General features: G+C 62.0%; 49 protein-coding genes and 1 pseudogene (1 of these 50 cut by a window edge). 21 read left to right on the top strand and 29 right to left on the bottom strand.

Going from position 1 to position 57,469, the window contains the following annotated elements:
* Positions 1-116: 116 nt before the first annotated feature.
* From C6558_RS13775 to C6558_RS13790, 4 genes are all read right to left on the bottom strand, one after another.
* On the bottom strand, positions 117-1,877 hold the full coding sequence (locus tag C6558_RS13775; RefSeq protein WP_107027406.1) for an IucA/IucC family siderophore biosynthesis protein: 1,761 nt from the start codon (positions 1,875-1,877) through the stop codon (positions 117-119).
* Entirely contained in the window at positions 1,861-3,645 is a 1,785-nt protein-coding gene (locus C6558_RS13780; protein ID WP_057222783.1) for an IucA/IucC family siderophore biosynthesis protein, read from the bottom strand. Before C6558_RS13780 ends, C6558_RS13775 begins: the two co-directional genes overlap by 17 nt.
* 606 nt (positions 3,646-4,251) lie before the next feature.
* Positions 4,252-5,082 carry a helix-turn-helix transcriptional regulator gene (locus C6558_RS13785; RefSeq protein ID WP_107027407.1) on the bottom strand — a complete coding sequence of 277 codons (831 nt, stop codon included), beginning with the start codon at positions 5,080-5,082 and terminating at the stop codon, positions 4,252-4,254.
* Between the two features lie 7 nt (positions 5,083-5,089).
* Positions 5,090-5,338 carry a DUF1127 domain-containing protein gene (locus C6558_RS13790; RefSeq protein WP_025429424.1) on the bottom strand — a complete coding sequence of 83 codons (249 nt, stop codon included), beginning with the start codon at positions 5,336-5,338 and terminating at the stop codon, positions 5,090-5,092.
* 207 nt (positions 5,339-5,545) lie between these two features.
* Here C6558_RS13790 and C6558_RS13795 point away from each other — a divergent pair, with 207 nt between their 5' ends.
* Positions 5,546-5,791, top strand: coding sequence for a hypothetical protein (locus C6558_RS13795; RefSeq protein WP_025429423.1), 246 nt, complete (start codon positions 5,546-5,548; stop codon positions 5,789-5,791).
* Positions 5,792-5,819: 28 nt separating this feature from the next.
* Here C6558_RS13795 and C6558_RS13800 read toward each other — a convergent pair whose 3' ends face one another.
* Entirely contained in the window at positions 5,820-6,263 is a 444-nt protein-coding gene (locus tag C6558_RS13800; RefSeq protein ID WP_057210010.1) for a hypothetical protein, read from the bottom strand.
* A 620-nt stretch (positions 6,264-6,883) separates the two neighbouring features.
* On the opposite strand from C6558_RS13800, the gene C6558_RS13805 reads away from it, so the two are divergent.
* Complete coding sequence (locus tag C6558_RS13805; RefSeq protein WP_128090562.1) at positions 6,884-7,678, top strand: hypothetical protein; 795 nt, start codon at positions 6,884-6,886, stop codon at positions 7,676-7,678.
* A 114-nt stretch (positions 7,679-7,792) separates the two neighbouring features.
* Positions 7,793-8,491: a hypothetical protein gene (locus C6558_RS13815; protein ID WP_128090563.1), complete on the top strand. Its 699-nt coding sequence runs from the start codon at positions 7,793-7,795 to the stop codon at positions 8,489-8,491.
* Between the two features lie 31 nt (positions 8,492-8,522).
* Here the strand turns inward: C6558_RS13815 and C6558_RS13820 are convergent, their stop codons facing one another.
* A complete protein-coding gene (locus C6558_RS13820; protein WP_025429421.1) occupies positions 8,523-9,998 on the bottom strand; it encodes an MFS transporter in 1,476 nt (491 codons plus the stop codon).
* Between the two features lie 130 nt (positions 9,999-10,128).
* Here C6558_RS13820 and C6558_RS13825 point away from each other — a divergent pair, with 130 nt between their 5' ends.
* Complete coding sequence (locus tag C6558_RS13825; protein ID WP_107027408.1) at positions 10,129-11,034, top strand: LysR family transcriptional regulator; 906 nt, start codon at positions 10,129-10,131, stop codon at positions 11,032-11,034.
* A gap of 171 nt (positions 11,035-11,205) precedes the next feature.
* Positions 11,206-13,275 (top strand): prolyl oligopeptidase family protein, encoded by a 2,070-nt coding sequence (locus C6558_RS13830; RefSeq protein ID WP_057222786.1) that lies wholly within the window; start codon positions 11,206-11,208, stop codon positions 13,273-13,275.
* 24 nt (positions 13,276-13,299) lie between these two features.
* On the opposite strand, the gene C6558_RS13835 is transcribed toward C6558_RS13830, so the two are convergent.
* Both C6558_RS13835 and C6558_RS13840 read right to left on the bottom strand, forming a co-directional pair.
* Entirely contained in the window at positions 13,300-13,980 is a 681-nt protein-coding gene (locus tag C6558_RS13835) for a hypothetical protein (RefSeq protein ID WP_025429418.1), read from the bottom strand.
* Between the two features lie 153 nt (positions 13,981-14,133).
* Positions 14,134-15,039 (bottom strand): LysR family transcriptional regulator, encoded by a 906-nt coding sequence (locus C6558_RS13840; RefSeq protein WP_025429417.1) that lies wholly within the window; start codon positions 15,037-15,039, stop codon positions 14,134-14,136.
* Positions 15,040-15,140: 101 nt separating this feature from the next.
* Between C6558_RS13840 and C6558_RS13845 the strand changes: the two genes are divergently transcribed.
* The 3 genes and pseudogenes from C6558_RS13845 to C6558_RS13855 all read left to right on the top strand — a co-directional run bounded on the left by C6558_RS13845 (position 15,141) and on the right by C6558_RS13855 (position 17,822).
* The gene (locus tag C6558_RS13845) at positions 15,141-15,848 is read left to right on the top strand and encodes a type 1 glutamine amidotransferase domain-containing protein (RefSeq protein WP_025429416.1); all 708 of its coding nucleotides are present in this window, start codon (positions 15,141-15,143) and stop codon (positions 15,846-15,848) included.
* A 41-nt stretch (positions 15,849-15,889) separates the two neighbouring features.
* Positions 15,890-16,728, top strand: a pseudogene (locus C6558_RS13850) (type 1 glutamine amidotransferase domain-containing protein).
* Positions 16,729-16,958: 230 nt separating this feature from the next.
* On the top strand, positions 16,959-17,822 hold the full coding sequence (locus C6558_RS13855; protein ID WP_084815626.1) for an alpha/beta fold hydrolase: 864 nt from the start codon (positions 16,959-16,961) through the stop codon (positions 17,820-17,822).
* A 94-nt stretch (positions 17,823-17,916) separates the two neighbouring features.
* Here C6558_RS13855 and C6558_RS13860 read toward each other — a convergent pair whose 3' ends face one another.
* Complete coding sequence (locus C6558_RS13860) at positions 17,917-19,611, bottom strand: GMC family oxidoreductase (protein WP_107027409.1); 1,695 nt, start codon at positions 19,609-19,611, stop codon at positions 17,917-17,919.
* A 199-nt stretch (positions 19,612-19,810) separates the two neighbouring features.
* On the opposite strand from C6558_RS13860, the gene C6558_RS13870 reads away from it, so the two are divergent.
* The gene (locus C6558_RS13870) at positions 19,811-20,746 is read left to right on the top strand and encodes a LysR family transcriptional regulator (RefSeq protein WP_057209994.1); all 936 of its coding nucleotides are present in this window, start codon (positions 19,811-19,813) and stop codon (positions 20,744-20,746) included.
* Between the two features lie 270 nt (positions 20,747-21,016).
* Positions 21,017-21,163 carry a DUF1127 domain-containing protein gene (locus C6558_RS13880; RefSeq protein ID WP_067698903.1) on the top strand — a complete coding sequence of 49 codons (147 nt, stop codon included), beginning with the start codon at positions 21,017-21,019 and terminating at the stop codon, positions 21,161-21,163.
* Between the two features lie 413 nt (positions 21,164-21,576).
* Here C6558_RS13880 and C6558_RS13890 read toward each other — a convergent pair whose 3' ends face one another.
* The 3 genes from C6558_RS13890 to C6558_RS13900 all read right to left on the bottom strand — a co-directional run bounded on the left by C6558_RS13890 (position 21,577) and on the right by C6558_RS13900 (position 26,096).
* Positions 21,577-23,511: an AI-2E family transporter gene (locus C6558_RS13890; RefSeq protein ID WP_082523733.1), complete on the bottom strand. Its 1,935-nt coding sequence runs from the start codon at positions 23,509-23,511 to the stop codon at positions 21,577-21,579.
* A 78-nt stretch (positions 23,512-23,589) separates the two neighbouring features.
* On the bottom strand, positions 23,590-24,810 hold the full coding sequence (locus tag C6558_RS13895) for an FAD-binding oxidoreductase (protein WP_057209991.1): 1,221 nt from the start codon (positions 24,808-24,810) through the stop codon (positions 23,590-23,592).
* A gap of 104 nt (positions 24,811-24,914) precedes the next feature.
* Positions 24,915-26,096: a low temperature requirement protein A gene (locus C6558_RS13900; RefSeq protein WP_057222789.1), complete on the bottom strand. Its 1,182-nt coding sequence runs from the start codon at positions 26,094-26,096 to the stop codon at positions 24,915-24,917.
* 389 nt (positions 26,097-26,485) lie between these two features.
* Between C6558_RS13900 and C6558_RS13905 the strand changes: the two genes are divergently transcribed.
* From C6558_RS13905 to C6558_RS13915, 3 genes are all read left to right on the top strand, one after another.
* Positions 26,486-26,800 (top strand): PepSY domain-containing protein, encoded by a 315-nt coding sequence (locus tag C6558_RS13905; protein WP_057222790.1) that lies wholly within the window; start codon positions 26,486-26,488, stop codon positions 26,798-26,800.
* A gap of 46 nt (positions 26,801-26,846) precedes the next feature.
* Complete coding sequence (locus C6558_RS13910; protein WP_057222791.1) at positions 26,847-27,449, top strand: hypothetical protein; 603 nt, start codon at positions 26,847-26,849, stop codon at positions 27,447-27,449.
* A 131-nt stretch (positions 27,450-27,580) separates the two neighbouring features.
* On the top strand, positions 27,581-28,066 hold the full coding sequence (locus tag C6558_RS13915; protein ID WP_057223359.1) for a pyridoxamine 5'-phosphate oxidase family protein: 486 nt from the start codon (positions 27,581-27,583) through the stop codon (positions 28,064-28,066).
* Between the two features lie 87 nt (positions 28,067-28,153).
* On the opposite strand, the gene C6558_RS13920 is transcribed toward C6558_RS13915, so the two are convergent.
* The 4 genes from C6558_RS13920 to C6558_RS13935 all read right to left on the bottom strand — a co-directional run bounded on the left by C6558_RS13920 (position 28,154) and on the right by C6558_RS13935 (position 31,869).
* A complete protein-coding gene (locus C6558_RS13920; RefSeq protein WP_057222792.1) occupies positions 28,154-28,516 on the bottom strand; it encodes a hypothetical protein in 363 nt (120 codons plus the stop codon).
* Between the two features lie 161 nt (positions 28,517-28,677).
* Entirely contained in the window at positions 28,678-29,682 is a 1,005-nt protein-coding gene (locus C6558_RS13925) for a Gfo/Idh/MocA family protein (RefSeq protein WP_057222793.1), read from the bottom strand.
* 12 nt (positions 29,683-29,694) lie between these two features.
* A complete protein-coding gene (locus C6558_RS13930; protein ID WP_057222794.1) occupies positions 29,695-30,858 on the bottom strand; it encodes an adenosylhomocysteinase in 1,164 nt (387 codons plus the stop codon).
* Between the two features lie 72 nt (positions 30,859-30,930).
* Positions 30,931-31,869, bottom strand: a complete 939-nt coding sequence (locus tag C6558_RS13935; protein WP_244497405.1) for a LysR substrate-binding domain-containing protein — start codon at positions 31,867-31,869, stop codon at positions 30,931-30,933.
* A 373-nt stretch (positions 31,870-32,242) separates the two neighbouring features.
* Here C6558_RS13935 and C6558_RS13940 point away from each other — a divergent pair, with 373 nt between their 5' ends.
* From C6558_RS13940 to C6558_RS13960, 5 genes are all read left to right on the top strand, one after another.
* Positions 32,243-33,208, top strand: coding sequence for a GGDEF domain-containing protein (locus C6558_RS13940; protein ID WP_244497406.1), 966 nt, complete (start codon positions 32,243-32,245; stop codon positions 33,206-33,208).
* Positions 33,209-33,433: 225 nt separating this feature from the next.
* Positions 33,434-33,745 carry a hypothetical protein gene (locus C6558_RS13945; protein ID WP_025429399.1) on the top strand — a complete coding sequence of 104 codons (312 nt, stop codon included), beginning with the start codon at positions 33,434-33,436 and terminating at the stop codon, positions 33,743-33,745.
* A gap of 636 nt (positions 33,746-34,381) precedes the next feature.
* The gene (locus tag C6558_RS13950) at positions 34,382-34,903 is read left to right on the top strand and encodes an RNA polymerase sigma factor (protein ID WP_107027410.1); all 522 of its coding nucleotides are present in this window, start codon (positions 34,382-34,384) and stop codon (positions 34,901-34,903) included.
* A 150-nt stretch (positions 34,904-35,053) separates the two neighbouring features.
* On the top strand, positions 35,054-35,992 hold the full coding sequence (locus C6558_RS13955; protein ID WP_107027411.1) for a FecR family protein: 939 nt from the start codon (positions 35,054-35,056) through the stop codon (positions 35,990-35,992).
* Positions 35,993-36,176: 184 nt separating this feature from the next.
* Entirely contained in the window at positions 36,177-38,420 is a 2,244-nt protein-coding gene (locus C6558_RS13960; RefSeq protein WP_245449174.1) for a TonB-dependent receptor, read from the top strand.
* A gap of 205 nt (positions 38,421-38,625) precedes the next feature.
* On the opposite strand, the gene C6558_RS13965 is transcribed toward C6558_RS13960, so the two are convergent.
* From C6558_RS13965 to C6558_RS13975, 3 genes are all read right to left on the bottom strand, one after another.
* The gene (locus C6558_RS13965; protein ID WP_025429395.1) at positions 38,626-38,910 is read right to left on the bottom strand and encodes a hypothetical protein; all 285 of its coding nucleotides are present in this window, start codon (positions 38,908-38,910) and stop codon (positions 38,626-38,628) included.
* 250 nt (positions 38,911-39,160) lie between these two features.
* Complete coding sequence (locus C6558_RS13970; RefSeq protein WP_025429394.1) at positions 39,161-39,469, bottom strand: putative quinol monooxygenase; 309 nt, start codon at positions 39,467-39,469, stop codon at positions 39,161-39,163.
* 228 nt (positions 39,470-39,697) lie between these two features.
* The gene (locus C6558_RS13975) at positions 39,698-40,711 is read right to left on the bottom strand and encodes a zinc-binding alcohol dehydrogenase family protein (RefSeq protein WP_107027412.1); all 1,014 of its coding nucleotides are present in this window, start codon (positions 40,709-40,711) and stop codon (positions 39,698-39,700) included.
* A 100-nt stretch (positions 40,712-40,811) separates the two neighbouring features.
* On the opposite strand from C6558_RS13975, the gene C6558_RS13980 reads away from it, so the two are divergent.
* Positions 40,812-41,165: a helix-turn-helix domain-containing protein gene (locus tag C6558_RS13980; protein WP_025429392.1), complete on the top strand. Its 354-nt coding sequence runs from the start codon at positions 40,812-40,814 to the stop codon at positions 41,163-41,165.
* Positions 41,166-41,221: 56 nt separating this feature from the next.
* Here C6558_RS13980 and chrA read toward each other — a convergent pair whose 3' ends face one another.
* The 9 genes from chrA to C6558_RS14025 all read right to left on the bottom strand — a co-directional run bounded on the left by chrA (position 41,222) and on the right by C6558_RS14025 (position 54,076).
* Positions 41,222-42,628, bottom strand: coding sequence for a chromate efflux transporter (gene chrA, locus C6558_RS13985; protein WP_025429391.1), 1,407 nt, complete (start codon positions 42,626-42,628; stop codon positions 41,222-41,224).
* Position 42,629: 1 nt separating this feature from the next.
* Positions 42,630-43,451 carry a sulfurtransferase/chromate resistance protein gene (locus C6558_RS13990; RefSeq protein WP_107027413.1) on the bottom strand — a complete coding sequence of 274 codons (822 nt, stop codon included), beginning with the start codon at positions 43,449-43,451 and terminating at the stop codon, positions 42,630-42,632.
* Between the two features lie 209 nt (positions 43,452-43,660).
* Positions 43,661-46,894, bottom strand: a complete 3,234-nt coding sequence (locus C6558_RS13995; RefSeq protein ID WP_025429389.1) for an efflux RND transporter permease subunit — start codon at positions 46,892-46,894, stop codon at positions 43,661-43,663.
* 2 nt (positions 46,895-46,896) lie between these two features.
* The gene (locus C6558_RS14000; RefSeq protein ID WP_025429388.1) at positions 46,897-48,003 is read right to left on the bottom strand and encodes an efflux RND transporter periplasmic adaptor subunit; all 1,107 of its coding nucleotides are present in this window, start codon (positions 48,001-48,003) and stop codon (positions 46,897-46,899) included.
* Between the two features lie 300 nt (positions 48,004-48,303).
* Positions 48,304-50,190, bottom strand: a complete 1,887-nt coding sequence (locus tag C6558_RS14005) for a bifunctional sugar phosphate isomerase/epimerase/4-hydroxyphenylpyruvate dioxygenase family protein (RefSeq protein ID WP_057222795.1) — start codon at positions 50,188-50,190, stop codon at positions 48,304-48,306.
* A 25-nt stretch (positions 50,191-50,215) separates the two neighbouring features.
* On the bottom strand, positions 50,216-51,076 hold the full coding sequence (locus C6558_RS14010) for a shikimate dehydrogenase (RefSeq protein WP_057223367.1): 861 nt from the start codon (positions 51,074-51,076) through the stop codon (positions 50,216-50,218).
* Between the two features lie 61 nt (positions 51,077-51,137).
* Positions 51,138-52,154: a TRAP transporter substrate-binding protein gene (locus tag C6558_RS14015; protein WP_057222796.1), complete on the bottom strand. Its 1,017-nt coding sequence runs from the start codon at positions 52,152-52,154 to the stop codon at positions 51,138-51,140.
* 67 nt (positions 52,155-52,221) lie between these two features.
* Positions 52,222-53,502: a TRAP transporter large permease subunit gene (locus tag C6558_RS14020; protein WP_057222797.1), complete on the bottom strand. Its 1,281-nt coding sequence runs from the start codon at positions 53,500-53,502 to the stop codon at positions 52,222-52,224.
* A 10-nt stretch (positions 53,503-53,512) separates the two neighbouring features.
* Entirely contained in the window at positions 53,513-54,076 is a 564-nt protein-coding gene (locus tag C6558_RS14025) for a TRAP transporter small permease (protein ID WP_025429382.1), read from the bottom strand.
* 278 nt (positions 54,077-54,354) lie between these two features.
* Here C6558_RS14025 and C6558_RS14030 point away from each other — a divergent pair, with 278 nt between their 5' ends.
* Positions 54,355-54,999, top strand: a complete 645-nt coding sequence (locus C6558_RS14030) for a TetR/AcrR family transcriptional regulator (protein WP_057222798.1) — start codon at positions 54,355-54,357, stop codon at positions 54,997-54,999.
* A 15-nt stretch (positions 55,000-55,014) separates the two neighbouring features.
* Here the strand turns inward: C6558_RS14030 and C6558_RS14035 are convergent, their stop codons facing one another.
* Entirely contained in the window at positions 55,015-55,506 is a 492-nt protein-coding gene (locus tag C6558_RS14035) for an Lrp/AsnC family transcriptional regulator (protein WP_025429380.1), read from the bottom strand.
* Between the two features lie 123 nt (positions 55,507-55,629).
* Here C6558_RS14035 and C6558_RS14040 point away from each other — a divergent pair, with 123 nt between their 5' ends.
* Positions 55,630-57,469: the 5' portion of a transketolase gene (locus C6558_RS14040; RefSeq protein ID WP_057222799.1), read on the top strand. 560 nt of this gene lie beyond the right edge of the window; only the first 1,840 of its 2,400 coding nucleotides appear in the window; its start codon is at positions 55,630-55,632; the stop codon falls past the right edge of the window.

A 57,469-nucleotide genomic window follows, 5' to 3' on the forward strand; every position in this document is an offset into this window, starting at 1 on the left:
GGCAGTCATGCTTCCAACTCCCTTGTTGAGATCTTCGAAACCCCAATAAGGTAAGCCGAAAGGCCGGAAGCGTGACTGTCCCTCGATCATCATTGGCATCTCACTGATCCGTTCTCTCAGCGGGGGCAGCCTCTTTCATGCCACCTCCTTTGTTGAAGCCTGTCCGCGGCCAAGGCATTGGGCACCACGTGGTGGTACTCGGGCTTGCGGGCGAAGAGCTTCCTCGTCATCAGGGATTCGGTGAGAATTTCGGGGCCGTCGTGGCCGAGCTGCGCCTGCCGGCCCGCCGTGGCATGCCTATGCGGATAGGCTGACAGCAGGCTTTCGACCCGCTGCCAGAACAGCGGTTCGCGAAGATCGTAGCAATGGTCGAGAAGATGGCTGACCTCGCTCAGATTGTAGACGAACAGAGTGTCCATCACCAGTTCGCGCAGCGAATCCAGATTGTCCGTCCAGTAGAACTGGTCCAGCTCGGCGTCCCGGTAGAGCGGATGCAGGGATGGAAAATCGGGCGCCTTTTCCGGTTCGCGCAGAAAGCCCTGCGAGAATTCGATGCTTTCGTGGAAGTCCCGCAGGATCAACCGTACCGGCCATCCGTCGCGGTGCACGAGCAGCATGTTCTGGCCATGCGCCTCGACGGCGATACCGTGATGGACGAGCAGATGCCAGACCGGCAGGACGGCGACTTCGAGCAACCGGTTGATCCATGGCATCAGGCCGAAGCGCCGGATCCAGTCGTCGGCAAAGGGCCGCCTGTCTGTCTCCATCATCATCAACGCGGTGAAGGGAACGACGGCTTCTCCGGTTTCAAGCATTGCCTGCGCGCTCTGGCGCCAGATCGCGCCCACTTGTCCGGCCAGCGGCTCGTCCGCATCGGCGATGATCCCGGCATATTCCTGCAGTATGGTGAGCGGGTATTGTTCGCTGAACAGCGGATCCGAAGCGACGATCTCGCCGATCCAGCTTGAGATAACCGGCGCGGTGCAGACCGAATGCGGCTCCAGGATGCGCCGCGAGGACGTGTTGACGATGTTGAGCGGTAGCTTGACGCTTGCCGCGTGCGGTCGGTCCTGGTTGAGCAACGAGCGTACCGACTGGGTCGCCGTGTAGCGGTCGCCCGCCGGGCCGAGGCAATGGGCATCGCCGTCTGCGATCCAGCCGGCAAGCAGCGTTTCGCTCAGGTTGCGCCATTGCCACGGATGCAGCGGCACGAGCCCGAAATCCTCAGTGCAGACACCGAGCTGCTGTTGCATGCCCTGAAGATGCGCCCAGGTTTCCCCGCCAAGTTCGGTCCGCCAGAATGCCTCTTCTGTGTCGGGCAGCGCCTGGCGCAGATGCTTGCGCGCGACGAGCAGCCAGACGAGCTGAAACGACTGGCCGGCCTCCGGGCCGAAGAGGGCATGGTCCGCCTGGGAGAAGCCGGTGCGGGCCTTATAGCAGGGGTGGTAGGGATGCCCCTCGTCGATTGCACCTTCGAGCTCGGCGAAGGACATCTCCCGTCGGGGACGGGCGATAAGATGGCGGTCGTTCCACTCGGAAAAGGCGATCGTCTGCTTCATCTCGTTCAGCAGCTTGCCGCGGGTGATGCCGCTGCCGGGCAGGGCCGAAACCATAACCGAGAGCGACGCCTCGCCCCAGCTGCCGTCGCTTTCCCGCATCTGCACCGATCCCGGCAATGGCCGGATTCGCCCGAATGCACCGAGGATGGCATCGCACCGAAAGTCGCGGCCGCCGAGCGTCCAACGAAAATGCGTTGCACCATCGCCGCCGCCCTCGCTCTGGCGCGCTTGGATGACGCCTTCGAACAGAAGGGCGGCGGCAAGCTGGCGAAGCACCCGGTCGTCGGGGCGTCCCCGGAGATCAAGAGGCAATGGCATGGCTGGTCCTCAGGGTCGTCAGCGCCGCGGGTGCCCGCAAAGGGTTTGGAACGGGGCGATAAAGGACCGGCGCGTGGTCGGATTGCAGTTCGTCGACATTGAACAGCCGGGTGGTCAGGTTGGCCTTCGACGCGATCGTCGGCAGGTCCAGCACATGCCGGGCGAAATCCCGTCCGGCGCCGGTCATGCCGAGCGCGCATTGCTCCAGGTGGTTCCGGAGCATCCTGAGAAGCGTGCCTTCGTCGCACAATCCGTCGTGGCCCATGCGGCTGATGACCGAGAACACCTGATTGACGATGAGGTAATAGGCGAAGCGGTCGCGGATCTCGCTTTCGGGAAAATAGAGCGACGGGATCGTCTCGGTTTCCGGGACGAGACTTGCCAGCAGGCCACGATAACGTTCGGAGAGATAAAAACCCTGGTTGTCGCGGTAGTAGCTGACCGACGGGTAACCGGCGCCGATGTCGAGCAGGCTATTTTGCTGATGCGCTTCAAGCGCGACGCCATAGTCTTCGTAAAGCCGGATCAGCGGTTCTACGGCGCATTCGAGATACCGTTGGAACCAGATTATGCAGGTGTCGGCGAGAGGCTCTCCGTCCCTTGCGGCGAGCGTGCGCAGGAGTTTTTCGAGCCTCGACGGTGTTTGCGCAAGCGGGTCGGCCGTCAGCGCGGCCACGGTTATGACGCCCTGTCCGTTGCCGCGCGCGAAGGGGTTTTCGCGCAGGATGACCTCGAAGCCGCTCTCGCTGTGACCCGGCAAATCGAGCGTGATATAGGCCGGGTCCTGGATGATCCTGAAGTTCGCCGCGCGTTTAGCCAGGCCGATCCGGTCGACGAGCTTGGCCATGGCGACACCGGCCTCCAGCTCCTGCCTTCGGTTCAGGCGCACGGAATTGGTGATGCGCACCGGCAGCGAAAACTTGAGCATCCAGTCTTCAGCAGCACCATAGACCGTGCGGACGGACGACGTTGCGCTGAAGAGAGAACCGGTTGGGCCGAGGTGACGCAGGATGCCGGCCCGCTGCATCGCCTGAATACCGGGATCGAGAAGCAGGGCTTCCGCCTGCAACGGGTGCATCGGCAGCAGGCATTCGTCACCGGCAAGGCCCAGCCATTCCGCGTCAAGTCCTGACAGCGAGCGGATGATATCCGGTGCCTGTATCGAGCGGGAGGATGCGTGACTGACGTGGTCCGCCTTCGCAGCGAAATAATGCAGCTTGAACTGGCCGCGCAGTTCCGGCGCATAGCTTTCCTGCTGCCAATAGGTCATGCCCTGCCGGCTCTTCGGCGTGGGGTGCAGCCAGTGCCCGAAGACAAGTGACTGCTCGGCCTCGAGAAAATCGTTGGCGTCTTCCTGACGCGGTTGCGCCCTGTCGACGTAGAGGGCGGTCTGCTGATAGCTTTCGAGCACCCGGATCAGAAGCTCGAGCTCGAAGCCGCGCAACGCATCTGTCTGACCGGCGTCGTCCTGACGGTAGGCGGCCTGGACCAGCATATGGAGCGCAGACATCAGCTCGATCGGACGCCACGACGGATCGGAGACGTTGCGCCCCCAGGCCCTGCCGAAGTGAAGCGGGCCGCACAGCGACGATGAGGTGACCTCGACGCGCAGGATCATTTGCTGGCGGGGAAGCGACCATTCGATGCTGTCGCAGGATCCGCTGGCGGTCCGGTGCATGACCGGCACGCCGGGATTGACCTCCCTGAGGTAGCAGTTGGCGAAGCTTTGAAATGTCGCAGTTTCTGCGATTTGCCTAGACGATTTCATGTCTGTCGATCCTCGGCACGCGACATGCAAAGTCGCGCAATCGCGTCGCGTGGGAGGCGCAACGCATTGAGTTTTCGTAGTGAACGGGCTCAGGTCGGCGTGATATGCATCACGCACGGTCTGCCAGCCGCCCGAGGAGGCGGATGGGATTGGCGCAGGATATGGCGGGCTGACAGCCGGGCGCCACATGAGGTTGGCCCAGGCGGGCGCGATTGACGACGTCCGTTTGAACGGTTGGTGCGGACGGAAGCGATGTGTGTCGGCGACGCCGCGTGCCAGGTCGTGAACGTCAATGCATCGGTCGCCATCGCTCCAGGAAGAAACGAACCTGTGCGGTCACGTTTTTCCTCGAACGGCGGACGTCCGTTGCGGCATTCCGGTGAGCTCATCTTCCACCCGTCTCGGCTTCGGCGCGGTGCTTCAGCAGGCGCTTTCATACAAAGACGACCGGCTCCCGATTTTTTTTCACCGATCCGGAATTTTTTTATGATTATTTTTGTCCAGTTAAATCCGAGCCCGGCCCCAAGGTGGATCGGTGCCGGGTCGCACGTCGCAATCGCCCGGCGGGGCGTGGCGACACGGCCCTCCGGCAGGCAATTTTGGGTATTAGCGCAGATGCAGGGCGCGCTGGAATTCGGCGGGCGTGCGCACATAGGCCTGTTTGAAGGACGCACTGAAATGGCTGTGGCTGGAAAAGCCGAGGTCGAGGCCGAGTGCCGTCAGGTCATGGCAGGAGCCGAGCAGGTCCAGCGCTCGCGCAAGCCGCAGCCGCAACTGATAGCGATAGAGCGGCATGGCTTCGACCTGTTGGAAAACCTGGGTGAGATAAACAGGTGACACGCCGACCTCCGTTGCCACCTCGGCCAATGTCCAGCGGCGGGCGAGATCGGTCGAAAGAACCAGCTTGGCCCGATCGACCAGCTTTTCGCGCCCATAGGTCGTAGCAGCGCTATGCGACGTCCTCTCGCCGAGCGAACGCCGGATCAATGTCAGCGTCAGGGTCTCGGCTTCGAGCGTTTCGGCAATCCCGCGGCGAAGGCTGTAACGCAACAGCGCGACAAGCGCCTGCGCTCGTGGATCGATCCGCCGGCGCGGTCTTTTGAACGCGGCAAGCGCCCCCGACCGCAATTGCTCCTTCGGCGCGAGTTCGCAGAGGATGGCTTCGTCCACTTGCACGTCGAGGCATGCATCGCCGCCTTCGATCGGATGACTGACGCGATAGTCTTCGCTGCGGTTGAAGAAGATCACCTGATTGGATTCAGCCACCGTATCGGCCTTGCCCACATGCCGCATGAACACGCCGCGATAGGGATAGACGAGGCTTGTGCGGTGGGAGCATTCCTCGCCGCTTTTCCCGCGACACGCGCCATCGCAGACCACGTCCCGCAGCGAGGCGGTCGAGGTGTCGAGAAGCGTCTGGCACGAAAACTGGGACATTGCGGTCCTATTCGTCGCGTTTGTAGAAATCGTTATAGGCGGCCCCGCGCGACAGGCCAATATCCTTCAGCTGATGATCGGAAAGCGCAAGCAGATCCAGGCGCCCGCGCTGCGTCTCCATCCAGCGGGATACCCGCGCAAGCAGCCGCCGGGAAAAGCCATGTGTTTCGAGTGCCGTCGAAAATCGGTCTCGTGGGCCGATCAGGCGAGGGGAGACATAGATCAGGTTGTCATGGGATGAAGCTGTGTCCGCCATCGGATCATCTCCTGTCATTCGTTTCCGATGATGGCAGGATGACGCGTCGTGGCCGCCGCCGCTGTCAGATTATTTAGCAATCGATGGGGGCTCGCCTTGGCATTTGGCGACCGGCGTCTCGAAATACCAAGGTCGCTGCAAGGATAGGACCTTGGTCGCTTTGCAGGCCCTTGCCGCGGCGCTATTCTTCGCCCCGGAGGATCGGTCATGACTAAAATCGCTGTGCCGCTCGTCAGTCATGGACACCCGGATCGGGAGCCGGATTGCGAGAGCGCGGTTGAAGGTGCCTTCCTGGAACTGGTCGACCGTGCGGAGGCCGCGGGTTGGACTTCCGACGAAATTGCGGACTGTCTCGTCAACCTGTCGCACAAGCATCGCACGACGCTTAACGAGGACCTCCACATTCTCGAAGAGATGGCATCCTCGCAGCTGCTCTCGAGAAAACGTCACTAACACCCGTCGTCTTTAAGCATCCATGGCTTCAGGCAGACACGAATTTTCCGTCGTAGCGCACGCGGAAATTGCGGCGTTGGGCATCTTCCTGGAAGCAAAGGAACACGAGTTCGAGATCGTTCGCGCTGCTGCGTCGTCCAAGCAGGCTGAGCGTGATCACAATCACGCCACCATAGGCCCGCGTCAGGTCGATGGCGGCTCTTCGAATTTCATTGGTGCCGACGTCGTCCCGGCCTTCACGCCGTTCGTAAACCTGCCAGAAACGTGCCGCCTCCCAGGCCGAACGCAGTGCTTCGGTTATCTGATCCTTGAACTCATCTGCCGACCTGCCCTTGCTCCATGAAACGGTCTGCTCGGTGTGATCGCCAAAGATGTCGAGATAGCCGTCATAGTCGTCCGGATCGGAAAAACATTGCTCGATCATCCCGAATGCCACGTCATCGGAAACCGCTGCCTTGAAGTATATCGTCATCGAATCGCCAACCCTGCCTTGAGCGCCTATGTTGTCAAAGCGTCGGCGGCGTATCTAGTCCCCCCGCGCGTCTGATCGGTGCTGCGCCAACGATTATCATTTCGCCGCAGTGACTTGAGCACGATTGATGCCGCGCCTCCTGACAGCCTATCCTTTGAAGAAGTCGAGAATTCCGGGAGTTGGGTGATCACCAAGCCGCAACGGTGTCGGCTGATCGCATCGCGCACGTCGAGCGATTTCATTTATATGAGTATTGCCTTATATTAATGGGGCGTGCTATTCTCGATTTCATTCTTGACTGGCGCAACCAACATTCTCATTTCGCTCTATGACGCACGATCTCAACGATCGTGCCCGCAGAGCCATTCGTTTCGATACTCCTATTTGCAGCATAGAAATTTGTTCAGTCCGGCGCAGCACGGAGATGCAAGGCAGGATCGGGTGAGATCCCTCCGCTCTTAACCTCCGGCGCACAAACGGTCGGAAGGAGGTGCTTTTCATTGCTGGGCACGGCATTTCCACGCGAAGTGTTTTGGCGTTCAATGGTCTTCGTCTGGCTGTTGATTGGGCTGATGGCCCCGGCCGTAGCGGCTCGCGCATCACAGCCGGAAGGCGCGGAGATGCAATTTTTCGTGGTTCGCAGCGGCCAGACCGGGTGCGAGCCGACCTGCCCGGAGTGGATATCGGCCGAGGGCACGATCGTTGACGAAACCCCGGCGCTCTTCAAGAAACTGCTCAAGTCCATCGGCACCCGTCGCCTGCCGATCGTCGTAACGTCGCCCGGCGGAGATGTCGATGCTGCGCTTGCGATCGGGCGGATGATCAGAACGCGAAAACTTGAAGCGGCGGTCGGTAAGACCCGCTTCATCGGTTGTCAGCCGGAGCAACAGGATTGCCGTGACAATGACGGCAAGGGCGCGCGCCATATCGGCATCGCCTATTCTGGCGAAGCCTATTGCAACTCGGCCTGCCCGCTGATGCTTGCTGGCGGCACCGGACGCGTTGTCGGCGAGTGGGCGTTCCTGGGCGTGCACCAGATCACCACAACCTACGTCCAGATCGAGACGCAGTATCGGGCGAAGTATCGCGTCGTGAACGGCAAGAAGAAGATAACCAGCAAGACGGTCGTCAGTCGCAGGAATGTCGGCGGCTACAAGACCTATGAAATGAACAAGGCGACCGAGCGCAAGCTGGCGGCCTATCTCGCGGAAATGGGTGTCGGTCGTGCCGTCATCGATCTGATGAAGATCACGCCCGCCGCCGACATTCGCAAGATCGAGCCCGTTGCGATGCTGGAGATGAAGCTGACGACGAAGTTGGGCGGGGTCGAACTGCTGACGTCGGTCGAGGCTTGCAGGACGGTGCCGGCGGCCGCCAATTGCCGGGTATTCGTGATGTCGGACCTTGAGCGTTAGACCCGCGGATCGTGGCTGGAGATCAGGATGTCTGTATGGAGTCCGCCTGACGACACGAGGTTGTCCCGCCTGAGGCGGGCGGCGCTGCTGATTTGTCTCGCGGCCACCTCAAGCATGTTGATCCCACAGTCGGCAAAAACGGCAGAGCAGCAGATGCGGTTCGTCGTCGTGCGCTCGAACCAGGCCGATTGCGAGCCGACATGCACGGAATGGATATCCGCCGAGGGCATGATCGGCCCGAAAACACCGACTTTGCTGAAGGCGACGTTAAGGACGCTCGGTGGCCGCAAGCTGCCATTGGTCCTTGCATCGCCTGGTGGTGACATGGCCGCTGCCATGGCGATCGGCCGCCTCGTCCGCAGGAATGGGCTGAGTGTGGCTGTCGGCAGGACCGTTTTTGCCGGATGCCAGCCGGATCAGGAGGGGTGTACGGCAAACGATAACAGAGGGGCAGACTATGTCGGCGCGGCGGTTTCGCGTGGACGCTGCGCGCAGGCATGCACTCTGGTTCTGGCGGCCGGCGTGCGACGGCTCGCCGGAGATGGAACGGCGATCGAGGCTATTCCGATCGTCGCTGCAAGCGAGGCCGGCACCAAAAAGCTGGCGGCGTATTACGGCGAAATGGGCGTGCGATACCAGGTCCTGGTCGATGGCCCGCGCAACGAGGACGGTAATCTCGGTCGCTGGCAACTGTTCAAGGCGCTTCTGGTGACGAGCACGCTCGCGGTCGATCAACTGGTCGATGCGCAGATTTGCCGGGGCACGCCTGCGCCCAACAATTGCCGGGTATTCACCACGATGGATCTGGAATAGAAGCCGGCAAGGCGCTGGACTTTCACCACCGTCAGCGCTCCCGTGCGTCGTTCGGCAACGCCAAGCGAGCCACGAGCACGCGACCCGCAAGAGCGATGACGACCGCCAGGAGAATGAGGCCCGCCGCGACAGCGAAGGTGACCCGCATGCCTGACGCGACGGCCTCGGTTGGTGCCGTGGCGATGTCGGATGCCGCCGATGCCAAGGCGAAGACGGCGCCCATGACGGATGCGCCGGTGACGAGCCCCAGGTTGCGCGACAGGTTGAGCATGCCCGAGATGACGCCGCGGCGATCCGGCGGCACGTCCGCCATGACGGCGGTGTTGTTGGCCGCCTGGAAGAGAGCATAGCCGGCGGTGACGACGACGATGGGCGCGAGGTAGCCCGGGATGGCGAATGTTGCCGGCAGGATGGAGAGTGCTGCGGCGCCGGCCGCGATTGCCGCAAGTCCGGCCATCATCACCGGTCGCGCGCCGAACCGGTCGACGAAGCGGCCCGCCGGTATGCCGCTCAATGCCGCCACCACCGGACCGACCGACATCACCAGCCCAATCGCTGCCGGATCGAGGCCAAGGGCGCGCGTGAGATAGAAGGGACCGACAACCAAAGTCGTCATCATCACCGTCGAGACCAGCGCATTGCTGATCAGGCTCGTGCTCAAGGCCGGATCGCCAAACATCGCCAAGTGTATCAACGGGGATGCGACCTTCGTTTCGACCATTGCAAAAGCCGCGACGCCCAGGGCCACGGCCAGCAGCAGAACGATATTGAGCGGGCCGAATTGGCCGCGGCCGATGGTCATGGCAAGCGCGTAGGCCGCCAGCGTCAATGCCAGCACGACGGTGCCTGGCACATCGAAGCGGGCAGGGGTGGGCGTCGTCCCTTGGCGGTCGGCAGGCAGATGGCGATGCGCAAGCACATATGTGAGGAAACCGAGCGGCACATTGACGAGGAAAAGTGCGCGCCAGCCGAAGCCGGTGATCAGCGCGCCGCCGAGCGATGGCCCGAGCGCAGTGCCGATCGCGGACATCATTCCGAGCAGCCCCATGGCGCTGCCGGTGCGTGCCTTCGGCACCGTCTCGGCGACGAAAGCCATGGTCAGTGCCATCATGATTGCCGCGCCGAGCCCCTGCGCCGCGCGGGCGGTTATCAGCAGCCAGAGCGTCGGGGCGAAGCCGCTTAGGCCCGAGGCAAGCGTAAAGAATGCGACGCCACCGAGCAGCAGTCGGCGTCGGCCGACGATGTCGCCGAGCCGGCCGACGCCGACGATCAACGCGGTGATGGCGAGCAGATAGGCAAGCACCACCCATTGCACGTCCTGGAACGGCGCATCAAAGGTGCTGGCCAGCGTCGGCAGGCCGACATTGGCGATGCTGGTGCCAAGCGCCGACAACAACATGGAGAGCGACAGGCTGGCCAGCGCCCATCGGACCGAACGCGTCCGTCCAATGGCTCCGACATTTGGCTCGGCGGGTACTGCAATATCGCGCTTCAAGACAAGCTCCATCTGTTGGCAATCTCCGAAATGGAGCTGCCAGAAGCCTAGGCGTCTGCGTGACATGGCGGAAGGCGCATGATTTGCACTTTATTCATGCATCAGGCGCCACATCCCGATCAAACTGCGCTATACCAAGCGAATGTCGAAACCCGATCTCAATCTGCTGGTCACCCTCGATGTTCTGCTTGCGGAAGGCAGCGTCGCGCGCGCCGCCGAGCGTCTGCGGCTCAGCCCTTCGGCGATGAGCCGGGCGCTTGCTCGGCTCAGGGCGGTGACGGGCGATCCGATTCTGTTGCGCGCCGGGCGCGGCCTCGTTCCGACACCGCGGGCACTGGAACTGCGCGAGCGTGTCGGTCAACTCGTCGATGAAGCCGAAGCGGTCCTGCGCCCGGCCGAAATGCTCGAGGTCGGCCAGCTCACGCGCACCTTCACGATTAGGACGAGTGAGGGGTTCGTGGAGAATTTCGGTCCGGACCTTCTCAGGCGCATCGGCGATGAAGCGCCCGGCGTCCGCCTGCGCTTTCTGCCAAAGCCGAACAAGGAAAGCGGCGCGTTGCGCGACGGCAGCGTCGATCTGGAAACCGGTGTGATCGGGCCTGCGACCGGCCCCGAAGTGCAAACGCAGGCGCTGTTCCGGGATCGCTTCATCGGTGTCGTGCGCCGGGAGCACCCCTTGAGCCTCGGCCCGCTGACCGCAGCCGGCTATGCCGGCGGCCGGCATGTGCTCGTCTCCCGGCGTGGTCTCGACAGGGGGCCGATCGACGACGCCCTGGAAAAGCTTGGGCTCAAGCGACAGATCGTCACCACGGTCGGGGGCTTCTCGGCGGCGCTCGCACTTGCGCGCGGATCGGACCTTATCGCCAGCGTCCCTGAACGGCATACGGGAAACCTGCGCGCCGGCATGCACAGTTTCCCTCTGCCAGTTCCGGTGCCTGAGGTTACCGTCTCAATGCTCTGGCACCCGCGGCTTGATGCCGATCCGGCGAACCGTTGGCTCCGTGCCTGCGTTCGCGAGGTCTGCCTGGCCCAGCTTGCCGATCGGTAAACAACTGCGTTGGGATCACAGGACTTTCAAAGTGGCCTATCGGCAAGCCGCGCCTCCCCAACATGGCCACGCCGCTAATCGACCTTTGGCATTGCAAAGCCAGGTGATGAGACAACATATACCGCTGCTACACGTCCCGATTGCCTCGCTGATATTGTCGCTGGAGATTTCATGACCAAGTCCGTTGCCCCTCAGCTTTCGACACCTGCCGAAGACCCGCTCCTTTGGCTGGAGGATAGGACATCCAAGCCCGCGCTCGACTGGGTGCATCGCCAGAACGGGCTGACGAAAGAGAGGCTGCAAGGCGATCCTTCCTATCAGGCGCGGTTCGAAACGGCGCTGGAGCTGATGACCGCAGAGGACAACATCGCCGTCGGCTATGAACTGCGCGGCCATGTCTACAATTTCTGGCAGGACAAGGCCAACGTGCTTGGCCTCTGGCGCCGCACCACTGTGGCTTCCTACAAGACCGAAAAGCCGGATTGGCAAACGATCATCGACTTCGACGCGCTTTCGCAAAAGGAAGGCGTCAAATGGGTGTTCAGCGGCGCGCGCCGCCTCTATCCGGATTTCGACCGTTGCCTCCTGAGCCTGTCGCCCGATGGCGGCGACGCCAGCGAGATGCGCGAGTTCGACATCGAAACCGACAGCTTTGTCGAGGGCGGGTTCCGTGCACCCGTTTCGAAATCAAATTTCAGCTGGCTCGACATCAACACGGTCATCGTTGCGGCCGCCTTCGAGGAGGAAGAACGCACGCAATCCGGCTATCCGCGCGTCGTGAAGCTGTGGAAGCGGGGCACGGATCTCAGCGAGGCGGTGCCGATCTTCGAAGGGCAGGTCGAGGATCTTGCTGTCGGCGGCTCGCTCGAATTCGATGGCGACGCGCAGTACCTGCTGCTGACAAGGACGATCGATTTCTATTCCGGCCATCATTTCGTCAGGCTGGCTTCGGGAGAAAAACGGCGGCTACCGCTGCCGGACGACGTCGCCGACATCGCAATTCTGAAAGGCCAGATCGTCTTCGCGGTGCGCAGCGTCTGGTCCGCGCCCGGTGGCGTGGCATGTCTGCCGGACGGGCTCTACGCCTTCGATTTCAAGCGCTGGCTGGAAACGGGTGAACTCGGCGCCATCGAAACGGTGCTGCCGCCCGCAGAGCGTGTTTCGATTGCGCATGTCGCCAGCACGCGCGACCGCCTGTTCATCAGCCTGATGGACAATGTGCGCGGCCGCGTGGTGTTTGCCGAACGCGGCGAAGGGGGGTGGTCGCTCACTCCGCTCGCTCTGCCCGAAAACGGCAATGTCGGCATCAGCCATATCAATCAGTTCGGCTCAAGCGTCTCGTTCTCCTTCACCGATTTTCTGACGCCGAGCTCGATCATCTGGTCTGACGATGACGGCGAGACGCTGGCGACAGTCAAGGCGCAGCCGGCGCGTTTCGATGCGTCAGAGCTGATATCGGAGCAGTTCGAGGCACGCTCGAGGGATGGCACCCTCGTTCCCTATTTTGTCGTTCGGCGTCGCGACCAGCAAAAGCCGGTGCCGGCATTGCTCTACGGCTATGGCGGCTTCGAAGTCCCGCTTCTGCCCGGCTACGCCGGCGTACGCGGCAAGCTCTGGCTTGAAAAGGGCTACGCCTATGTCCAGGCCAACATCCGTGGTGGCGGCGAGTTCGGTCCGCGATGGCATCAGGCAGCACTTAAGGACAAGCGGCAGAACGCGTTCGACGATTTTGCCGCCGTTGCCGAAGATCTGGTGCGGCGCGGGATTTCGACCCCTGCCATGCTCGGCATTCAAGGTGGGTCGAACGGCGGCTTGCTGACGGGCGTTTCCCTGACCCAGCGGCCCGAGCTTTTCGGTGCGGTGCTCATTGAAGTGCCGTTGCTCGACATGCTGCGCTATACGGAATTGCCGCCCGGAGCATCCTGGATGGCCGAATATGGCGATCCGTCCAAGCCCGAGGAAGCGGCCTGGCTGGCGACCTATTCTCCCTACCAACACGTCGCTGATGACGCCGATTATCCACCGGTGCTGCTTACGACGTCGACCGCCGACGACCGGGTGCATCCCGGCCACGCACGCAAGATGGCAGCACGGCTGCAGGCCGCCGGCCATGCCAACGCGCTGTTCTTCGAGGAAACGGAAGGCGGCCACGGCGGGCGCGGCGACCGCCGGATCCAGGCGGCCCAGACGGCAATGAAGTACATCTTCCTTGAGCAGGCATTGAGCGGTGGAACGACGTGACCGTGGCTCAGCCCATACAGGCTGCTATCCGATGGCTGGGTGCCGCGACGCCCCGCCATGCTGCAGCGCCTGGTGGCTGATGGTGACGAGATAGGCGCTCAGGAACAGGATGCCGACCAGCTTGAAAGCCTCCTCGAAGAAGGTGGCCCCGCCGACATGGATCGGGGCCATATCGGCGGCGAAGGACAGGCCCATCGACAGGACCGAGCCGACGAGCAGCAGTCGCGGCGTTGCTGCCCGAACCGTGTAGGCGCAGTAGCACAGGGCGCAAAGCACGAGCATGTGCGGCACGAGGACGACTTCTTCCGGGATGCCCGTGGTCGCGACCGCCTCATGCAGCATGAGGAAATCGTCGATACCCATCAGGGCTGCAAAGAGCCCACCGGCAAGCAGCGTTCGCCTGAGAGGCGTGGTCCCTTCGGCCGCCCTTGTCGCCGCAAAAGCCTGAAGAGCTGCGGCCGCGCCGACGATCCAGAAGATAACCCCGATATTCGAGACGATGCCGAAATAGCCGGGGTTGCGGGCGATGGCGTTCGGGTCGCGCACGAGGTCGTAATAGTCGATGCCGAAGACCCGGTCGGCGACCACAAGGGACGCGAGAATGGCGACCGAAACGAGGATGACGGCGATGATCGTGCCGGCTTCCGATCGATGCCATCTGCCGGCCTCGGCCGGCGGCGAATGCGTCTGTGCCTTGGCATTCATGGCGTCTCGTCCTCGCATTGTTGTGGCAAATCGGAACTGAACGCGGGCGATCCGGCCCTTTGTTTGTGACAGTTTTGTGACTTTGGGTGTGTCTGGGAAGATGTGGTCGGATAAATTGTATTGGACCGCGCAACGCCCCGAACACTTTCGCCGTCAGCTTTGCCGTTCGCCCAAGACGTCGATCAGTGCGCGGGACGCGGCGGAAAGCCGGCGATTGGGAGCGTAGACGATCGAGATCGATCGCGTTCGCCCGTTCAGCTGCGGCAGCAGCTCGATTAGTCTCCCCTGCCGGATGGAGCGCTCGACGACAAAATCATAGGTCTGGCAAATGCCGGCGCCTTGCTCGGCCATCGACACCACGCCGAGCACGTCATCGCTCACCTGAAGCCCGCCGGATGAGGGCGCCCAGTCGAGATCCTGGCCGTTGTCATGGAACATCCAGGGCGCGAACCTACCGGTGCTCGGCATGACGAAGGGCACGCAGTCGTGACGATCGAGATCGGCGATGCTCTGAGGGGTACCGCGACGGGCGACATAGTCGGGCGCGGCGACAAGGCACATCGCCCCGTCCTCGATCTTGCGGGCAACAAGGCCACTGTCCGGCAACTGACCCATGCGGATGGCGAGATCGAAGCCTTCGGCAACCAGGTCGACGTTGCGGTTGGTAATGTTGAGCTCGACCTCGACCTTGGGATGGAGCGCGCGGAACCGGCAGAGTTGCGGCGGCAGGCGGAAGTGCCCGTATGTGGTCGGCACGCTGAGGCGGATGCGGCCGGCGATCTGGCCGCTGCCGCCCTGAATCGCGCGCTCGGCGTCGTCGATGGTCGAGAAGGCGGAGCGCGCCTGGTCGAGAAAATGCTGTCCGTCGTGGGTGAGACCGATGCGCCTCGTGGTGCGGCGCAGGAGCTGGCTGCCGAGCCGCGCTTCAAGCCTCGAGATGGCGCGGCTGACGACGGAGGGTGTCGTACCAAGGGCGATGGCGCCGGCCGTCAACGAGCCGTGCTCGGCCACCGCCACGAACACTTCGACATCGGCGAGGTAATCGAAACGACGGGGCATCTTTGTCTCCGGAGAACAAATGAATTGAAGTTGAGATCATTTATCGCCTCCGGTGGGGATAATAAAGTCCTGCCAGACCAGCGAAACCAAGAGGTGATCTGATGCCGGCTTCTGACCAAGGGCTGACAAAGCCCGTACTGTTCGTATTGACGAGCCACGCCACCAAGGGAAAGACGGGTGAGCCGACCGGGTATTTTCTCGGCGAGGTCACGCACCCGCTTGCCGTGCTCGAGGCGGCGGGCATCTCGGTAGAGTTCGCCTCGGTGGCAGGCGGTGAGCCGCCGGTCGACGGTCTCGACCTCAAGGACGAGATCAATGCACGCTATTGGGCCGATCCGCGCTTTCGCGCTGCTGTCGCGGCGACAACGCGCATCGCCGATATCGTCCCGTCCCGCTATCAGGCGATCTTCTTTGCCGGCGGCCACGGAACCATGTGGGACTTTCCCGAAAGCCTCGAGGCGCAAGCCGCGATCCGCGAGATCTATGAGGCGGGAGGCGTGGTCGGAGCCGTCTGCCACGGTCCCTCGGCGCTCGTGAACGCAAAGCTCAGTGACGGCCGTTATTTGGTCGCGGGCCGGAATGTCAGTGCCTTTACCGATGATGAGGAGCGCGCCGTCGGTCTCGAAGACGTCGTGCCGTTCCTGTTGGCAAGCACGCTTTCGGCGCGCGGCGCCCGCCACCAACCCGCTCCCGACTGGACGTCCAATGTCGTGGTGGATGGACGGCTGGTGACCGGCCAAAACCCGCAATCGGCCCATGGCGTCGGCGAAGCCATGCGCGATCTGCTGCTTGCCGGCCAGACAAACTGACGCAGCTTCCGACTTAGAAAGTGACAATCATGACCAACCCGATGAAATGGCTGCGTGGCCTTGCTGCCGCGCTCGCGCTCACCTTTGCAACTGCCGACGCAAATGCCGCAAAGGTTCTTGTGGTGCTTTCCGGCTCCGACCATCTCGATCTCAAGGACGGCAAGTTATTCCCGACTGGCTTTATCTCAATGAATTGATGCAGCCGGTGAAGCTACTGCTGGAGGCCGGCCACGAGATCACCTTCGCCACGCCTGGGGGGCAAGTGCCGACGGTCGACAGGACATCCGTGGACCCGGCCTATTTCGGCGGCAGTGCCGATCAGATGAAAGTCTATCAGGGCCTGCTCGACGAACTGGCCATCACCTCGCCGGAAAAATCGCCGGTGATCGGTCTCGCTCGCGTCGCTCAGATCGGCTATGCGACCTTCGATGCCGTGTACATCCCCGGCGGCCACGCGCCGATGCAGGATCTACTGCACGACAGGCAGCTTGGGCAGCTGCTCGCCTATTTCCACGAGAACGGCAAGATCACGGCTTTGGTTTGCCACGGCCCGATCGCGCTGCTTTCGACACTGGCGGAGGCAAAGGCATTTACGGACCAGCTCGAAGCCTCGCAACAGCCCGATCGGCCCGCATGGATCTATTCGGGCTATCGCATGACCGTCATCAGCAACCTGGAGGAGGAACTTGCCAGGGGCCTGCTCGATGGCGGTGCGATGAAGTTCTATCCGCAGACGGCGCTCGAAGCGGCGGGTGGAAAATATGAGAGCAACGCGGCGCCCTGGCAGGCAAATGTGGTGGTCGACCGCGAATTGATCACCGGGCAAAATCCGGCCTCTGCCTTGCAGGTTGGTGAAATGCTTGTCGAACGGCTGAAATAACGCCGGCATCGTCATGAACGGAAAGTTGACCTCGCCATCCCTAGGGGACGGCGAGGTTTTTCGGTGCCGTCGAACCATGCGTCCTCAACCCAAGCCGCTCCCCATTAAGGACCGTTTGACGCTCGCGTGCGATTGCGACAAAAAAATGCAAGGCGATGTCGGCTCGCGAAGATTTCGCTCGTCTTATTGTCAGCGTTGCGAAAACGCGTGAAACCGCGAGGAAAGAGATGATGTTTCGTACTGCCCTTATCGCAGCAGCCTTGCACATTGCCGGGCCGGCACTTGCCGATGGCCAGCCGGTTGGCGAGCGGGTCGAAGTCAACGGCATGAAGATGTATTACGAAGTGTCCGGCGAGGGCGAGCCGCTCATCGTCCTGCACGGCGCCTATATGAATATTCCGTCCATGGGGGCGATCATTCCCAAGCTCGCCGAGACCAACAAGGTCTACGCGATCGAGTTCCAGGGGCATGGGCGCACCACCGACTTCGACCGGCCGATCACCTATCCGAACCTGGCCGACGACGTGGCGGCGTTCATGGATGCCGTCGGCGTCAAGAAGGCGGATGTGTTCGGCTACTCCATGGGCGCGGCCGCCGGGCTGCAGCTCGCCATCCGCCATCCGGACAAGGTCAACAAGCTGGCGGCGGCTTCCGTCGGCTATGATGCCGAGGGCTGGCAACCGGAATTCAAGGCATTCATCCCGCAGATGACGGTGGAGATGTTCGTCGGCATGCCGTTTGCGGACGACTACCGCAAGCTCGCCGCCAATCCGGACGGCTTCCCGGCGCTCGTCGCCAAGCTGATCGCGCTCGAGAAAGAGCCGATGGCGTGGGAAAAGGACGTGAAGGCATTGAAGACCCCGGTGCTGATCATCGCCGGCGATGCCGATGTCGCGACACTGGAACATACGGTGGCGATGTTCCGGCTGCTCGGTGGTGGCGGCATGGGCGACATGGGCAAACCGCTGCCGGCTTCGCGCCTTGCCATCCTGCCGGCGACCTCGCACACCGCCGTCATCGGCCAGCCGGAGCTGCTGGAGGCCTTGATCGTGCCGTTCTTCAAGGGCGAGACGCCGAAGGGCATGTTCCAGTAGAAATCACCAACCCGCCTCGTCTTCTCAGGCGAGGCCGGTTGGTAATGTGTTGCGTGCAGCTGTCGTCATGGGGGGGCCGTCCGAACGCTCCCGGTTAGGCTCGCCTTTGTGCGTCGCCGATGATCCAGCGCGCGGCTTTCTCCGCGATCATCATTGTCGGCGCGCTGGTGTTGCCGCTGGTAATGGTCGGCATCACGCTGGCATCGACCACCCGCAGTCCCCCAATCCCCCGAACCCGAAGCCGGCTGTCGACGACGGCTAGACCGTCGTCCTTGGCGCCCATCCTGGCGGTGCCGACGGGGTGAAAGATGGTGTTGGCGATATCGCCGGCGAGTTTCGCCAGTTCGCCATCGCTTTGGAACTCGATACCAGGCTTCCACTCGATCGGTTCGTATCGTGCCAGCGCCGGCTGGCTGACGATCGATCGGATCTGCCGGATACTGTCGGCGGCGATCTTGCGGTCTTCGTCCGTGCTCAGATAGTTCGGAGCAATGGCCGGCGCTTGGCCCCGGTCGCGCGACTGGATCCGCACATGGCCGCGGCTCGTCGGGTTGAGATTGCAGACGCTGGCGGTGAAGGCCGGGAAGCTGTGCAGCGGCTCGCCGAAGGCGTCGAGGCTGAGCGGCTGCACGTGATATTCCAGATTGGCATGGGCGCGGTCGGGGTCGGAGCGGGAAAAGGCGCCAAGTTGCGATGGCGACATGCTCATCGGTCCACTGCGCTTCAACACATATTCGAGCCCGATCCGGGCCTTGCCGGCGAGATTGCTCGCCAGCGTGTTCAGCGTCTTGGCATTCCTGACCTTGAAGACGGCGCGGATCTGCAGATGGTCCTGCAGGTTCTCGCCGACGCCGGGCAGGTCATGTTCGACGGAGAGACCCATGGCATGCGACAGCGCGGCCGGTCCGATGCCTGAGAGTTGCAGGATTTGCGGCGAGCCTATCGCCCCCGCCGACAGAATGACTTCGCTCGTCGCCCGCACGGTCACCTTGTCGCGGCCGCGATAAAGCGAGACACCGGTACAGCGCTTGGTGCCATCCGCTGTCGTTTCGATCAGCAGCTTTTCGACTTCGGCCTCCGTCCAGACGACCAGGTTGCGGCGATGGCGCACCGGCCGCAGGAAGGCCTTGGAGGTGTTCAATCGCCAGCCCGACTTCTGATTGACCTCGAAATAGCCGACGCCCTCGTTGTCGCCGCTGTTGAAATCGGCCGAGCGCGGAATGCCCGCCTGGACCGCGGCCTCGGCAAAGGATGCCAGGATATCCCATTTCAGCCGCTGTTTTTCGATCCGCCATTCGCCGCCGCGGCCATGCATGTCGGAAAACCGGCTGTTGTCGCCGGTGACGGGATCGGCACCGTCGTCGAGCCGGTAGTGATCCTCATGGGCCTTGAAATCCTGGAGCGAATTCTCCCAGGACCACTCGCGATCATTGGTCTGGGCCGCCCAGCTCTCATAGTCACGCGATTGTCCGCGCATGTAGATCATGCCGTTGATCGACGAGCAGCCGCCAAGCGTCTTGCCGCGCGGATAGCGCAGCGACCGTCCGTTCAATCCTGCTTCCGGCTCGGTCTTGTAGAGCCAGTCGGTGCGCGGGTTGCCGATGCAATAGAGATAGCCGACGGGGATATGGATCCAGGGATAGTTGTCGCGCCGGCCCGCCTCTATCAGCAGGACCCGTTTGCCGGGATCGCGGCTGAGGCGGTTGGCAAGCAGGCAGCCGGCCGAGCCGGCGCCGACGACCACATAGTCGAAAACGGTGGTATCAGCAGTTGAGGTGTCGGTCTTCATTGCAGGCACTTTCCAAACACAGCCGAAAGGGCGATGGGCTGGTCGCGGCGAGCAGGGTCGCGTATCGGCCGAAGATCATCCCACCCTTTATAATTTTTGTCAGCGATCGCGGCATTGCGATCCGCCAGAAGACAGTAAAGAGCTACCGCATGACGAAATCCAATGATAAATACGCCTGAGTATTATAAGGAATATTTATATGGCTGATCATCTGGATCTGCGATTGTTGCGGGCTTTTGTCACGGTGGCGCGGGAAGGCAACGTCACGCGGGCGTCCGAACTGCTGCATCTGACACAGCCTGCCGTCAGCCTGCAGGTGAAGCGCCTGTCGCAGGAATTGGGCCTCACCCTGTTCCATCGCACCGCCAACGGGCTCGAATTGACGCGCGACGGCGCGCTGCTGGCGGCCAAGGGCGAGCAGGTGCTGGCGTCGGTGACCGAGTTCCGGCAGACGGCGATGCACCTGACGGCGCAGCTTCGCGGCAAGCTGCGGATCGGAACGATCATCGACCCCGAATTCACGAGGCTGGGTGCCTTTCTCCAAGCCCTGGTCGAAAGCGGGCCGGGTATTGAAACCACCCTTCGCCAGGGTATGAGCGGTGAAGTCGCGATCGGTTTGAAGCGCAACGAACTCGATGTCGGGTTCTTTCTCGGCGACCTCGATGATTTCGGCACGAGCACGGATGTCCGTAGTGCGGAGGCCGAGGCGCAGTTCTTCGTCAAGCCGCTGTCGAGGCTGACCTATCGTGTCGTCGCACCGCCGGCCTTTGCCGGTATCGTCGCAGGAAGGGACTGGAGCGAGCTTGCGGCGCTGCCCTGGATCGGAACGCCGCCGGCCTCCGTTCATCATCGGCTGCTTGCGAGAAAACTCGGCGAACTTAACCTCAAGCAGAACGTCGTCGCCCTCGTCGACCAGGAAGCGTCGATGCTGGCCATGGTTCGCACGGGGCTTGGTCTCAGCCTCTGTCGGGAGTCGATCGCGCTCAGCGAACAGCAGGCAAGCGGCCTCGTCATCGCCGACAGGGTCAAACTCGAAACCACACTCGGCTTCGTCTGTCTTCGGCCCCGACGCACCGATCCCAACGTCGCGCTCGCTTTCGAGGTCATCGACAGGATATGGCGGACGGATCATTGAGGGGCGGGCATGGCGCCCTGGTTTGCGTTCCGGCCGAGTTCCCTTTTGGCTCAGCGCTGCCAGCCGCTCGCTTTGACCATTCGTGGGGGCTCAACTGCTCGGCTTCTGCAGTTCCCTGGGGCACAACGATCCATGCGCGGCTTGCAGGGGTGGAGTGAAGTCTTAGCGCTGCTATCTGCGGGGGTGATCGACTATATATCCCTCATCGAAGTGAACGAAGCGCCAAGGACTGGCAGCTAGGCTTCGAAAGCCCACGGAAAGGGGATCATCATGAACGTAGCACGCTCTTTCAACAACTGGCTCAAGTACCGGCAGACGGTCTCCGAACTGGGCCGCATGTCCACGCGCGAACTGCGTGACCTCGGCATCGACCGCGCCGACATCCCGAGCATTGCCCGCAATGCCTTCGGCCGCTAATCGCGCCTGAGACCATCAAAGATTTCATGAAGCGCCCGCTCGGATCCGAGCGGGCGTTTTTTGTGTTTTGACCGATCGTTGGACGGAGTTGATCGCGTTACATCGCGTCCTTGCCCTTGACCGCATTGTCCATATGCGACTTGCATTTCTCCATGTCATTGGCCGCCATGGCATCCTTGGCCATGCTGAGTTCCTTCGCCGATTCGATCTTCTTGGCGCCATCCGAGATCGTGTTTCATCAACGACGCCTCGTCGCAGACGCCGTCGGCCTGAGAAAAAGCAGGCGTCACCAGACCGAAGACCATTTGGCAGGGAATGTCCGCGTCCTGATGTAGGACTTCTGAGTCTTCGGAACCGGGTTGCCCCCCTCTCCAAGTAGATAGGCCCTACCCGCTCCAGCAGCGCTGAAGACGTCATTGTGTCTGCTGCGGCACCAGTCGTCGCCGAACCTTGGTCTTGTTGGGGGCTGCAAGCGGAACCGAGGGCCGCTTCGTCAGCGCCTCAATTGCCGCCGTCGTCATGTCTGACGCAGCGAAGTCGGCGCCTGGCACTTGCTCCGCACTTGTATCTGCCTTGCGCTGGCCCGCTGCACGGTCGGCAGAAGTGTCCCAAATGACGATGCCGACCCTTGCCCTGATGTTGACCCGCTTGAGGCGGCGGACGACAAATCGGGCGTGCTTGATCGAATCCCGGTTGAGAAAGCAGACGACGATCGCGTCGACGGCTTCGGTCTGGAGCTTGCGGATATTGGCCGGTTCGATCTGGCGAAAACTCAGCGCCGTTGCGGCGGCCCCTTCGGCACGCAGCACCTGGGCGAGCATCGCGGCGGAGACATCGTCGATCTCGCCCCGGCCGCCGACGCACAGGATGGTCATGCCTTCGCCATCCGGAATGGGCTGGCTTGCCGGTTCGCCTTCCGTGTCTGCCTTCTCATCCTCATCGTCCTGACTTTCCTCGATCGCAATGTCTTCGAGGTTGGAGACCAGCGACATGCCGCTTGCAGCCACGCGCAGCCGCTGCTCGTCGCTCATGACACCACGGGCGCGATCCTGTTCCGCCAAAGCCAGGGCGGGCATGGCGACCGCGCCGTAGTAGTCGACGAGGTATTCTTCTTCGAGGATCTCCTCGGCCTGATCGGTCGCTTCGTCCGGATCGCCGGCCAGAAGCCGCTGATAGAGACGCGCATGCGGCGCGAGCACCGGATCGCTGCCGAAAAGTACCTGCAGAAATTCGAATTGCGGTACATGTTTGCCGAGAACAACGAGACAGACCGTCAGCGGCGTCGACAGTATCAGTCCGACAGGCCCCCAGATCCAGGCCCAGAAAATCGCGGAAACGATGATCGCCAGCGGCGACAGACCGGTCTTGGAACCGTAGAGCATCGGCTCGACCACATTGTTGATCACCAGTTCCATCGCCACGAACAGGCTGGCCGTCCACAACAGCATGGACCAGCCGCTGTCGACCGCCACCGACAGAAACAGCGGCAGCACCATGGCGATGACCGGCCCGATATAGGGCACGAAGCGCAGGACGATCGCCAGCAACCCCCACAGCACCGCGTTGGGTATGCCGATAAACCAAAGACCGATGGCGACAGGCAGGCCATAGGCGGTGTTCACGATCAACTGCATCAGCAGGTAATGGCCGACTCGCTTACCGGCATCCTGCAGGCCCTCGGTGGTTCGATGCAGATCGCCGAAACCGGCGAGACGGATGAATCGGTCCCTCAGATCCTCCCGTTCCAGCAGCATGAAGATGACGACCACCACCACAAGACCGGCCATCGCCACCGGGCCGACCAGCGGCGCTATGATGTTGGTGAGAACCTGGATCGGATTGTCGCGAGAATAGATCTCGACCAGCAGCGGATCCCTTTTCGGGCTTTCGACGCTGGTCGGCGTCTCCGTGGTCGGGCGGTCAATTTCGCGGTTGATGCGTTCGACCACGTTTCCGATGCGATCGATGATGCCGCTTTCGGAGCCGGCTTCCTTCAGGTCCTTCACCTTCATGACGATGTTGGATTGATAGGCGGGCAGGTTCTTCGCAAGTTCGGCAACTTGCAGTGCGACGATGAGACTGAAAATGCCGATCAAGGTAAAGGTGATCAACGCGGTAGAGATCACCGCAAACGCCCGTGGCAGGCCGATCCGGCGCAGTGCCGCGACGACAGGCGCAAGTGCGAAGGTCAGGAGCAGCGCGACGGCGATCGGGAGGAAGACGTCGCGCGCGAGGTAAAGCACGGCCGCGGCGCCTACAAGCGTCAGCGACGTGGGCATGGCCGGGCGCACGCCCTGCATCGAGGGCGGCGCACCGAGATCCCGGATTTGATCGATTGCCTTGCCCATGCCTATTTCCCCAAGGATTTATCAGAAGCTATCACGAATGATCGGCCGGCAAATGCGGCGCTGTTTCCACGCCGACCGCTAGACGAACGGAAACAGCGAAGCGTCCGGGTCCGCATGCCCCAGGATGCTCGACGAAATGATCTCGGCGGCGATTTGGCTGAAGGTGATGCCGTTGCCGCCATAGCCCATGGTTGCGAAGGCGTTGCGCATACCGGGAACGCGGCCGATCATCGGCAGACCCTCAGCGGTAACACCGAAGGCGGCGGCCCAACGGTAGTCGGGCTCGCCGATCCTGATCCCGATCAGATCGGAGAGCTTTTCGCGCAGGATGTCGGACTTTCCCTTCAACTTTGCCGGATCCTCGAAGGCATCGTCGCTTTCCTCGTCCTCGCCGCCGACGAGGATGCGGCCGTCGGGCGTCGAGCGAAAATAGAGATACGGGTCGGCGCCCTCCCAGACGAGATAGTCGTCGAGCCATTCCGGCCGTGGATGACGAGGTCTGGTCGCCATCGCCCAGGTCGAGACTATGGCATGTTTCTTGTTCGCGACGGCTTTCAGAAACTCATAGCCCGTGCAGAAGACCACATGGGTCGCTAGGATGATCCGGCCGTCGGACGTCGCAACGGCATTCCGGCCCTCAACCTCCCTGATATCGGTGATCTCGATCGTCTCGACGATGGGGACGCCGTTTGCCTGTGCGTGGCGGAGGAAGCCGGCGGTCAACTGGGCCGGATTGGCCGATGCGGAGACATGCGTCTCGATCGCCGCGGTACGGTCGATACCGAACCTGGCGCGCAGTTTGTCTTGCGGCAGAAGCGTTGCGGCGAGGCTTGCAGCCTCGCGGGCACTCACTTCCGCTTGAAGTGCGCGCGAACCATAGCTTGCGCCCGAGAGATAAAGCGTGTTCTTCCGCTCGAAATGGCAATCGATCTGCAGGGCGTCGACGAGCGATGCGAGATGCTCGACCGCCTTCGCCGAGCGCTGCCAGACGCGCGCGGCGTCAGCGGTTCCGCGCAAGCGGTTCAACCGATGCAGCGGCACGTCGATTTCGTGCTGGATCATGGCGGTGCTGGCCATGCTGCTGCCGCCTATCGGCTTTCGGCGATCGACCATCAGCACTGACAGATTGTGGCCAATCAGAGCATTCGCCATCAGCGCACCGCTGATTCCGGCGCCGACGATCAGCACATCGACATCATGGGTGGTGAGCCGCCTTTGTGTCCTCACCGCATGGCGTGGGGTATCGGCCCAGAGCGGCTCGGACTTCCGAAGTGCCCGTTTTCGGGTCAGTGAATGCAAGTGCCCCTCCAGGTCTGCGCATTCGTGAATGCGCAGGAGCCGATTAAGTTCCTCTGGTTGATTGCGACCGTTGCGGTTGGCGGGTGGCTCAGGCAGTCGCCTGCTCAGGCGGTCGATGCCGCGAGGCGACGCAGGGCAAGATATTCCCAAAGCGCCACGATCAACAGCACTGCGGTCGATGCGGCCTGAACGATGTAGTTGGGGGCAATTGGCACGATGAGGATCGCGACGGCGAGAAGCACGAGCCCGGCGATGTGCGAGACCGGGAACTGGCGGGTCGCGACGGCCTTGATCCAGATGTTGCCGCCGAGGAAAAGCGCCGGGCCGCCGAGCATGGCGAGCGCATGCTTCAGCGAGCTCGATTCTTCGGCGTGAGACAAGCTGAAGTCCTCCCCGACTGCCGTCAGGATGATGCCGGCGACGACAGGCAGGTGGCCGTAGGTGAATAGATTGAGCGCCAGGGTCTCCGGCCGTGATGTCGCTTCGGCTTTGGATGCCGCCCTTTCCTGGCCGTGGTGGAAATAGATCCACCACATGAAGCCGGTGCTGAGGAATGCACTGCAGAACACGGCAAAGGTCATATCATCCGTCATGTGCTCCGTCGCATTGCGGCCGGTGGTCAAGATGGTCTCACCGAGGCAGATGATGACGAAGAGCGCGCAACGTTCCGCCATGTGCGCGCCGGATATATCCAAGGTCTCGTCGGGCGATTTGCCGAGAAAGGGCACGTAGTACCTGAGCGCCGGCGACGCGTATTCGACAAGGAGGGCGAGCGTCCATAGGAGAAGGCGCCCTTCGATCTCCATTAGCCCGCCGGACAGCCAGAAGGCGCTGGAGAGCAGCATCCAGATCGTGATGCGCAGGAAGGTCAGGAACGATCGCCTGTCGGCGTGGCGAAAGGCATAAAGCGTGAAAGCCGACCGACAGATCTGCATACCGCTGTAGATCGCCGCAAAAACCAGTCCTTGGTCGCCAAAGGCTTCGGGCAGAGCGATCGCCAGAAGTACGCCGGCAAACATCAGGCCGAACAGCAGCAGGCGGACCGGCTCCTTTTCGGTATCGAGCAGGTTCGTCACCCATGTCGTGTGGATCCAGACCCACCAGATCGCCAGGATCAGCAGGACGGCCTCGATCACGGCAGTGGCACTGAAATCGGATGCGAGCTTGTGGGCGAGCTGAATGAGCGCGAAGACGAAAACGAGGTCGAAGAACAGTTCGGGAAAACTCGCCCGTGTCTGGTCGGCATCCGCCTTCCTGATCCAATCCCCTTTATGATTGCTTGCCATTCAGGTCGCCGATGCTGTTCCGATCGAAACTCGAACGGGAACTAGGGCGCTGGCGAATTTCAACAACGGCTGCTTCCTGTTGGGACGAGCAGGAGGCGTCACGCGGCTCGCGTCAGCGAGTGCCTCCTGCTGATAGGCGGTTGCTACCATTGCGCATTGCCGGCACCAATTGCAAACAACGGACTGAACCTTCCTGTGCGAGAGGCGTTTGGCTTGGCGCTGTCATCAATCCCGGCGGGCCTTGTCGTGCCCGATCGAGAGCGTGCGCAGCGCCGGTAACCTGTTAAGGTGATTGAACAATTTTCAATTTGTTCTGATGTGAGGCAGGAACCATCGCCAAGTACTCGCGTTGTCCCAGCATCGTTCAATGACGCATCGAGGAGACAACAATGAAACGAGTAATTGTCGCGACAGCTTTTCTGGCCGCAAGCGCGCTTAGTGCTTACGCCCAGACGCCGACCCCTTCGCCGGAGGCTGAAACGCCAGCAGTCGCCACGCCCGACACTACCAATCCGACAGCGCCTGTCGAAGGTGCCAACAGCTTCACCGAAGAGCAGGCACGCGCCCGGCTGCAGGAAGGCGGTTACACCGCCGTCAGCGAATTGAAACTGGATGACAAGGGTATCTGGCAGGCGTCTGCCACCAAGGACGGAAAGCCCGTGACCGTCGCACTCGACTACCAGGGCAACATCGTCGCCAACTGATTGTTGGCCGAGAAATCTCAGTAAATCCATTCAAGGAAAAATCGACATGAAAACTGTTTCAGGACTTTTCGACACCTATGATCAGGCTTCTGAAGCCGTGCGCGCGCTGAAAGCCGCTGGTATCCCCGATGGTGATGTCAGCATGGTCGCGAGCAATGCAGAAGGCCGATATAAAGTCGATGACACGGAGGGCGCTGCCGAAGGTGCTGGCACCGGTGCAGGCATCGGCGCCGCGGTCGGCGGCGCGGGCGGTCTTCTGACAGGCCTCGGGCTGATGGCAATCCCAGGCGTCGGTCCGGTGGTTGCGGCCGGCTGGCTTGCCGCGACCGCTGCTGGAGCTGCCGCCGGTGCAGTTGCCGGTGGTGCTGTGGGCGGCATTGTTGGCGCGCTCACGGATTCCGGCGTGCCGGAAGAGGATGCCCATGTTTATGCCGAGGGTGTCCGCCGCGGCGGCACATTGGTGACGGCACGCGTCGCCGACCACGACGTTGCTCAGGCAGAGGCGATCCTTCAGCGCTCCAACTGGGTCGATGTGGAAGACCGCCGTTCGGCTTACCGCGAAGAAGGCTGGAGCAGGTTCGACGAGACCCTCGATCCCTATAGCCCGACGCAGGTCGAAGAGCAGCGGGCGCGCTACGCCAACCGCTAGACCGTGCGAGCAATCGCGAAGCAGGCGGCCGGCCGAGTGGTCGGCCCCTGATTTTGTTTCGCCCAACCGCCAATCAGGCCGTTGTCGAAACGATTGGCGTCGGCGCGTCGAACCGTCAAGGAGATACGACAGTGGCAACTCCCGAGGAACTCAAGAAGAAACTCTGGAAGACATTGAAATCGGACATGACGGTCATGCTTGGCTTGTCCGAAAAAGAGCATGGGCACACGCGCCCGATGACGGCGCAGATCGAGGGCGAGCAGGGTCCGATCTGGTTCTTCACCGTCAGGAGTGCCGTCGTGGCCCAGAATGTCGCCGCGAACACACCCGCCATGTTTGCTTTTGCATCCAAGGATCATGAACTGTTCGCGACCGTTCACGGGTGCCTTCGCCTCGACAATGACCGCACTGTTATCGACCGGCTGTGGAACCAGTACATCGCCGCCTGGTACGAGGGTGGAAAGGACGACCCCGAACTGGCCCTGCTGCGTTTCGAGCCGAGCGAAGCGGAAATCTGGCTCAATGAGACCAGCCTGTTTGCCGGTATCAAGCTGCTCCTGGGCAGCGATCCAAAGGAAGAGTACAGGGAGAAAACCGCGAAAGTGGAGCTCTCCTAGACTGCCTGTCCAAAACAAAACACCTGCAACGGGCAGATACCCACTGCAGGTGTTTTCATGATAGCCGAGCGCATTCCGCCGCGAAGGTTACTTGGCCTCGGTCAGCGTTTCGGTGCCGCTGCCATCCTTGCCGGTGATCGTCCAGGTGCCATCAAGCGAGCCATCGCCGTTGACCTTGTAGACGATGAGGCCAAGGGCATCGCCGAGCACATAGGCTGCGGCGAAGGCATTGCCGTTGAGCATGCAGACGCCGGTCGATTTTACGCCGGCCGTGTCCCATTCGATGACGCAGGTGGTTTCGCTTGCAAGCGTGATTTCGGCCGTGCCGGAATAGCTGGAACCATCCAGGTTCGTGCCTTCGACGATGTATTTTCCGGCGTTGACGGTCTGGGCGTTTCCGGCCGCGGCCGCGGCGAGAAACAGCGCTGCGGTGAGCAACAATCTCTTCATAAGTCCCCCAAGGAAGCCGCGCGCCCCTCGCGCGGTCCGCAATTGATACGCACAAACCATGACGTTTGAAACGGCGCGCCAGGTCCGCTCGCAATCATTTTTGGTGGGGTCGTGCGTCCTTATGGCGTGTGCCTGAAAACAGGCTGCGGCGGGCGGGGATGCTATGCGCCACTTGCCGATGACAGCCTTGCCTGCTCGTCCCAGGCGGAGAGCAACGACATGATCTCGAGTGAATCGGCGAGCCGTGGTGCCGGGCGTGGCGCTTCCTTCAGTCCTGCCTTCAGGCAGTTCTCCACCAGTCGCACCTGATGGCCGAAGGCGTCATGGTCGGAAAGCACGACGATTTCTTCCGGAGCGCGGCCATATTCGCAAAGCTCCAGGCGATTTTCGCCAGCCACCGGCAGCCAGGGATTGGTGAGGAACCGCAAGGCGCCGCGCTCTCCATGGATGGAAAAGGCGAAGGACATGCCGAAGCTGTCGGTGGACTGAAGCGTGGCGAGAACGCCATTGTCGAAACGAACCAACAGGCTTGCGTCGCAGATATTGCCGTCATGCGACGAGAGATTTCCGAAGGCGCTGGTCGACCGACTGGAAAAGGCATGCTGCCCGCAGGCCGTCTGGATCACGTAATGTAAAAGCGAGGCCGGGTAGCAGCCGAGATTGAAAATCGTCCCCTTGCCCATCGGGTTCACGAACTTCCGGATATCGGCGGCGTAGAGACCGGAAACCGAGCGGATCACACCGAGCCGGCCGGACTGCAGGATTTCGCCGGCCTTGGCCATCAACGGATGGCAGAGATACATCAAGCCTTCGAGAAAGAAGATACCGCGGTCACGCACGGCCTGCGCCAGCGCCTCTGCCTCGGCCATCGTCGTGGTCAGCGACTTCTCCGACAGAACCGCCTTGCCCCTTTCCGCGGCGCGGATCACCGCCTCATGATGCATGTTGTTGGGCAGGCCGATATAGACGACATCGATATCAGGGTCATCGAGCAGCGTGTCGTAGCCGGAATAGTGCTTTGCGATGCCGTGTCGCCCGGCAAAATCCGAGAGCCGCTGCGGATCGCGCCCGGCCACCGCTCCGATGCGGGACCCGTCGCTCGCAGAGATGGCCCCGGCCATCGTGTCGGAGATGAAGCTCGTTCCAAGAATTCCCCAGCGCAGCATCTGTCAGTTCCCTCAGCGGTGCAGTTCGAGATAGGCGGATGCCACCATGGCGTCGATGTCTACGGGCACCGGCACGACGCACATCGAAGCGTCGAGCGTGTGGCCCGCCACCCGCTCCAGACAGCGGGCCTGGAGAGCAAAGCCGAGATCCATGGATTCGACCGAATTGCCAAGTGCCCTTGGTCCGGCAAGATTGGCCATGTGGCCTGCGCCGAGAATATGGATGCGCCGCCCATCGGCAAGGACGAGCGTCTCGATGCCCTCGTCGGCGTAGGTTTCCACCGCCACCACCGCGTCATCGGCGCGCATGCCGGCAACGTCGATCTCGTGCGGGAAGTGCCCGCCGTTGAGGAGGATCACGCCGTCCTTGAGGGCCGCGAGATCCGAAGCCGTCAGGATGCTCGCAGAGCCTGTGACCGTGACGATGACGTCGGCCGAGCGTATGGCGTCATCGCGTCTCGGCGTCGAGAAACCGTCGAGATGGGCCTCGAGTGTTGCAACCGGGTCGACATCTACGACGCTGACCGCGCTGTAGGCACTGCGAAAGCAGGCGGCCGTGCCTTGGCCGCAGGCGCCATAGCCGAAAACCGTCACGCGCTTGCCATTGGTCGAGCGGTTGGTGAAGCGCATGTAGCTTTCGAACAGGCTCTGGCCGACCGCATGGCGGTTCTCGGCAAACTGCTTGATGGGGCTGTCGTTGATCACCAGCACCGGCAGGCCGATGGCACCGCGCATCGGCTCCAACCGGGTCCGACCGGAGGTTGTCTCCTCCGTGCCGCCGAGCAGCTTGCGATAGGGCCGCTCGGCCACGCGGGCGAAAAGGTCGCCCCCGTTGTCGAGCAGCAGGTCGGGTTGATGACCCATAAGGGCGTCGATGAAGCCGGAATGGGCAGTCGCATCGGTCGTCTGCCCACCGATGACGGTGATGCCCTGACGTTTCAGATAATCGACCGTCGCCGGCTGGGTGCTGTTCAGGTTGCCGGTCGCCACGAGCTGCGCGCCGCCGGCCCTGAGCGTCATCAGCAGCGCTATGGTCTTTGGCTCCAGATGGATTGCCGTTCCGATCGTCAGGCCCTTGAACGGGAGGGTTGTTTCAAACTCGGCAGCAATGGCGCGCAGAAGCGCGCAGCTTTGCCCGACCCACTCGATACGGGACGGATGGCTGGAGGTGGTCATGGTGAGGGTCCTGGCTGTCTGTCGATGGTGCCGGCAAAGATAGTCCGGGCAGCCTGTCCTATGGCAGAGACATTAAACTGCGGCGGAGGGCAGTTTTCCTTCCTGGCGCCGCCCCTCTGCGAGCAGCCAATTCCGCAGGGCAGCAATCGGCTTGCGGTCCCTGTCGGCAATGCGGCAGCAGAACCGATAGCCGGTCGGCCGGCTGACAAAACCAAACGGCGCTTCGAGCGCGCCGGAGGCAAGGTCCGTTTCGATCGATGCCGCCGGCGCGATGGTGACGCCAAGCCCGCTGCGGGCGGCACTGAGGGCCAGCGTCAGATCGTCCACCTCGATCCGTTTGCGGAAGCGGACCGGAGCATTGCCGCTTTCGCGAAACCAGTCGTCCCAGAGATAGGGCACCGTGCGGGCGACCAGTGCGGTCATGTCCGCGAGATCGGGCGGCGTAAGGCCGGGGGACGGTTGCCCGACGGTGAGCACCGGGCCAAACCGGTCGTCCATGAAGGCGGTCGCGGCTATATCGGGCAGCGGTCGGTATTCACCGCCAACGATCAGGGCATCGATTTCAGGCATGTCAGTCAGCGACTGGTTGACGGCAACCGGGATGATATCGACCTCAAGGCCCGAGACGGCGCTTTGCAGCGTTGCCAGGCGCGGCATAAGCCATGCCGAGGCCATCGGCATCGGCACGCCGAGCCGCAGCCGGACGGTGCTGCCGCTCGACGAGATCTCTTCCGCCGCACGCGAGACGATGGCGAAGGCGACACCGACGGCATCGGCGAGCCGCCCTCCGGCCGGATTGAGGGTCACGCGGCCACCGTCGCGATCGAGCAGGGCAAAGCCGAAATGCTCCTCGAGGCTTGCAAGCTGCTGGCGCACGGCACCGGGCACGACGCCGAGCTCGATTGCGGCTGCGCGCAGGCTGCCGCACCGGGCCAGCGCATCGAAGGCGCGCAGGGCGTTCAGCGGCGGCAACGGACGCTGGGATTTCAGGTTCAGGTCGTCTGTCTGCATCATACGCCTCGGCCAACGGCCCTTCTCGACCTCGTGCATAGCCTATCCGGAGACCGGCTGTCGAACATTGCGTTTGGGATGAACGAGCCGTCTGCTCAGCGGGTGCGCAGACAAGAGCGCCTATCCGCTCGGCAGCGAGAAGGCGTGCGTGCTTGTCCTATGTTGTTGTCACACTGATATGCCTATTTTCCGGGCATGGCTTGCGTTCCAGCTCGCATAGGGATGCGCTCCATGCTCGCTTAGGGGCGCTGGTGGATGTAGCTTAAAAAATTGAATATTTCGAAGGTTTTTTGCGACAGCATCACTTTGAGCCAAGTCTGTACCGCCTGCTCTTTCGTCTATGGGCCGAGGAGACAAGGGAAGAAGATAATGCATGGATGTCATCGTCATGAGCGTATCGCCTAGTCGTGCCGCCGCGGATGCACCTGTGAAGAACGAGGTGCGGTTTTCCCGCGATCAGCTCACTCTCATTCTTGCCGCCTTGCCCGACCCGGCGTTCATCCTGACGCGCAGCGGCCGTTATGCGGCCCTGTTCGGTGGGGCGGATCACCGCTACTATCACGATGGCAGCAGTCTTGTCGGTCAGAGCGTTTTTGACGTCCTTGCCCATGACAAGGCGCTGTGGTTTGCGCTGGAAATCGAAAAGGCGCTCGGCTCCCGGGCATTGCACATCGTCGAATACAGCCTCGCCGGAAGCGACGTTAAGGGCCTTGAAGATGCTGGGCCCGATCATCCGATCTGGTTTGAAGGCCGGGTCCAGGCGCTCGATTTTCCTGTCGACGGCGAGGACGCCGTGGTCTGGGTTGCCAGCAATATCACCGAGAAGAACGCCATTGAGCATCAGTTGCGCCAACAAAGCGAAACCGATCCGCTGACCGGCCTCTTCAATCGCCGAAAACTGCTCGACGTGCTTGCGATCGAGTTCGATCTGGCCACGCGCACCCGCCGTCCGACATGCCTGCTGATGTTCGACGTCGACAATTTCAAGGCAGTCAATGACGAACTGGGGCATTCCGTCGGCGACGAGCTGCTGGCGACGATTGCCACCGGCTGCCGGCGGGCACTGCGGTCTGACGACGTGCTGGCACGTCTCGGCGGCGACGAGTTCGTGGTGTTGATGCCGGCGACGACGCTCGACGAGGGCGAGCCGATCGCGGACAAGCTGCGCCAGCAAATCTCGCTTGAACTGCAGAACAGGCTGGAGCTTTTCTCTACGATCAGCGGCGGTCTCACCGAAATGTCCCGAAGGGATGCGACGATCGGCGATATTTTGCGACGGGCTGACGAGGGCCTTTATCAGTCCAAGCGCAACGGTCGAAATCAGATCACGGTCGTTTGACGCCATTGCGATCGGTGTCGCGCGATGTCGGTAAACTCGCCGGGAAAATGTGTCGTCGGTATCGCCCGTGTCCGTTCCCGCTCTTTTTACGCGCGCAACCTGTCTAGAGGGACTAAGGTTCCACCGTATGACGGATGTATGGCCGCCTTGATGCCCGTCTTGGTGCGTTGACCCGTGTCGTGCCTGCGTCGATCCTGTTGTTCTGAGTAAGAGTTGGGGGCAGCGATGTGTGAGGCGTGGCAGCGTTCGTTGATCGAAGAAGACGAGCTCGTCAAAAAGGCGGCGACAACCATACCAAGGCTGTTGGATCATCCCGGCATTACGCTCGACCAGCTATCCCGGTTGCACCTGAATATTGACGAGTGCGTCGAGCGAATGGATGTGCTGATCGAGACGCTTGAGGCGAACGGCATCGACCGATCCTGGATCCAGATGGCGACAACGATCAGAAACAGCTGGGAGATGCTTGCGGAAGACGCGGCAAAGAAGGGGCTCGTCGTCAGTGGCGATACCATGCGAAAGACAATGGGGGGCTAGCCGCCAATCCGTAGACGGCAATATGGCGGGGCCTGCAGCAAGCCCGTTGCCAAACACCCCGGCACTGGCCCACGCTTCGCGGCGATGATCCTTGAGGTCTTCGCACTGATTGTCGATTGATGCGTCGTGCGAAGCCGCAGCGTCCTGTTCGAACTGGCCGGACGCCAGCGAACAACCATCGGATTTCACGCGCTGCGGCCAATAATGACCTCCCGCCGAGATCAATCGTCACATGTCGTGCTCTGCACGTGACCGGCGCGCGTCTGGCTGGATGCGCGTTTCGCTTCACGTGGCGGCGCTGCGGCCATCAAAGACCAAGCTGCTGGGGCGGCTAAATTTTCATGCTACAGGATTGCCACAAACGCCAATGGCGCAAGGCTTTGACGATGCCCTTGGTTTTTGCGATAGCCATCTCGCGTCTCTAAAACCGGCCGTCTGCAGGCCGTCCGTGGCGCCTGCCGCGCCCAACCGTAGTGGCGTGCACGATGGCGGCGATTGAGACACACCCTCGTTCTTCTCTGGGAAAGTTCGCCGCTGACCGAATTTTAAACTTGACTATTATAGACATGTTTCCAATTTTACGCCCGTTCGCGCAAAGCAGTCGCCGCGGACGAACCCGCTCCCGGCCAGGATCCTATGACGACCGAGACCCAATCCGAAACGCGCGTCGATATCTTTATTGCCCATCGTCCGGCGCTCATCGCCTATGCGATCCGCCTGCTAGGCTCGCGCGATGCTGCCGAAGATATCGTCCAGGATGCGTTTGTCCGGTTTCTGCCTTCCAGCACCCGGACGGTTTCAAAAGGCCAGCTCCTCGCCTATCTCTACCGCACGGTCAGGAACCTCTCGCTCGATGTGCTGAGGCGCCGGAAGGTGGCCGCGATCGGCCACCAGGACGATGTGCCGTTCTGGTCGGTTCCTGCCGACGTGCCGACGCCGGAACAATCGACCTTGCTGTGCGACGACGTTCGCCGGATTTCGCAGATCCTCTCGGAATTGCCTGTCGAGGCGCGGGTCGCCGTCGAGATGCACCGCTTCGGCGGCTACACGCTTGAAGAAGTGGCATCGCATCTGGGCATATCGACAGCCAGCGCCCATCGTTACGTCACGGCAGCGATGATGAAGATTGCCACGGCACTTCTGGTCAACGCGACTTAAAGTGGTCGCTCCCTGAGAAAAAAAAGCGCGTCATTCGTCTTTGTCAAAAGAGGGAATGTTCGGGTAGAAGTGCCTCGGAAGAGGCCCAGACCGGCGTAGGATATATTGACCCAGGATCAGGAAATCGCAGCCGCTACACTGGAAGAAGCCATGGACTGGTTTCTGCGGCTGAAGAGTGAGCCGAATTGTCCCGAGCTCACCGCCGACTTCCAGCGGTGGTTGCATCGCTCTGATGATCATCAGCGGGCCTGGCAATATGCGTTGAGGACCTGGCAGTTGATGGGAGAAGCGGCTCCGGCCCATGAACATCTGTGGGCAGGCGCGGCGCGCGGCAACGTCATTTCGATCACCAGGCGTCGTTGGCGCCGCCCGGTCATGAGCGCAGTCGCTGCCATTGCCGCGACCCTATTCCTCGTCCTTGCCGGCCCGTCGCTGCTGATCCGACTTCAGGCGGATCACATCACCGCCACCGGCCAGAATGCCAGAGTGACGCTGGAGGATGGAACGCTCATCGAGCTTGGCGGCGACAGTGCCATCAAGACGGAGATGACCGCCGCCGGGCGCCACGTCACGTTGCTTTCCGGTGAGGCGTTTTTCGATGTCGCGCATAATCCGGCGCGGCCCTTTACGGTGGAGGCCGGAGGCGTCACGGTTCTGGTCGTCGGTACCGCCTTCGACGTTCGGCTTGCGGGAGGGGAAACGACCGTCGAGCTGGAAAGAGGCGTCGTTCAGGTCTCGGTCGAGGACGCCAGGGAAACGTCGGACTTCAGGCTGCTTCCGGGCGAGATGGCTGTCGTGAATGCGAGCGACGGCGCGGTTACCCGCAACACCATCCAGCCCGATCAGGTCGCCGCCTGGCGCAGCGGCCGGATCTTCGTCAAGGATGCGTCCATCAGTGCGGTCGCCGAGCAGCTTCAACGTTACCACTCGGCGTGGATAGCGGTGCCGGACCGAAAGCTCGCGGGTCTTAAGGTCACCGGTCTGTATGATCTTCATGATCCGGACGGTGCGCTGAAGGCGCTGGTCGAACCCTATGGCGGCCGCGTCCGCACCTTTTCGACCTATGGTCGCGTCCTGACGCAATACTGAAAATCCTGACAATAAAATTCAATTTTTCTGAGAAAAGAAACTGAGGTCCTCGTCTTTGTTGAAAAGCGCTCGGCAACGGAGCGCAATTCAAGGAGATGAGACTACGATGTGCATATCGCAAGGCCGCAAGGGATCCCGTCGTTTGAATTGGGGCGACGACGGCGGGCGTCCGATGGGACGGCTGATGGCAACGACGGCAATGGCGATTTGCCTGGCCTCGTCGCTGAACTGGCCGAGCCCTGCATTTGCGCAGGATGCACTGGCACAAGTGAGTGCCGCTCGCAACTTCAACGTGCCGGCACAACCGCTTGCCGACGCGCTCAACGTCTTTGGCCGGCAATCGGGCCTGCAGGTGACGCTTGCCGCTTCGGTGTCCCGTGGCGTCCTGTCCAAGGCGGTCGTCGGTTCCTACGCGCCGGAGGAGGCGCTTGCACGGCTGCTTTCCGGCACGGGCATCGAGTATCGCATCTCCGGCGGGCGAACGGCCGTGATCGGGACAGGGGCGGCCGGTGGCGGCGCGGCAGTGGCGCCGGCCGACGGCTCTACGGCGCTTGATCCGATTTCGGTATTCGGGGACGCCACCGGCGTCGGTGAAATCGTCATCAGCCAGAAGGAGCTCGAACTTCTCAACCCGGCGAATATCGCCGACGTCTTCCGCGGCGAGCCAGGGATCGAGGTTGGTAGCTCGCTGCCGATGTCGCAGAAGGTCTATGTTCACGGCATCGAGGAAAACAATCTCGCCGTTACCATGGATGGCGGCCGCCAGAACAACAAGGTCTTCCATCACAACGCAACCAACCTCATCGATCCGAGCCTGCTGAAGGCCGTGCGCGTCGATGCCGGCATCGCGCCTGCGGATGTAGGACCAGGCGCGCTCGGCGGCGCCATTGCCTATGAAACGAAGGATGCCCGCGACCTGCTCGACGGCGACGGCTATGGCGGCTTCGTCAGCTCCAACTACAACTTCAACAGCAAAACCTTCCAGACCGGAATCTCCGCCTACGGCATGCAGGAAGGGCTCGAATTTCTCGGCTACTTCAATTTTGCCAAGGGGGACGAGTTCAAATCCGGCAACGGCAGCATCGTCGAGGGAACGCGCACCGATCTCCTGAGCGGGCTCGGCAAGGTGGCATACGAGTTCGAGAGTGGTGATCGTTTCGAGATCAGCCATGAACGCGTCTACGACGACGCCCCGCGCCCGTTCCGCGCCAATACCGGCTTCATCTCGGGCCGCCCGCCGTGGGAACCGCGCGTGCGCGACTATACGCTCGACCGGCAGAACACGGTCTTCTCCTATACCGACAGCACGCCTGAGGATTGGTGGGATCCAACCGTGGTGTTGGCCCACAGCTCGACGCGGCTAGAGATCCCGATCTTTCCTCGCCCGGTGCCGCCAAGCACGATATCGGTCCCCTATCCCGGCGCCGGCGAAACCGGCAGCTTCAACGGCAAGTTCGAAAACAAGTTCAGCTTCGATCTCGGCAGCATCACCGCCGGCGTCGATTTCTACAACGACAAGGCTGAACTCGAAGATCGCTTCGATGCCTCGACCGAGCGCGCGCGAAATGTCGGCATCTATGCGCAGGCGCGGCTCGAACCCTGGGAACGCACCCGGCTTTCCTTCGGTGCGCGCGGCGACCAGCAATGGTTCACCGGCACCACAAATGAGAAGTGGGACAATGCCGGTTTCAGCGGCAACGTCTCCGGCGAATATGATCTGATCGAGGACCTGCTGACGGCCAAAGCCGGCTACTCCCACGTCTGGGCCGGCGTCCCGCTTGCCGAAAACTTCATCATGAACCCGAACTGGAACTATGGAACCGGCCCGGAGCCAATAACGGCCGACAATTATGCCTTCGGCCTTGTCGCCAAGCATGACGGTTTCACCGTGGAAGGCAGCCTCTTCCACACAGATATCGACGACGCACGCACAGCCAAATACGCGGTCGCAAGGGCCATCGAGAATCATGATGTGCGCTCGAAGGGCTTCGAGCTCGGTGCCGGATACGACTGGGGCGACGGTTACTTCAAGGTCAAATACGCCAATATCGATGTCTCGATCGACGGCAAGCCGGCCGACTCCGACACCGGTATCTATCTGGCGGCCCCGGCCGGTCAGTTCATCACGCTCCTGGCCGCGCACAGCTTCATCGATTGGGGTGTCACCATCGGCGGCGATGTCGAGATCGCACTCGACAATGACGATGTTGCCGCCGGCACCCCGCCTCTTGAGGGCTACAAGGTGTTCAACACCTTCGTCGAGTATCAGCCGCCGAGCCACAGCAATCTGACCCTGCGCGCCGAGATCAACAACATCTTCGACGAGACCTACTCAGAGCGCGCCACCTACGGTCAGGAATTCGGCACCGTCACGCCACTCTATGAACCCGGCCGCTCCTTCATCCTGAGTGCCAAGGCGACATTCTGAGACGACATCGAAGGAAGAGGCATCATCGATGCCTCTTCCACCTTGCCGGCGAGTTGCCCACCGCATGTTTCCTCAAATCGTATTCGATTTAAGGATAAAAACATGCAGCCATTCAAAGTGCTACAGCGACCTTTGCGCGTCTAATAAGACGCGCTGCGCTGTAGCCAGATGCCTATAGTTTTCGTGCTGAAATCTTGCTGTTACATTACAATTTACTGAAATCGATGCTCATTTCCGCCCAGGCATGCTCGAACTTCGATCTCGCGATCAGCCAGGGAGGCATCGCTCTGGAAGCCGTCAGCCGCGCCAACAACCGACCCTCGGCATTCTCTACCGCGACGATGACGCCATGATAGTCATCCTCCTCAGCAATTTCGTCCGCCACCAGGCGGCCGTGTTCGACGGCCTGGCTATCGTTGGCAAGCAGGGTGCCGACTTTGTCGCGGCTGGTAACGCCTGCCAGGTGGATGTGAAAAAGATAGCGTTGCATGATCTTGCTCAAACCATACGGCGATTGACGACAAACACTCGCGCCGCTGCGGGTATGGTTGTAGTAACACGCCTCTTATCTGTTTGCGCGTGACCGACGCGTGACACGCCTTTGCGTGCAATTCGATCTCTGGCCGACGGGCAATCGCAGAGTGGTGATCGCCAGGGGAAAGCGGGCTACTGTCGAATGCGGAAACGCCCTGCGAACGGTTTGGTACGGCACATCGTCGAGGACGAAACTTCGATTTTTCTCAGGTAGAAACCTGGTTGAGGAACACCAACTGCAGAGGGCGGGCAAGCAGGTCATCCGCCGTCGCTGCGAATGCCAGGAAGTGCGGCGTCTGAAAGTGCGCGTCGAGGGCGGCCCCGTCTGTGAACGCTTCTCGCATGTAGAACGTGCCCGGCTCTTCCTGCATTTCGAACAGGACGTAGTCGAGGCAGCCGGGCTCGTTGCGGGTCGGCTCGATCAGGGCGAGCAGCCCGTCACGCAATGCGTCGCGTTTGCCGGGTTCTGCGGTCAGTATTGCCAAGGAAATCACCTTCTCGGCGGAATGTGTCATCATTGCAATCCTTGTGGATAGGGACGCCTGGCGGCGCGAGAGGCTCGGTTGGCGGGATGGCGTCGGGTCTGGAGCAGGCGGCAAGTACGGTCATCGAGGCAGCCTCCTCCCCATGACCTCTTTTGATCTTTTTGCGCACACACGCCGGCCGTGGCCGCCCCGATGGGGCGGCTTCGCAGCAGGCATCATGCTTTTGCGAAAGAGGAAGGCGGCGCTTCGCCCGCTCGTCTAAAAACCGGAGAGCACAATCTTGCCCTTGGCCCTACCGGACTCGATTACCGCGTGCGCGCGCTTCAGGTTGGCCGCATTGATCGTCCCGAAATGCTCGTTGAGCGTGGACTTGATCTTGCCTGCGTCGACCAGATCCGACACTCTGTTCAAGAGGACATTCTGTTTCTCGATATCGGCGGTCGCAAACAGCGAGCGTGTGAACATCAGCTCCCAATGCAGCGAGATGCTTTTGCGCTTGAGTGGAAGCGCGTCGAGTTGCTTGGGGTCGTCGATCAGGCCGAAACGTCCCTGGGGCGCGATCAGTTCGACGATCTGATCAAGGTGATCGCCGGTATTGGTCGTCGAGAACACGAAGCCCGGCTGGCCAAGCCCGAGGGCTTCGATTTGTGCAGCAAGCGGCTGCCGGTGATCGACAACGTGATGGGCGCCGAGCGATTTTACCCATTCTACCGTTTCGGGGCGAGACGCAGTGGCGATGACAGTGAGGTCCGTCAGCGCTCGTGCGATCTGTATCGCGATCGAGCCGACGCCACCGGCGCCGCCGATGATGACGATCGCATTTGCAGCGCCTGCGACCGGGCGGGTGACGTCAAGACGATCGAACAGCATTTCCCATGCGGTGATCGAAGTCAGCGGCAGGGCGGCGGCGGCAGAAAAATCCACCGACCTCGGCTTTCTGCCGACGATACGCTCGTCGACCAGATGAAATTCGGCGTTGGTGCCGGAGCGGTTGATGGCGCCTGCATAGAAGACTTCGTCGCCCGGCTTGAAGAAGGACGCATACGGCCCGACGGCGCTGACCACACCCGCGGCATCCCAGCCGAGCACCTTCCACTGTCCGGGTTCGGGCTTCACTCCGCGGCGGATCTTCGTGTCGACCGGATTGACCGAGATCGCCTTGACTTCGACGAGGATGTCCCGGCCCTCGGGTTCCGGGCGCTGCAGGTCGATATCGACCAGCGACGTTTCGGCTTCGATCGGTTGGGGGATTTGGTAGGCTACGGCTCGCATTGAATGCTCCATCGGTTGAACGTGGCCAAGATGCGCACTATGCTGCAAGATCGCAAGAACGCACATAAAAAGCCCATAGTGTCGAAAAGGATACCATTGGATGGGACGCACACGCCACGATCGTTTCGACTGCAGTCCGGGATGTGCCGTCGAAGCGACGCTCAGCCTGATCGACGGCAAGTGGAAGGGGGTCGTTCTCTACCACCTGATGTCGGGCACCATGCGCTTCAACGAAATCCGCCGGAAGCTGCCGAACGTTACCCAGCGCATGCTGACGAACCAGTTGCGCGAGCTGGAGGCCGACGGCCTGATCACGCGCAAGGTGTTCGCCCAGGTTCCGCCCAGGGTCGACTATGATCTCTCGGAACGTGGCCGCACGCTGGAGCCCGTCATCCTTGCGCTCAAGACCTGGGGGGACGCCAACATGCCGTCGACCGGGAGTGTTGCGGCCTGATTGCCGCAACGGGAGGGCCATACTCACAGGTTTCCACGGTGTCCCACGCCACGACCCTATGCAGTGACAAGCACCCACATCATGCCGGCGAGCGCCGAGGCCAGCAATGTCGCGATCACCGAGGTGTTGAAGCGGAAGATCGCCAGCGCCGCCGCAAGCGTCAGCAACAGTGACGGCAGCACTAGCGAGCTCAGGACAGGCACATCGAGCGCAAGGCTGCCGACGCTCCACGGGACGACCTGCGAAAACAACGTGTGAAGGCCGAACCAGACCGCAAGGTTGAGGATGACGCCGACGACCGCAGCAGTGATGGCCGACATGGCGCCGGTCAGCGCGACATTGCCCCTCAGCTTCTCGATGAAGGGCGCCCCGAGGAAAATCCAGAGGAAGCAGGGCACGAAGGTCACCCACGTCGTCAGCAGCGCGCCCAGCGTCGCTGCCGTCATCGGAGAAAGCGTGCCGGGGTCGCGATAGGCGCCCATGAAGCCGACGAACTGGACGACCATGATCAGGGGGCCAGGCGTTGTTTCCGCCATGCCGAGACCATCGAGCATCTCGCCTGGTTTGAGCCAGCCGTAATATTGCACGGCCTCCTGCGCGACATAGGCGAGCACAGCATAGGCACCCCCGAAGGTGACGACCGCCATCTTGCTGAAGAACCATCCGATTTCGGTGAAGACACTGTCCGGCCCGACGAGCGCAAACAGCAGCGCCAGTGGCGCGAGCCATAGGGCGAGAAACACCGCGGACACCTTCATCGACCAGGCGAGGTTGGGGCGGGCGTGGATCGGTGTTTGTTCACCCAGGGCCGAATCCTCGTCCTTGAGGATCGGCCCGGTTGTTTTGCCGTGGCCTCCGCCGATGCGAAAGAGCGGCGAGCCCAGGCGTCCGCCGATGTAGCCGGCAATGCCGGCCGTCAGGATGATCAGCGGGAATGGGACGCGGAAGAAGAAGATCGCGACAAAGGCTATCGCCGCGATACCGATCATCAGCCTGTTTTTCAGCGCCCGGCTGCCGATGCGGAAAACCGCCTGGACGACGACGGCAAGCACGGCCGCCTTCAACCCGAAGAACAGTCCTTCGATCACGCTGACATTGCCAAAGGCGGCATAGACGTAGCTCAAGGCCAGGATGGCAAGGAAGCCCGGAAGCACGAACAATATGCCGGCGATGAGGCCCCCGACGGTGCGATGCATCAGCCAGCCGATGTAGATTGCCAGCTGCTGCGCCTCCGGACCGGGCAACAACATGCAGTAATTGAGCGCATGCAGGAAACGGTGCTCGCCGATCCAGCGTTTCTCGTCGACGAGGATGCGATGCATCACCGCGATCTGGCCCGCCGGGCCGCCGAAGCTCAGGGCCGCGATCCGAACCCAGACCCAGAACGCTTCCGCAAGCGAGATGCCGTGGCCATGGGGCGCCGACGCCTTGCTGGCGTCGGCGGTGTGAACGACATCGGTCATTTCATGCACCCTTTTTCGGCGTGGGCCAGTTGTGCGTTTCACCGGTCGCATCGCGGCACCAGCGGTAGAAGGCATCGTAGAGCAGCATGCCTGCCTGCAACTGCTCATGATCGTCTGCATACATGCGGGAGAGCCCGAGCGAAACCGCAAGCAGGCCGGCGGCCTCTGGGGCGAGATCGAGGCGCGAGGTGTCTGCGCCCCGCACGATGGTTGCCAGCTGCAACATCGGCTCCGTTGCCAATCCGAATTCTTCGACCATCACGTCGAAGGTGCAGAGGTCGCCCCGATGACTCCAACGGATCGGGGCGTCGATGTCAAAGGGCGTGGCGTCGAAGCGGTCCGCGACGGCTTCGACTTCGGCGGGTGCCACGAACAGGAAGACGGCGTTTGGATCGACGAAGCGCCGAATAAGCCAGGGGCAGGCGATGCGGTCGATCTTCGGGCGTGCGCGCGTGACCCAGAGCGTGTGTCCGTTCGTCTGACGTTTCGGCACGGCAGAGACGGGCACGGACGGATAGCCGGTTTCGACCCAGGCCTCAAAGCCGCCTTCCAGGACATCGGCCGGAATTCCCGCGTGCCGCAGCCAGGCGGCGACCCCGTGGCTCAGCTTCTTGCCGCGCTGGCAGATGATGACGGCGGATCGTCCCGCGAAGTCGTTGCCCCAGTTCTCAACGAGCCGGTAGTCGCGCCGGAGCGATCCGGGGATCAAGCGCGGATCGGCATCGAAATCCTCGCCGATCCTGACATCGATCAGCGCGGGACATTTGGGAGTACCAATGAGGCGGGCAAGTTTGTCCGGGGAAATTTCAAGAGGTGACGGCATAACGCGTCCTCCGTCTGAGCGGTTGAATGGACGCGATACTTCGGCTGTCGCCTCGTGGGGTGATCGCGACCCCATGGTGATATTTTTCCGCTGTTTCGCGCAGGCTGTCAAGCAGTTGTACGGTGCACCGGGGGGGATTGACGACCGCCGTGTCATCCGGCCGCGTGCAGGCGCCTTTATCTCAGCCTGTTGCTGAACCGGCCCTCCCTCTAGGGACTGCCTTGCTCGATTGTGGCCGGGCGCGCTTGTTCGTCGTCCTCCGCGGAAACATGCTTGGCCTCGGTATCGCTCGTCGTTGCCGGTGCGTGCACCCCGCCTGTGGTCGAAAGACCGGCAAGCCGATGGCCGCGCTCGCGCAACGATTGAAACACGACATAGAGGGCAGGGATGATGAAGATCCCGATCAGCGAGGCCGCAAGCATGCCACCCGCGACCCCCGTGCCGACGGCCCGCCGGCTCAGCATGCCTGCCCCTTGCGCCGTGACCAGAGGGACGAGGCCGACGATGAAGGCGAAGCTCGTCATCATCACCGCGCGGAAGCGGGCGCGTGCGCCTTCGACCGCGGCCTCGACGATGCCAGCACCCTTCTCGCGATGGAATTTGGCGAATTCGACGATCAGGATCGCGTTCTTGGAGGCGAGTGCGATCAGCACGACGAGGCCGATCTGGGCGTAGATGTCGAACGACAAGCCCGCCACGAGAACCGAGACCAGGGCGCCCGCGACGCCGACGGCCACCGACAGCAACACAGGGACCGGGATCGTCCAGCTTTCGTAGAGCGCGACGAGGAACAGATAGGCAAACAGCACCGCAAGCGCGAGGATAGCCGTCGTCTGTCCCGCCGCTTCAAGCTCCTGCAAGGCTGTGCCGGTCCACTCGTAGCTGTAGCCCGCTGGCAGGGTCGTTGCCGACAGGGCTTCCATCGCGGCGAGCGCCTCGCCAGACGATACGCCAGGGGCGGGCTGCCCATTGAGCGTGATCGAGCGATAGTTGTTGTACCGCACGATCGACTGCGGGCCGATGACGTATTCGACGCGCGCGACCGAGGCGACCGGGACCATGCCACCGGACGCGTTGCGGACGTGCAGACGCGAGATGTCGTCGACCGAACTGCGGTCGGCTTCGGCCGCCTGCAGATTGACCTTCCAGCTTCGTCCGAAGAGGTTGAAGTCGTTGACGTAATAGGACCCGAGCGTTCCCTGCAGGGTGTTGAAAAGGTCGCTCACGGATACGCCGAGCGCCTGCAGGCGATCCCGATCGAGATCGAGATAGAGCTGCGGCGAGCTTGCGGAATAGGTGGTGAAGGTGGGGCCAAGCAGCGGATTTTGATTGGCGGCGACGATCAGGCCGCCGGCGGTTGCAGCGAGCTCTGCGGGCGGGCGGCCCTGCAGGTCGAGCAGCTGGTATTCGAAGCCCGACCCCGTGCCGAGGCCCATGATCGGCGGCAGGTTGAACGCGAAGATCTGCGCGCCGCGGACGGCCGTGCCCTTGGCCATGGTCGTTGCGATCGCCGCATCGACGGAACTGGCCGCGCTGGTCCGCTCGGCGAACGGCTTCATCGTGACGATGGCAAAGGCGCTGTTCGATTTGGCCAGGCCATCGAGGAAGCTGTAGCCGGTAACCGTAATGACGTCGGCGACACCATCGATGCCGCCGAGCATCTTTTCGACGTCGCGCACAACCGCATCCGTGCGGTTGTAGGACGCGCCCTCCGGCAGCCGTATTTCGGTGAAGTAGGCGCCCTGGTCTTCGCTTGGCAGAAAGCCGGTCGGCACGACACGGAAAAGCCAGCCGCTGGCGCCGATTGCGACGGCCAGGAGCAGGATGCCGAGGATCGCCCGACGGGCGATATGCCCGGCGACAAGGACATAGCCATCGCGGCCGTTATCGATCCGCCGCGAGAGCCAGCCGAGGACGCCGCGCTTCGGCCCGTGATGCGGCTTGAGCAGGATGGAGCAGAGTGCAGGGCTCAAGGTCAGCGCATTGATGGCGGAGATCACCATCGACACGGATACGGCCACGGCAAACTGCTGGAACAGTTGCCCGCTCAATCCCGGAATGAATGCGACGGGAACGAATACCGACAGCAAGACGAGCGTAATGGCAACGATCGCTCCGGTGATCTCGCCCATGGCGAGACGCGCCGCCTCGGGCGCCTGCATGCCTGGGTTCTCCTCCATCACGCGCTCGATGTTCTCGACCACCACGATCGCGTCGTCGACGACGATGCCGATCGCCAGAACCATCGCCAACAGCGACACCGTGTTGAGCGAAAAGCCCATGGCAAGGATGATCGCGAAGGTGCCGATCAGCGCGACGGGCACGGCGACGAGCGGGATCAATGTCGCCCTGACATTGCCGAGGAACAGGAAGACGACAATGATGACGAGTACGAACGCTTCCAGCAGCGTATGCACAACATTCTCGACGCTCGCCTCGACGAACTGGGTCGTGTCGTAGGAGACGGAATAGGTCAGTCCCTCAGGAAACGACTGGGAAAGGCGCTCCATCGCCTGTTTGACGCCTTCGGCGGCCGCAAGCGCATTGGCTCCCGGTGCCTGGTAGGTGCCGATCATCGCAACCGGCTTGCCGTTGAAGCGGGCGCTCGAGTCGGAGCTCGCGGCACCCAGTTCGACTTTGGCAATATCGCGGATGCGCACGAAGGACCCGTCCGGCTCGGCCCTCAGGACCACGTTCTCGAACTGGGCGGGGTCGGTCAGACGTCCCTGGGTCTGCAGGTTGAGCTGAAACAGCGGATCGTCGGTCATCGGCTGCGCGCCGATCCGGCCGATTGCCGCCTGGACGTTCTGCGCCTTCAGCGCGTTGATCACATCGGTCGGCGTCAGACTGAGATTGGTCAGGCGGTCGATGTCCAGCACGATGCGCATGGCATAGTCTTTGGCGCCGAACAGCGAGGCATCCCCGACGCCCGGAACCCGCTTGACCGTGTCCATCAGGTTGATCGTGGCGTAGTTGGACAGAAACAGCGAATCGAAACTGTCGTCCTTGCCGTAGATGGTGATCACCTGCATCAGGGCAGATGATTTCTTGCGCACGCTGACGCCGGTCTGCTTGACCTCCGCCGGTAGCCCGGCCTCGGCAAGCGACACGCGGTTCTGCACGTTGACGGTGGCGATATCGGGGTCCGTGCCGACGGCAAATGTGACGGTGAGCGTGTAGGAACCGTCAGCGCCGCTCGTCGACTTCATGTAGAGCATGTCGTCGACGCCGACGATCTTGCTCTCGATCGGTTGGGCGACGGTGGTTTCGACCACCTCGGCGCCGGCGCCGGGGTAGCTTGCGGTGACGCTCACCTGTGGCGGCACGATGTCGGGAAACTGCGCGATCGGCAGCCGGGTGAGCGCGATCAGGCCCGCCAGCGTGAGGACGATCGAGATGACGGCAGCAAAACGCGGGCGATCGATGAAGATTTCGGAGATCATGCTCAGCCACCCGTCGCCGCTGCCGCGTCAACGACGATGCCCGGTCTGACCTTGCCGACACCTTCGGTGATGACGTTTTCGCCTTCTTTGAGCCCCTTGCTCACCACGGAGAGGCCGCGAGCGGAGCGGGAAACGTCGATGCGGCGCAGCTCGACCTTGGAGGCAGCATCGACCACCATGACGAAGGCGCCCTGCTGGTCGCGCTGGACCGCCTGCTCAGGCACCGCCAGAACGTCCTGCTTGTCGGACTGCTCAAGGATAACGCGCACGAGGGTGCCGTCGAGCAGCAGGGAGTTCGGGTTGTCGAACTGCGCGCGCACTGTCACGGTGTCGGTTCCTTGCGCGACGTTGCTGGCGATGAAGTCGATGGTGCCTTTCAGCGGATATTCGGTACCGTTGGGCAAGGTCAGCGCGACATTGGCGCCGCCGGGCATCTCGCCCTTCTGCACCCGCTCCCGGTAGGTCAGGAGCAGCGAGGTGGACACCGGAAAGACGACATAGATCGGATCGAGCCGCGTCAACGTGACAAGCGGCCCGGTATCCGGGCCGACCAGTGCGCCGACATCGGCGGTCGTCAGGCCCAGCACGCCGTCGAAGGGGGCGGTAATCCTGGTATAGGAGAGGTTGAGGTCGGCGCTCTGCTTGCTGCCCTTGAGCCGTACGAGTTCCGCCTCCGCCTTCTTGACTTCGGCGTTAGCGGTATCGACCTTGGCCTGGGAGATCGTATTGCTTGTGATCAGCTGCTTGGCACGGTCTCGTTCGAGCACGGCAAGATCGCGCTGGGCCTCGGCCGCCTGGATCGAACCCTCTATTTCCTGTACCGCCGCCCGATAGGCGCCGTCCTCGACCTGATAGAGCATGGTCCCGGCCGTTACCGTCTGCCCTTCCTTGAAATCGACCGCCTCCAGGAAACCGGCGACGCGTGCGCGGATGTCGACCTTCTGGGTCGCAACGACGCGGCCCGTCAGATCGACGCTTTCACGCAGGTCGACGATCCTGGCGGGCGCCACGACCACGGCCGGCGCCTGCTGCGCGTGAGCGGGCGACAAACTGAATGTGATTGCCAGAAGGAAGGAAAAGACAGAGAAGGCGACTTTCGGCACGGTCATGCCAGGTCCTTTCAGCAACAAGGCCAGGTTCAGTCCCACGTGGTCTGCTCAACCGCACACTAGTCAGGAAAGCTCTTCCTTTGAAGAGTAAATCGCCTTTCTGTAACTGTTACGTCGGCTTTCGACGCACGGTAGCGCGATGCGCAAACCGTGAGCGCCGCCTGGCAGCATGTGGCGTTTGATGCCGAAGATCGACGAGGTGGCGCCGCGATCCACCGGGACGTCAATCCCCTGGGCGCGGACGCATCCCTGCAGTGCGAACGCATCTCTCGGTGCGCACGCCCGGCGCATACCTGACGCTTATGCGCGAGGCATGCCGGCCGGCTCCAGAAACTTGCGAAGTGCTGCGATCCTGAAGATCGCGTTGGCCGCGCCATAGCCGCGGTATCCGCGCCGCTCGACGATCTCGAAGAAGAATCCACCAGAGAAGGTCGGGCTGTAGAGTTGGAAATACTCGCCGTGCTCGTCCTTGTCGTAGAGGATGTTGTGCGCCTTCAGCCGCTCGGTGAAATGCGGATCGAGCCCGAAACGGGCTTCGAGGTCGTCGTAATAGTTGGGCGAGATCGTCAGCGAGACAAAGCCGCGCTCTGCAAGCACGTCTGCAGTCCTGAAGATATCGTCCGTCTTGAAGGCCAGATGCTGAATACCCGAGCCGAACGTGTCGGCGATGAAACGACCGGCAAGCGTGTTGCGGTTCTCGGCGCCATTCATTGTGATGCGCAGGGATCCGGCGGCGTTCTCTACCACCTGGCTGCGCACGATGCCCGAGGGGTCGATGATGTCGACAAGCGGGGTCTTATGGGCTTCCAGCAGCGAGGTATAGAAGAGCAGCCACGTCAGCAGTTCGTCGTAGTGCATCGTCTGGGCGATGTGGTCGATCGATGACAACCCGGCCGAGGTCGCGCTGAGGTCGTCGACCGGATCGAACTCGACGTCCCATATGCTGCCGAGGTCACTGTGGCGATCGAGGAAGTAGACGATGCCGCCGCCGACCCCGTGAACGGCTGGCATCTCGATCTCGCCCTCGTCCACCGGCTGGGCGAAGGTCTCGGCGCCGAGCGCCAGCGCCCGCCGGTGCGTGGCCCGGGCATCGTCGACGAGCAGGCCCATCGCATAGGCCGAAGTGCCGTGAACCAGGTAAGAAGAGTTGGCAAAGCCGCGGCTTTCCGTGTTGATCACCAGCCTGATATCGCCCTGCTGGAAGACGGTGACGCTTTTCGTCTTGTGACGAGCGGCCTTGCGGAAGCCGAGTGTGCGGATCAGCGCCTCGAATTGCGGTGCTTCGCTTTCGTCGATGGTGAATTCGATGAAGGCAATGCCTTCGACGCCTGATCGAGCCGGCATTTCGGGAACGGGGAGGGCAATGTCGGGCTCAGTCCGCCGGACCTGGTCGCCGAGATAGAGCAGCGAGCGCTGGCCATCGACCGAGATCGCCGTCGCCGAGCCGCCGCGAAACTGATCGTTGAAGATCTCGAGCGACAGATAGCCGTCATAGCCGGTGGCCGCGACAGCTCGCATGAACTCGAGAACGGGCAGGTCGCCTTCGCCCGGCATGTTGCGGAAGTGCCGGCTCCAATAGAGCAGGTCCATGTCGATCAGCGGCGCGTCCGCGAGCTGGATGATGAAGATCTTCTCCTTGGGTATGGATCGGATCGAGTTGACGTCGATCTTGCGCGCCAGCGTGTGAAAACTATCGAGGATGAGGCCGACATTGGCATGATCGGCCCGGCGCACCACCTCCCAGGCATCGCGGTGGTCGTTGATGTGGCGTCCCCAGGCGAGCGCTTCGTATCCGACCCGCAAGTCCCGCCTGGCCGCCCTTTCCCCCAGTTCGCGAAAATCGGCGGCAGCCCGGTCAAGACCGCCGAGTGCGGCGGGAGAGACATTGGAGCAGACGAGCACCAGGTCGGTTCCCATCTCCTGCATCAGGTCGAATTTGCGTTCCGCACGGTCGAACGTCCTGCTTCTGAGCGGCTCCGGCATGCCCTCGAAATCGCGGAACGGCTGGAACAGAGAAATCTCCAGGCCATGGTCGCGCACCATCTGGCCGACCTGGCGCGGACTTTCATCGAAAACCAGAAAATCGTTCTCGAAGATCTCGACGCCATCGAAGCCGGCCTTTGCTATCGCCTCCAGCTTGCTGCGCAGGTCGCCGCTCAGAGAGACGGTCGCGATCGAGGTTTTCATGCGTGTCTCCTTCGATGCCCTGTCGTCAGGCGGTCAGGGCCTTGAAATGGGCAAGCATGCGGGCCGCATCCGGCTCGCGCCCGGTAAACAGACGAAAGGCGCCGACCGCCTGAAACACCGCCATGCCGCCGCCGTCGAGCGTCTTGCAGCCGCGCCGCCTGGCCTCAGTCAGCAGTTCGGTTTCCAGCGGGAAATAGACGACTTCCGCCACCCAATGATGTGGTTCGAGCAGTTCGGCTGGAAGTGGCAGGCCGGGATATTTCGCCATCCCGGTTGGCGTAGCATGGAGCAAGCCGTCCGCTGCTCTCATAGCGGATGGAAGGTCGGTGCCGGCAACAATGTGTGCTTGTGGAAACAGCGGCGACATGCTGGATACCAGTGCTTCTGCGCGCTCGATCTCCCGGTCGAACACCGTCAGTGAAGTTAGCCCCATCGATAGGATCGCGTAGGCTGTCGCGACGCCGGCGCCGCCGGCGCCGAGTTGCACCGCGTGCGACAGCGCTACTCCGGGCAGACCGCGGCGAAAGCCTTCGGCAAATCCCCACCAGTCGGTGTTGTGGCCGATGCGGCGACCCGCCTTGAGCACGACGGTGTTCACAGCACCGAGATCTCGGGCCTCGTCGGACAGCTCGTCGAGAAAGGGAATGACCAGTTGCTTGCACGGGTGCGTGATGTTCAATCCGCAAAGGCCCCGCTGTTCGGCCTCCCGCAGCAACTGCGGCAGGTCGCCCGGGCTCGCGCCGCGCTGCGTCAGGTCGATCAGCTCGTACTCATAGGTAAGGCCCTGTGCCGCACCTTCGCGCATGTGCATGGCCGGTGTGAGCGAGGCTTGAATGCCGGCGCCGATCAATCCGGCTTTCAACGGTTTCAGAAGGGTCTCAGTCATCTCGACGGCTTTCATCAATCGGTTGGTTGCCGACCCGCATAAAAGCGGGCCGGCGGCAGGCTTACTGGCCGCGAAGCGTCTGAAGCTCCTTGAACAGGGCTGCGACAGTGTCGGGACCGATTTCGGCGCTGAACTTCTCGATCATCGGCTTGACGGCGTCGCGCAGCTTCTGGGTTTCCTCCGGCGAAAGCTCACTGACTTCCATGCCGGTCGCCTTGATGTCGGCGATCGCTTTGGCGTCGAACTCGCGCGAGACCTGGCGCTGATAGTCGCGGGCCTCGGTGGCCGAGGTCTGCAACACTGCCTTCTCCTCGTCGTTGAGACCGTCCCAGAATTTCTTGCTGATCAGCACGATCTGCGGATTGTACTGGTGACGGGTCACCGTCATGTACTTCTGCACCTCATAGAACTTGGCGTTGAGAATGTTTGCGGCCGGATTTTCCTGGCCGTCGACCGTCCCGGTCTCGAGCGCGGTATAGAGCTCGGTATAGGGCAGCGGCACGGCATTGGCGCCGAGATTGTTGAAGAGCTCGATCGGGATCGGCGACTGGATCGTGCGGATCTTCAGGCCCTTGATGTCCTCGAGCTTGGTGACCGCATGGCGATTGTTGGTGAGATTGCGGAAACCGAGCTCCCAATAGCCCAGCCCAACGAGACCGGTATCCGGCAAGAGATCGGCTAGGCCGGTGCCGAAGGGTCCGTCCATCACCTTGTCGGCCTCTTCGCCATTGTTGAACAGGAAGGGGAGATCGACGGCGCCGAACTGCTTGACGTTGCTTGCCAGGATGCCGGCGTTCAGAACTGTCATTTCGATCACGCCGCCCTGCAGCGCCGATACGGTCTGCACGTCGCCGCCGAGCACGCCGCCCGGAAACAGCTTGACCTCGATCTTGCCGCCGCTCTTGTCCTTCACCAGTTCGGCGAACTTCTCCATGCCCATCACCTGGGGATGGCCCTTGTTGTTGGCGGCGGCGAACTTGAGCTGGTGCTCGCGGATCTCGGCCAGCGCCGGGCTCGCTGCGATCAGCGCTACCGGCACGGCGAGCCCGAGCGCCATTTTCATCAGTCGGTTGAACATGTTTTCCTCCCAGATTTGGCCGGGTTCTCCCACCGGCCGGTTGAACTCTGCATGTGTTTTTTTGGGCCTATCGCGCAAACCAGGAGACCGGCGCGGTCACCAGTTGCGGGAACAAGACGAGCAGGAACAGGACGATCAGCTCGGCGATCAGGAACGGCATGACCCCCCTCATGAGGTCTTCCATCTTCAGCTTGGAAACGCCGCAGATGACGTTGAGCACCGTGCCCACCGGCGGCGTGATCAGGCCGATCGAGTTGTTGATGATGAACAGCACGCCGAAATAGACCGGATCGATGCCCGCCTGCTTGATGATCGGCATCAGCACGGGCGTCATGATCAGGATGGTCGGGGTCATGTCCATGGCGGTGCCGACCACGACGACGAGCACCATGATCGCCAAAAGCAGGAGCGTCTGGTTGTCCATCAGCGGCTCGACCAGGGCGGCGAGGTCGCCGGGGACGTCGGCAACCGTGATCAGCCAGGCAGAGACGGCCGAGCAGGCAACCAGAAACATCACGATGGACGTTATCTTCGCCGCTGCCACGAAAACGTGGAACAGCTTGGCCGGCGGCAGCTCGCGATAGATCACCATCGACACGAACAGTGAGTAGACGGCGGCGACGACGCCGGCTTCCGTCGGCGTGAACACGCCGAACTTCAACCCGACGATGATGATAACAGGTAGGAAGAGCGCCCAGAGACTGTCGATGAAGGTCTTCATCCTGATGGCGCCGCTTTGGCGTGGCGGCAGCTGATGCTGCTCCTTGCGCGACACGATCAGCCAGGTCACGCAGAGGGCAGCTGCAATCATCAGGCCGGGGAAAATGCCGGCAAGGAACAGCTTTGTGATCGAGACGCCACCGACGACGCCGTAGAGGATGAAGCCGATCGACGGCGGAATGATCGGGCCGATGATCGAGGCCGAGGCGAGCAGACCCCCGGCACGGGCCGGGTCGTGGCCGGATTTCAGCATCATCGGCAAAAGAAGCGCGCCGAGCGCTGCGGCATCGGCGACGGCCGAGCCGGAGAGGCTCGCCATGATGCAGGCGGCGAAGATGGCGACGAAGCCGAGCCCGCCGCGGATATGGCCGACCAAGGCCATGGCAAGATCGACGATGCGCCGCGACAGGCCGCCGGTGTTCATTACTTCGCCGGCGAGCATGAAGAAGGGCACAGCCATCAGCGGGAAGCTGTCGGCGCCGTTCAGTACGTTTTGGGCAACGATCTGGGCGTCGTAGAGGCCGAGATACATCATCAGCGCGACGCCGCTGACGATCAGCGCGAAGGCAATCGGCACACCAAGGGCCATCGGACCAAGCAGAGCGCCGAGGAAAATCGTAACGGTCATCGTCGTCTCCTCAGGGCTTTGCGATGGGTTGGGCGAGCGAAGGAGTCGGGTGGTCGTCGAGGACGGCCTGATCCTCGCTGTCACGCACGAACTCGGCCGTCGCCACATCGATGCGACCCGTGAGCACGCAGAACGCGTCCCAGAGGATGATCAGAAAGGCGGGAATGCCGAAGGCGAGGCCGGCGCCGTAGAAGAAGCCCATGGAAATGCCGGTCGCCGGTGCTGCGACATGCAGATTGATCAGCGTCTGCGTCCAACTTCCGCTGATCATCAGCCATGTTGCGCCCAGCATCAGTGCCTGACCGCAGAGAATGGCGACCTTCGCGCCGAGCGGCGGCAATCGGCGCAGCAGCGAGTCGACGCCGAGATGGGCATGTTCCCGCATGGCAATGACGGCGCCGAGAAAGGTCAGCCAGATGAAGAAGATGCGCGACAGTTCTTCGGAATAGGTGATGCCCGTGTTGAAGGCGTAACGCAGCACGACATTTCCGAAGACCAGCACCACCATGCCCGCAAGTAGAAGCGCGATGGCGACCTTCAGCATCAGGAAGCAGAATTCGATTATCCTCACCATTTCGCTCCTCCCAGGCGATCAACCGCGACTTGCGGTCTGTGACATGCGTCATCGATCAGGACATCCACGTGCGCAAGGCTGGCATGCCGATCTCTCCTCCAAGCGACCAGGATGCCGTTTCAAAATGTACGAACTAGTTCGAATGTCAAGCGGCATGTCTTGAAAGAAACCGGCAAGCCCAATAAGACTTTGGGCAGGACGCGGAGTGGAGCTGCGGCCAATGCGTGACGGCCACGGCCGTTTCTCGTTGAAAATCAAGGGTGAGGAAGCAACTGGGCATGGCGGCGCGAGCAGAGAACGGACGCAAGAACGATCCACAGCGCACGAAGGAGGACATCCTCATCGTCGCGACGGACGAGTTCGCGACCCATGGTCTCGCAGGCGCCCGAGTCGACGCGATCGCCGAAAAGACCCGAACCTCCAAGCGGATGATCTACTACTATTTCGAAAGCAAGGAGGGGCTCTATCTCTCCGTACTCGAGCGGTCCTACCGCAAGATCCGGACGCTGGAGGCCGATCTGCAACTGTCGAGCCTCGCGCCCGAGGCTGCGTTGCGCACCCTGATTTCAACCACCTTCGACCACGATCAGGCCAACCCGGAATTCGTGCGGCTGGTCAGCATCGAAAACATCCATCGCGCCGCCCATATGATGCGCTCGGAAGCGATCCGCGATCTCAACGTCTCGGTTATTGAAACCATTGCCGGCATTCTGGAACGCGGTGTTGCCGAAGGTGTGTTCCAGCGCAAGGCAGATCCGATCGACGTGCACATGTTGATCAGCGCGTTCTGCTTCTTCCGTGTCTCGAACCGCTACACGTTCGGCACGATCTTCCGCCGTGACCTTTGCGAGCCGGAGACGATGCAACGGCACAAGGGGCTGATCGCCGATGCCGTGTTGAGCTACCTCAAAACTCAGGAATAGCCCGACAAAGCATGTTCAGGCGTTGCGCAGGTGCTCTGTCGGCAACGCGGTCGTATATTTGATCTGGCTGAGCGCGAAGCTCGAACGGATGCTGGAGACGCCAGGGATTGTCGTCAGGAAATCGACGACGAGCGCCTGATATTTCATCAGATCCTCGACGACGACGCGCAGCATGTAATCCGACTCGCCCGTCATCAGGTAACATTCGACGATCTCCGGCTTGGTCTTGATGGCAGTGCTGAAGACATCGAGCGAGGCGCGGTCCTGCTGCTTGAGCGAGACGTGCACGAACACGTTGACCGCAAGGCCAAGGGCGAAGGCGTCGACGAGCGCGACCGAACCCTTGATGACCCCACTCTCCTTGAGTTCGTTGACCCGCCGCCAACAGGGAGAGGCGGACAGTCCGGTTGCATCGGCGAGCTCGGCCGTGCTGATCTCGGCGTTCTGCTGCAAGAGATCGAGAATACGGATGGTCGCGGCGTCAAAGCTTGGCGTCTTCTTCGGCATGAAATTTCCAAAAATGGCGTTTCGGCGGTCAGTATTGCCGGAATCGGCAAAAATTCCAACAAAGATAGATCGGATATTTCGCGTCGCTGGGTGTAGCGTTTCCGGGTTCTGGGAGGAGCCGACATGGAAGAGCAGATTCTTTCGACCGCCACGCTGAAATGCCTGAAGGATCTGGAGCGGCAGGTTCTCTGGCACGCATGCTGGATGATCCACAACGCCAATCACATTCGGGAAAAAGGCGAGGTGAAAGTCGGCGGGCACCAGGCGTCCTCCGCTTCGATCACCTCGATCCTGACGGCGCTGTACTTCCACATCCTTCGGCCGGAGGATCGCGTTGCCGTCAAGCCGCATGCCGCGCCTGTCTTCCACGCCATTCAGTACCTGATGGGCAACCAGACGCGCGAGAAGCTGCAGAATTTCCGCGGCTTCGGCGGCGCGCAATCCTACCCCAGCCGCACCAAGGATGTCGACGATGTCGATTTTTCGACCGGCTCCGTCGGCCTCGGTGTCGGCATCACGGCCTTCGCCTCGATCATCCAGGACTACATCGCCTCGAAGCCCTGGGCGCAAAAGCGCAGCGACGGTCGCATGATCGCGCTCGTCGGCGATGCCGAGCTTGACGAAGGCAATATCTATGAGTGCCTGCAGGAGGGCTGGAAGCACGATCTGCGCAACACCTGGTGGGTGATCGATTACAACCGTCAGAGCCTCGATGGTGTCGTTCGCGAGGGTCTGTGGCAGCGAATAGAAGCCATCTTCACCGCTTTCGGCTGGGACGTGAAGGTCGTCAAATATGGCGCCTTGCAGCAATCGGCGTTCAAGGAACCCGGTGGCGAGACGCTGCGCGCCTGGATCGACCGTTGCCCCAACCAGCTCTATTCGGCCTTGACCTTCCAGGGCGGCGGCGCCTGGCGCAAGCGGCTGCAGGACGAGATCGGCGATCAGGGGAATGTCAGCAAGCTTTTGGCTTCGCGCAGCGATGACGAGCTTTCAGAGTTGATGAGCAATCTCGGCGGCCATTGCATCCAGACGCTTGCCGAGACCTTTGCCAGTATCGACCATGATCGCCCGACGGTCTTTCTCGCCTATACGATCAAGGGCTGGGGAACGCCGCTGGCGGGGCACAAGGACAACCATGCCGGCCTGATGACCAAGGCACAGATGCAGGACTTCCAGCAGAAGATCGGCGTCAGGGTCGGCGAGGAATGGGAGGAGTTTGCGGCAGTCGCCGATGCCGGGGCCGCGAAGACCTTTTTGAAGAGCGTGCCGTTCTTTGCCCAGGGCACAAGGCGGTTCACGTCTGAACCCGTGCCATCGGCCGGGCCGGTTTTGCTCGATGACCGCGAACTTTCCACCCAGGCGGGGTTCGGCAAGATCCTCGATGCTTTGGCGCAGCGTGACGATGCGCTTGCCGCCCGCATCGTGACGATGGCGCCTGACGTGACCGTCTCGACAAATCTCGGCCCCTGGGTCAACCGGCGTGGCCTTTTCGCCCGCGACATGCAGGCCGACACGTTCCGCGACGAGAAGGTTCCCTCGGCGCAGAAATGGGCCTTCGGTCCCGGCGGTCAGCATATCGAGCTCGGGATTGCCGAGATGAACCTCTTCCTGCTTCTGGGGGCGGCCGGCCTTTCCCATTCGGTGTTCGGTGAACGCCTGCTTCCGATCGGCACCGTCTACGATCCGTTCGTGGCGCGCGGGCTCGATGCGTTGAACTACGCCTGCTACCAGGATGCACGGTTCATGATCGTCGGCACGCCGTCAGGCGTCACACTGGCGCCGGAAGGCGGCGCTCACCAATCGATCGGCTCGCAGCTGATCGGCATGAGCCAGGATGGGCTTGCCAGTTTTGAGCCTGCCTATCTCGACGAACTCTCTGTGATCATGGATTGGTCCTTCGACTATATGCAGCGCGATGGCGATGCCGTGCACGACGAACGGACCTGGCTGCGCGATACGACTG

It is taken from the genome of Ensifer sp. NM-2, from assembly GCF_003024455.1.
In the GTDB taxonomy this organism is placed as follows: domain Bacteria; phylum Pseudomonadota; class Alphaproteobacteria; order Rhizobiales; family Rhizobiaceae; genus Ensifer; species Ensifer canadensis.

Bases quoted from the DNA above. Each gene is read 5' to 3' on its own strand.
- C6558_RS13775 (WP_107027406.1), bottom strand. From the start codon at position 1,877: ATGCCATTGCCTCTTGATCTCCGGGGACGCCCCGACGACCGGGTGCTT.
- C6558_RS13780 (WP_057222783.1), bottom strand. From the start codon at position 3,645: ATGAAATCGTCTAGGCAAATCGCAGAAACTGCGACATTTCAAAGCTTC.
- C6558_RS13785 (WP_107027407.1), bottom strand. From the start codon at position 5,082: ATGTCCCAGTTTTCGTGCCAGACGCTTCTCGACACCTCGACCGCCTCG.
- C6558_RS13790 (WP_025429424.1), bottom strand. From the start codon at position 5,338: ATGGCGGACACAGCTTCATCCCATGACAACCTGATCTATGTCTCCCCT.
- C6558_RS13795 (WP_025429423.1), top strand. From the start codon at position 5,546: ATGACTAAAATCGCTGTGCCGCTCGTCAGTCATGGACACCCGGATCGG.
- C6558_RS13800 (WP_057210010.1), bottom strand. From the start codon at position 6,263: ATGACGATATACTTCAAGGCAGCGGTTTCCGATGACGTGGCATTCGGG.
- C6558_RS13805 (WP_128090562.1), top strand. From the start codon at position 6,884: ATGCAATTTTTCGTGGTTCGCAGCGGCCAGACCGGGTGCGAGCCGACC.
- C6558_RS13815 (WP_128090563.1), top strand. From the start codon at position 7,793: ATGTTGATCCCACAGTCGGCAAAAACGGCAGAGCAGCAGATGCGGTTC.
- C6558_RS13820 (WP_025429421.1), bottom strand. From the start codon at position 9,998: ATGGAGCTTGTCTTGAAGCGCGATATTGCAGTACCCGCCGAGCCAAAT.
- C6558_RS13825 (WP_107027408.1), top strand. From the start codon at position 10,129: ATGTCGAAACCCGATCTCAATCTGCTGGTCACCCTCGATGTTCTGCTT.
- C6558_RS13830 (WP_057222786.1), top strand. From the start codon at position 11,206: ATGACCAAGTCCGTTGCCCCTCAGCTTTCGACACCTGCCGAAGACCCG.
- C6558_RS13835 (WP_025429418.1), bottom strand. From the start codon at position 13,980: ATGAATGCCAAGGCACAGACGCATTCGCCGCCGGCCGAGGCCGGCAGA.
- C6558_RS13840 (WP_025429417.1), bottom strand. From the start codon at position 15,039: ATGCCCCGTCGTTTCGATTACCTCGCCGATGTCGAAGTGTTCGTGGCG.
- C6558_RS13845 (WP_025429416.1), top strand. From the start codon at position 15,141: ATGCCGGCTTCTGACCAAGGGCTGACAAAGCCCGTACTGTTCGTATTG.
- C6558_RS13855 (WP_084815626.1), top strand. From the start codon at position 16,959: ATGTTTCGTACTGCCCTTATCGCAGCAGCCTTGCACATTGCCGGGCCG.
- C6558_RS13860 (WP_107027409.1), bottom strand. From the start codon at position 19,611: ATGAAGACCGACACCTCAACTGCTGATACCACCGTTTTCGACTATGTG.
- C6558_RS13870 (WP_057209994.1), top strand. From the start codon at position 19,811: ATGGCTGATCATCTGGATCTGCGATTGTTGCGGGCTTTTGTCACGGTG.
- C6558_RS13880 (WP_067698903.1), top strand. From the start codon at position 21,017: ATGAACGTAGCACGCTCTTTCAACAACTGGCTCAAGTACCGGCAGACG.
- C6558_RS13890 (WP_082523733.1), bottom strand. From the start codon at position 23,511: ATGGGCAAGGCAATCGATCAAATCCGGGATCTCGGTGCGCCGCCCTCG.
- C6558_RS13900 (WP_057222789.1), bottom strand. From the start codon at position 26,096: ATGGCAAGCAATCATAAAGGGGATTGGATCAGGAAGGCGGATGCCGAC.
- C6558_RS13905 (WP_057222790.1), top strand. From the start codon at position 26,486: ATGAAACGAGTAATTGTCGCGACAGCTTTTCTGGCCGCAAGCGCGCTT.
- C6558_RS13910 (WP_057222791.1), top strand. From the start codon at position 26,847: ATGAAAACTGTTTCAGGACTTTTCGACACCTATGATCAGGCTTCTGAA.
- C6558_RS13920 (WP_057222792.1), bottom strand. From the start codon at position 28,516: ATGAAGAGATTGTTGCTCACCGCAGCGCTGTTTCTCGCCGCGGCCGCG.
- C6558_RS13925 (WP_057222793.1), bottom strand. From the start codon at position 29,682: ATGCTGCGCTGGGGAATTCTTGGAACGAGCTTCATCTCCGACACGATG.
- C6558_RS13930 (WP_057222794.1), bottom strand. From the start codon at position 30,858: ATGACCACCTCCAGCCATCCGTCCCGTATCGAGTGGGTCGGGCAAAGC.
- C6558_RS13935 (WP_244497405.1), bottom strand. From the start codon at position 31,869: ATGCAGACAGACGACCTGAACCTGAAATCCCAGCGTCCGTTGCCGCCG.
- C6558_RS13940 (WP_244497406.1), top strand. From the start codon at position 32,243: ATGGATGTCATCGTCATGAGCGTATCGCCTAGTCGTGCCGCCGCGGAT.
- C6558_RS13945 (WP_025429399.1), top strand. From the start codon at position 33,434: ATGTGTGAGGCGTGGCAGCGTTCGTTGATCGAAGAAGACGAGCTCGTC.
- C6558_RS13950 (WP_107027410.1), top strand. From the start codon at position 34,382: ATGACGACCGAGACCCAATCCGAAACGCGCGTCGATATCTTTATTGCC.
- C6558_RS13955 (WP_107027411.1), top strand. From the start codon at position 35,054: ATGGACTGGTTTCTGCGGCTGAAGAGTGAGCCGAATTGTCCCGAGCTC.
- C6558_RS13960 (WP_245449174.1), top strand. From the start codon at position 36,177: ATGGCAACGACGGCAATGGCGATTTGCCTGGCCTCGTCGCTGAACTGG.
- C6558_RS13965 (WP_025429395.1), bottom strand. From the start codon at position 38,910: ATGCAACGCTATCTTTTTCACATCCACCTGGCAGGCGTTACCAGCCGC.
- C6558_RS13970 (WP_025429394.1), bottom strand. From the start codon at position 39,469: ATGACACATTCCGCCGAGAAGGTGATTTCCTTGGCAATACTGACCGCA.
- C6558_RS13975 (WP_107027412.1), bottom strand. From the start codon at position 40,711: ATGCGAGCCGTAGCCTACCAAATCCCCCAACCGATCGAAGCCGAAACG.
- C6558_RS13980 (WP_025429392.1), top strand. From the start codon at position 40,812: ATGGGACGCACACGCCACGATCGTTTCGACTGCAGTCCGGGATGTGCC.
- chrA (WP_025429391.1), bottom strand. From the start codon at position 42,628: ATGACCGATGTCGTTCACACCGCCGACGCCAGCAAGGCGTCGGCGCCC.
- C6558_RS13990 (WP_107027413.1), bottom strand. From the start codon at position 43,451: ATGCCGTCACCTCTTGAAATTTCCCCGGACAAACTTGCCCGCCTCATT.
- C6558_RS13995 (WP_025429389.1), bottom strand. From the start codon at position 46,894: ATGATCTCCGAAATCTTCATCGATCGCCCGCGTTTTGCTGCCGTCATC.
- C6558_RS14000 (WP_025429388.1), bottom strand. From the start codon at position 48,003: ATGACCGTGCCGAAAGTCGCCTTCTCTGTCTTTTCCTTCCTTCTGGCA.
- C6558_RS14005 (WP_057222795.1), bottom strand. From the start codon at position 50,190: ATGAAAACCTCGATCGCGACCGTCTCTCTGAGCGGCGACCTGCGCAGC.
- C6558_RS14010 (WP_057223367.1), bottom strand. From the start codon at position 51,076: ATGACTGAGACCCTTCTGAAACCGTTGAAAGCCGGATTGATCGGCGCC.
- C6558_RS14015 (WP_057222796.1), bottom strand. From the start codon at position 52,154: ATGTTCAACCGACTGATGAAAATGGCGCTCGGGCTCGCCGTGCCGGTA.
- C6558_RS14020 (WP_057222797.1), bottom strand. From the start codon at position 53,502: ATGACCGTTACGATTTTCCTCGGCGCTCTGCTTGGTCCGATGGCCCTT.
- C6558_RS14025 (WP_025429382.1), bottom strand. From the start codon at position 54,076: ATGGTGAGGATAATCGAATTCTGCTTCCTGATGCTGAAGGTCGCCATC.
- C6558_RS14030 (WP_057222798.1), top strand. From the start codon at position 54,355: ATGGCGGCGCGAGCAGAGAACGGACGCAAGAACGATCCACAGCGCACG.
- C6558_RS14035 (WP_025429380.1), bottom strand. From the start codon at position 55,506: ATGCCGAAGAAGACGCCAAGCTTTGACGCCGCGACCATCCGTATTCTC.